The 53,571-nt window shown below is 63.8% G+C and carries 60 protein-coding genes and 1 pseudogene (1 of these 61 only partly in view); 30 read left to right on the plus strand and 31 right to left on the minus strand.

Annotation, left to right across the window (positions count from 1 at the left end):
- The first annotated feature begins 176 nt into the window (after positions 1–176).
- Genes uvrA through NCR34_RS16500 form a run of 3 tightly spaced genes read left to right on the plus strand, consistent with a single transcriptional unit; the run spans position 177 to position 7,711 of the window.
- On the plus strand, positions 177–5,987 hold the full coding sequence (uvrA, locus tag NCR34_RS16490; RefSeq protein ID WP_250500530.1) for an excinuclease ABC subunit UvrA: 5,811 nt from the start codon (positions 177–179) through the stop codon (positions 5,985–5,987).
- Positions 5,987–6,391 carry an ACT domain-containing protein gene (locus NCR34_RS16495; RefSeq protein ID WP_250500732.1) on the plus strand — a complete coding sequence of 135 codons (405 nt, stop codon included), beginning with the start codon at positions 5,987–5,989 and terminating at the stop codon, positions 6,389–6,391. Before uvrA ends, NCR34_RS16495 begins: the two co-directional genes overlap by 1 nt.
- A 39-nt stretch (positions 6,392–6,430) precedes the next feature.
- Positions 6,431–7,711, plus strand: coding sequence for a DUF445 domain-containing protein (locus tag NCR34_RS16500; RefSeq protein WP_250500531.1), 1,281 nt, complete (start codon positions 6,431–6,433; stop codon positions 7,709–7,711).
- A gap of 2 nt (positions 7,712–7,713) precedes the next feature.
- Here the strand turns inward: NCR34_RS16500 and NCR34_RS16505 are convergent, their stop codons facing one another.
- A complete protein-coding gene (locus NCR34_RS16505; protein WP_250500532.1) occupies positions 7,714–8,910 on the minus strand; it encodes a hypothetical protein in 1,197 nt (398 codons plus the stop codon).
- A gap of 634 nt (positions 8,911–9,544) precedes the next feature.
- Between NCR34_RS16505 and NCR34_RS16510 the strand changes: the two genes are divergently transcribed.
- The 4 genes from NCR34_RS16510 (at position 9,545) to NCR34_RS16525 (ending at position 15,301) form a co-directional block, all read left to right on the plus strand.
- Positions 9,545–10,021, plus strand: coding sequence for a nuclear transport factor 2 family protein (locus tag NCR34_RS16510; RefSeq protein WP_250500533.1), 477 nt, complete (start codon positions 9,545–9,547; stop codon positions 10,019–10,021).
- On the plus strand, positions 10,018–11,931 hold the full coding sequence (locus NCR34_RS16515; protein ID WP_250500534.1) for an amylo-alpha-1,6-glucosidase: 1,914 nt from the start codon (positions 10,018–10,020) through the stop codon (positions 11,929–11,931). The genes NCR34_RS16510 and NCR34_RS16515 overlap by 4 nt, the downstream gene beginning before the upstream one ends.
- Positions 11,932–12,019: 88 nt before the next feature.
- Entirely contained in the window at positions 12,020–14,755 is a 2,736-nt protein-coding gene (locus NCR34_RS16520; protein WP_250500535.1) for an MGH1-like glycoside hydrolase domain-containing protein, read from the plus strand.
- A 105-nt stretch (positions 14,756–14,860) separates the two neighbouring features.
- On the plus strand, positions 14,861–15,301 hold the full coding sequence (locus NCR34_RS16525; RefSeq protein WP_250500536.1) for a hypothetical protein: 441 nt from the start codon (positions 14,861–14,863) through the stop codon (positions 15,299–15,301).
- A gap of 9 nt (positions 15,302–15,310) precedes the next feature.
- Here NCR34_RS16525 and NCR34_RS16530 read toward each other — a convergent pair whose 3' ends face one another.
- A complete protein-coding gene (locus NCR34_RS16530) occupies positions 15,311–16,447 on the minus strand; it encodes a TAXI family TRAP transporter solute-binding subunit (RefSeq protein WP_250500537.1) in 1,137 nt (378 codons plus the stop codon).
- Between the two features lie 185 nt (positions 16,448–16,632).
- Positions 16,633–18,435 (minus strand): zinc ribbon domain-containing protein, encoded by a 1,803-nt coding sequence (locus tag NCR34_RS16535; protein ID WP_250500538.1) that lies wholly within the window; start codon positions 18,433–18,435, stop codon positions 16,633–16,635.
- On the opposite strand from NCR34_RS16535, the gene NCR34_RS16540 reads away from it, so the two are divergent.
- Positions 18,398–18,997 carry a hypothetical protein gene (locus NCR34_RS16540; RefSeq protein WP_250500539.1) on the plus strand — a complete coding sequence of 200 codons (600 nt, stop codon included), beginning with the start codon at positions 18,398–18,400 and terminating at the stop codon, positions 18,995–18,997. The genes NCR34_RS16535 and NCR34_RS16540 overlap by 38 nt on opposite strands.
- A gap of 201 nt (positions 18,998–19,198) precedes the next feature.
- On the opposite strand, the gene NCR34_RS16545 is transcribed toward NCR34_RS16540, so the two are convergent.
- Complete coding sequence (locus tag NCR34_RS16545) at positions 19,199–20,782, minus strand: aldehyde dehydrogenase (NADP(+)) (RefSeq protein ID WP_250500540.1); 1,584 nt, start codon at positions 20,780–20,782, stop codon at positions 19,199–19,201.
- A gap of 151 nt (positions 20,783–20,933) precedes the next feature.
- Here NCR34_RS16545 and NCR34_RS16550 point away from each other — a divergent pair, with 151 nt between their 5' ends.
- Positions 20,934–21,869, plus strand: coding sequence for a LysR family transcriptional regulator (locus NCR34_RS16550; RefSeq protein WP_250500541.1), 936 nt, complete (start codon positions 20,934–20,936; stop codon positions 21,867–21,869).
- 7 nt (positions 21,870–21,876) lie between these two features.
- On the opposite strand, the gene tam is transcribed toward NCR34_RS16550, so the two are convergent.
- Positions 21,877–22,653: a trans-aconitate 2-methyltransferase gene (gene tam / locus NCR34_RS16555; RefSeq protein WP_250500542.1), complete on the minus strand. Its 777-nt coding sequence runs from the start codon at positions 22,651–22,653 to the stop codon at positions 21,877–21,879.
- 256 nt (positions 22,654–22,909) lie between these two features.
- On the opposite strand from tam, the gene NCR34_RS16560 reads away from it, so the two are divergent.
- On the plus strand, positions 22,910–24,139 hold the full coding sequence (locus tag NCR34_RS16560) for a sensor histidine kinase (protein ID WP_250500543.1): 1,230 nt from the start codon (positions 22,910–22,912) through the stop codon (positions 24,137–24,139).
- 71 nt (positions 24,140–24,210) lie between these two features.
- On the opposite strand, the gene ahpF is transcribed toward NCR34_RS16560, so the two are convergent.
- On the minus strand, positions 24,211–25,797 hold the full coding sequence (gene ahpF, locus NCR34_RS16565) for an alkyl hydroperoxide reductase subunit F (RefSeq protein WP_250500544.1): 1,587 nt from the start codon (positions 25,795–25,797) through the stop codon (positions 24,211–24,213).
- Between the two features lie 151 nt (positions 25,798–25,948).
- The gene (gene ahpC / locus NCR34_RS16570; protein WP_175941980.1) at positions 25,949–26,512 is read right to left on the minus strand and encodes an alkyl hydroperoxide reductase subunit C; all 564 of its coding nucleotides are present in this window, start codon (positions 26,510–26,512) and stop codon (positions 25,949–25,951) included.
- A gap of 197 nt (positions 26,513–26,709) precedes the next feature.
- On the opposite strand from ahpC, the gene NCR34_RS16575 reads away from it, so the two are divergent.
- Both NCR34_RS16575 and ribA read left to right on the plus strand, forming a co-directional pair.
- Positions 26,710–27,405, plus strand: coding sequence for an NADPH-dependent F420 reductase (locus NCR34_RS16575; protein ID WP_250500545.1), 696 nt, complete (start codon positions 26,710–26,712; stop codon positions 27,403–27,405).
- A gap of 142 nt (positions 27,406–27,547) precedes the next feature.
- A complete protein-coding gene (ribA, locus tag NCR34_RS16580; protein WP_244850281.1) occupies positions 27,548–28,216 on the plus strand; it encodes a GTP cyclohydrolase II in 669 nt (222 codons plus the stop codon).
- Positions 28,217–28,240: 24 nt separating this feature from the next.
- Here ribA and NCR34_RS16585 read toward each other — a convergent pair whose 3' ends face one another.
- The 3 genes from NCR34_RS16585 to NCR34_RS16595 form a co-directional block, all read right to left on the minus strand.
- The gene (locus tag NCR34_RS16585) at positions 28,241–28,978 is read right to left on the minus strand and encodes a 2OG-Fe(II) oxygenase (RefSeq protein ID WP_502800099.1); all 738 of its coding nucleotides are present in this window, start codon (positions 28,976–28,978) and stop codon (positions 28,241–28,243) included.
- A gap of 91 nt (positions 28,979–29,069) precedes the next feature.
- Complete coding sequence (locus tag NCR34_RS16590) at positions 29,070–29,561, minus strand: hemerythrin domain-containing protein (RefSeq protein ID WP_175941974.1); 492 nt, start codon at positions 29,559–29,561, stop codon at positions 29,070–29,072.
- Positions 29,562–29,619: 58 nt separating this feature from the next.
- Positions 29,620–31,929, minus strand: coding sequence for an ATP-dependent DNA helicase (locus tag NCR34_RS16595; protein ID WP_250500547.1), 2,310 nt, complete (start codon positions 31,927–31,929; stop codon positions 29,620–29,622).
- Between the two features lie 95 nt (positions 31,930–32,024).
- Here NCR34_RS16595 and NCR34_RS28035 point away from each other — a divergent pair, with 95 nt between their 5' ends.
- Complete coding sequence (locus NCR34_RS28035) at positions 32,025–32,159, plus strand: hypothetical protein (protein WP_255774964.1); 135 nt, start codon at positions 32,025–32,027, stop codon at positions 32,157–32,159.
- Between the two features lie 39 nt (positions 32,160–32,198).
- Complete coding sequence (locus NCR34_RS16600; protein ID WP_250500548.1) at positions 32,199–32,567, plus strand: DOPA 4,5-dioxygenase family protein; 369 nt, start codon at positions 32,199–32,201, stop codon at positions 32,565–32,567.
- Positions 32,568–32,626: 59 nt separating this feature from the next.
- Here the strand turns inward: NCR34_RS16600 and NCR34_RS16605 are convergent, their stop codons facing one another.
- From NCR34_RS16605 to NCR34_RS16615, 3 genes are all read right to left on the minus strand, one after another.
- Entirely contained in the window at positions 32,627–33,211 is a 585-nt protein-coding gene (locus tag NCR34_RS16605) for a phasin family protein (RefSeq protein WP_248323165.1), read from the minus strand.
- A 268-nt stretch (positions 33,212–33,479) separates the two neighbouring features.
- Positions 33,480–33,881: a hypothetical protein gene (locus NCR34_RS16610; RefSeq protein WP_250500549.1), complete on the minus strand. Its 402-nt coding sequence runs from the start codon at positions 33,879–33,881 to the stop codon at positions 33,480–33,482.
- A gap of 91 nt (positions 33,882–33,972) precedes the next feature.
- The gene (locus tag NCR34_RS16615) at positions 33,973–34,893 is read right to left on the minus strand and encodes a DMT family transporter (RefSeq protein WP_250500550.1); all 921 of its coding nucleotides are present in this window, start codon (positions 34,891–34,893) and stop codon (positions 33,973–33,975) included.
- A gap of 299 nt (positions 34,894–35,192) precedes the next feature.
- Here NCR34_RS16615 and NCR34_RS16620 point away from each other — a divergent pair, with 299 nt between their 5' ends.
- Positions 35,193–35,408 carry a hypothetical protein gene (locus NCR34_RS16620; protein WP_250500551.1) on the plus strand — a complete coding sequence of 72 codons (216 nt, stop codon included), beginning with the start codon at positions 35,193–35,195 and terminating at the stop codon, positions 35,406–35,408.
- A gap of 18 nt (positions 35,409–35,426) precedes the next feature.
- On the opposite strand, the gene NCR34_RS16625 is transcribed toward NCR34_RS16620, so the two are convergent.
- Entirely contained in the window at positions 35,427–35,882 is a 456-nt protein-coding gene (locus NCR34_RS16625) for a hypothetical protein (RefSeq protein WP_250500552.1), read from the minus strand.
- Positions 35,883–36,161: 279 nt separating this feature from the next.
- On the opposite strand from NCR34_RS16625, the gene NCR34_RS16630 reads away from it, so the two are divergent.
- Positions 36,162–36,548, plus strand: a complete 387-nt coding sequence (locus tag NCR34_RS16630) for a hypothetical protein (RefSeq protein ID WP_250500553.1) — start codon at positions 36,162–36,164, stop codon at positions 36,546–36,548.
- Positions 36,549–36,560: 12 nt separating this feature from the next.
- Here the strand turns inward: NCR34_RS16630 and NCR34_RS16635 are convergent, their stop codons facing one another.
- Complete coding sequence (locus NCR34_RS16635) at positions 36,561–36,728, minus strand: hypothetical protein (RefSeq protein ID WP_175941958.1); 168 nt, start codon at positions 36,726–36,728, stop codon at positions 36,561–36,563.
- A gap of 526 nt (positions 36,729–37,254) precedes the next feature.
- Between NCR34_RS16635 and NCR34_RS16640 the strand changes: the two genes are divergently transcribed.
- On the plus strand, positions 37,255–38,082 hold the full coding sequence (locus NCR34_RS16640; protein WP_502800093.1) for a helix-turn-helix domain-containing protein: 828 nt from the start codon (positions 37,255–37,257) through the stop codon (positions 38,080–38,082).
- 364 nt (positions 38,083–38,446) lie between these two features.
- Positions 38,447–38,860: a response regulator gene (locus NCR34_RS16645; protein WP_175941956.1), complete on the plus strand. Its 414-nt coding sequence runs from the start codon at positions 38,447–38,449 to the stop codon at positions 38,858–38,860.
- A 47-nt stretch (positions 38,861–38,907) separates the two neighbouring features.
- On the opposite strand, the gene NCR34_RS16650 is transcribed toward NCR34_RS16645, so the two are convergent.
- The 3 genes from NCR34_RS16650 to NCR34_RS16660 all read right to left on the minus strand — a co-directional run bounded on the left by NCR34_RS16650 (position 38,908) and on the right by NCR34_RS16660 (position 40,661).
- Complete coding sequence (locus NCR34_RS16650) at positions 38,908–39,078, minus strand: hypothetical protein (protein ID WP_175941955.1); 171 nt, start codon at positions 39,076–39,078, stop codon at positions 38,908–38,910.
- A 252-nt stretch (positions 39,079–39,330) separates the two neighbouring features.
- Positions 39,331–40,425 carry a tyrosine-type recombinase/integrase gene (locus NCR34_RS16655; protein WP_250500554.1) on the minus strand — a complete coding sequence of 365 codons (1,095 nt, stop codon included), beginning with the start codon at positions 40,423–40,425 and terminating at the stop codon, positions 39,331–39,333.
- Complete coding sequence (locus NCR34_RS16660) at positions 40,422–40,661, minus strand: DUF4224 domain-containing protein (protein WP_250500555.1); 240 nt, start codon at positions 40,659–40,661, stop codon at positions 40,422–40,424. Before NCR34_RS16660 ends, NCR34_RS16655 begins: the two co-directional genes overlap by 4 nt.
- A 32-nt stretch (positions 40,662–40,693) precedes the next feature.
- Between NCR34_RS16660 and NCR34_RS16665 the strand changes: the two genes are divergently transcribed.
- On the plus strand, positions 40,694–40,960 hold the full coding sequence (locus tag NCR34_RS16665; RefSeq protein ID WP_250500556.1) for a hypothetical protein: 267 nt from the start codon (positions 40,694–40,696) through the stop codon (positions 40,958–40,960).
- A gap of 24 nt (positions 40,961–40,984) precedes the next feature.
- Here NCR34_RS16665 and NCR34_RS16670 read toward each other — a convergent pair whose 3' ends face one another.
- Positions 40,985–41,584, minus strand: a complete 600-nt coding sequence (locus NCR34_RS16670) for a DUF551 domain-containing protein (protein ID WP_250500557.1) — start codon at positions 41,582–41,584, stop codon at positions 40,985–40,987.
- Positions 41,577–42,182 (minus strand): hypothetical protein, encoded by a 606-nt coding sequence (locus NCR34_RS16675; RefSeq protein WP_250500558.1) that lies wholly within the window; start codon positions 42,180–42,182, stop codon positions 41,577–41,579. The genes NCR34_RS16670 and NCR34_RS16675 overlap by 8 nt, the downstream gene beginning before the upstream one ends.
- Before the next feature lie 75 nt (positions 42,183–42,257).
- On the opposite strand from NCR34_RS16675, the gene NCR34_RS16680 reads away from it, so the two are divergent.
- Positions 42,258–42,497 carry a hypothetical protein gene (locus NCR34_RS16680; RefSeq protein ID WP_250500559.1) on the plus strand — a complete coding sequence of 80 codons (240 nt, stop codon included), beginning with the start codon at positions 42,258–42,260 and terminating at the stop codon, positions 42,495–42,497.
- Here NCR34_RS16680 and NCR34_RS16685 read toward each other — a convergent pair.
- From NCR34_RS16685 to NCR34_RS16695, 3 genes are read right to left on the minus strand one after another with little or no spacing between them, the layout of a single operon-like run.
- Positions 42,466–42,774, minus strand: coding sequence for a hypothetical protein (locus tag NCR34_RS16685; protein ID WP_250500560.1), 309 nt, complete (start codon positions 42,772–42,774; stop codon positions 42,466–42,468). The two genes, NCR34_RS16680 and NCR34_RS16685, sit on opposite strands and share 32 nt — an antisense overlap.
- The gene (locus NCR34_RS16690; protein WP_250500561.1) at positions 42,771–43,529 is read right to left on the minus strand and encodes an adenine nucleotide alpha hydrolase family protein; all 759 of its coding nucleotides are present in this window, start codon (positions 43,527–43,529) and stop codon (positions 42,771–42,773) included. Before NCR34_RS16690 ends, NCR34_RS16685 begins: the two co-directional genes overlap by 4 nt.
- Positions 43,529–44,002, minus strand: a complete 474-nt coding sequence (locus NCR34_RS16695) for an adenine nucleotide alpha hydrolase family protein (RefSeq protein WP_250500562.1) — start codon at positions 44,000–44,002, stop codon at positions 43,529–43,531. The genes NCR34_RS16690 and NCR34_RS16695 overlap by 1 nt, the downstream gene beginning before the upstream one ends.
- A 150-nt stretch (positions 44,003–44,152) precedes the next feature.
- Here NCR34_RS16695 and NCR34_RS16700 point away from each other — a divergent pair, with 150 nt between their 5' ends.
- The gene (locus NCR34_RS16700) at positions 44,153–44,425 is read left to right on the plus strand and encodes a hypothetical protein (RefSeq protein ID WP_250500563.1); all 273 of its coding nucleotides are present in this window, start codon (positions 44,153–44,155) and stop codon (positions 44,423–44,425) included.
- 248 nt (positions 44,426–44,673) lie between these two features.
- Here the strand turns inward: NCR34_RS16700 and NCR34_RS16705 are convergent, their stop codons facing one another.
- The 8 genes from NCR34_RS16705 to NCR34_RS16735 form a co-directional block, all read right to left on the minus strand.
- Positions 44,674–44,946 carry an XkdD/Y8K6 family phage-associated protein gene (locus tag NCR34_RS16705; RefSeq protein WP_502800094.1) on the minus strand — a complete coding sequence of 91 codons (273 nt, stop codon included), beginning with the start codon at positions 44,944–44,946 and terminating at the stop codon, positions 44,674–44,676.
- Positions 44,947–45,140: 194 nt separating this feature from the next.
- On the minus strand, positions 45,141–45,269 hold the full coding sequence (locus NCR34_RS28040) for a hypothetical protein (protein WP_284506595.1): 129 nt from the start codon (positions 45,267–45,269) through the stop codon (positions 45,141–45,143).
- Positions 45,270–45,410: 141 nt separating this feature from the next.
- Complete coding sequence (locus NCR34_RS16710) at positions 45,411–45,584, minus strand: hypothetical protein (protein WP_250500565.1); 174 nt, start codon at positions 45,582–45,584, stop codon at positions 45,411–45,413.
- Positions 45,585–45,986: 402 nt separating this feature from the next.
- The gene (locus NCR34_RS16715; RefSeq protein WP_250500566.1) at positions 45,987–46,772 is read right to left on the minus strand and encodes a hypothetical protein; all 786 of its coding nucleotides are present in this window, start codon (positions 46,770–46,772) and stop codon (positions 45,987–45,989) included.
- A 170-nt stretch (positions 46,773–46,942) separates the two neighbouring features.
- Entirely contained in the window at positions 46,943–47,773 is an 831-nt protein-coding gene (locus NCR34_RS16720) for a DUF3037 domain-containing protein (protein WP_250500567.1), read from the minus strand.
- The gene (locus NCR34_RS16725) at positions 47,770–48,510 is read right to left on the minus strand and encodes a HipA family kinase (RefSeq protein ID WP_250500568.1); all 741 of its coding nucleotides are present in this window, start codon (positions 48,508–48,510) and stop codon (positions 47,770–47,772) included. The genes NCR34_RS16720 and NCR34_RS16725 overlap by 4 nt, the downstream gene beginning before the upstream one ends.
- Before the next feature lie 165 nt (positions 48,511–48,675).
- Complete coding sequence (locus NCR34_RS16730; RefSeq protein WP_250500569.1) at positions 48,676–49,119, minus strand: hypothetical protein; 444 nt, start codon at positions 49,117–49,119, stop codon at positions 48,676–48,678.
- A gap of 19 nt (positions 49,120–49,138) precedes the next feature.
- Entirely contained in the window at positions 49,139–49,915 is a 777-nt protein-coding gene (locus NCR34_RS16735; protein ID WP_250500570.1) for a S24 family peptidase, read from the minus strand.
- Between the two features lie 22 nt (positions 49,916–49,937).
- On the opposite strand from NCR34_RS16735, the gene NCR34_RS16740 reads away from it, so the two are divergent.
- The 9 genes and pseudogenes from NCR34_RS16740 to NCR34_RS16780 all read left to right on the plus strand — a co-directional run.
- A complete protein-coding gene (locus tag NCR34_RS16740) occupies positions 49,938–50,171 on the plus strand; it encodes a transcriptional regulator (protein ID WP_250500571.1) in 234 nt (77 codons plus the stop codon).
- The gene (locus tag NCR34_RS16745) at positions 50,168–50,341 is read left to right on the plus strand and encodes a hypothetical protein (protein ID WP_250500572.1); all 174 of its coding nucleotides are present in this window, start codon (positions 50,168–50,170) and stop codon (positions 50,339–50,341) included. The genes NCR34_RS16740 and NCR34_RS16745 overlap by 4 nt, the downstream gene beginning before the upstream one ends.
- A 198-nt stretch (positions 50,342–50,539) precedes the next feature.
- On the plus strand, positions 50,540–51,037 hold the full coding sequence (locus tag NCR34_RS16750) for a YmfL family putative regulatory protein (protein WP_250500573.1): 498 nt from the start codon (positions 50,540–50,542) through the stop codon (positions 51,035–51,037).
- The gene (locus NCR34_RS16755; protein ID WP_250500574.1) at positions 51,037–51,192 is read left to right on the plus strand and encodes a hypothetical protein; all 156 of its coding nucleotides are present in this window, start codon (positions 51,037–51,039) and stop codon (positions 51,190–51,192) included. The genes NCR34_RS16750 and NCR34_RS16755 overlap by 1 nt, the downstream gene beginning before the upstream one ends.
- Positions 51,193–51,199: 7 nt before the next feature.
- Positions 51,200–51,478 carry a hypothetical protein gene (locus NCR34_RS16760; RefSeq protein WP_250500575.1) on the plus strand — a complete coding sequence of 93 codons (279 nt, stop codon included), beginning with the start codon at positions 51,200–51,202 and terminating at the stop codon, positions 51,476–51,478.
- Position 51,479: 1 nt separating this feature from the next.
- On the plus strand, positions 51,480–52,298 hold the full coding sequence (locus NCR34_RS16765; RefSeq protein WP_250500576.1) for a hypothetical protein: 819 nt from the start codon (positions 51,480–51,482) through the stop codon (positions 52,296–52,298).
- 49 nt (positions 52,299–52,347) lie between these two features.
- Positions 52,348–52,629: pseudogene (locus NCR34_RS16770) on the plus strand (replication protein P); the annotation flags it as partial.
- Between the two features lie 249 nt (positions 52,630–52,878).
- Positions 52,879–53,367: a glycoside hydrolase family 24 protein gene (locus NCR34_RS16775; RefSeq protein WP_250500733.1), complete on the plus strand. Its 489-nt coding sequence runs from the start codon at positions 52,879–52,881 to the stop codon at positions 53,365–53,367.
- Positions 53,364–53,571: the 5' portion of a hypothetical protein gene (locus NCR34_RS16780; RefSeq protein WP_250500577.1), read on the plus strand. The gene runs 107 nt beyond the window's last position; only the first 208 of its 315 coding nucleotides appear in the window; it begins with the start codon at positions 53,364–53,366; its stop codon lies off the right edge, out of view. The genes NCR34_RS16775 and NCR34_RS16780 overlap by 4 nt, the downstream gene beginning before the upstream one ends.

Raw genomic sequence — 53,571 nt, forward strand, 5'->3', positions numbered from 1 at the left:
CGGTGCGGTGGGGCGATTTCGTGCGTCTCCCGGCACTCGGGGAGGCCGGGCGTGTGGGGTGGGATTTGTGTGGTGAGACGCGCCCCGCGCGGGCCGCCCGCCCCCCCCCCCCGGACCACCGCGCGGCGCCGCCCACGGCCTGACAGGCCGTCCATCACATTGAACCGGTTGAAAAATTGGCATCGAACAACGCAATCCGCATTCGCGGCGCCCGTCAACATAACCTCAAGAATCTTGATCTCGACCTGCACACCGGCCAGATGACGGTGGTGACCGGGCCGTCCGGTTCGGGCAAGTCGAGCCTCGTCTTCGACACGCTGTACGCCGAAGGCCAGCGCCGCTACGTCGAAACCTTCAGCGCGTACGCACGGCAGTTCCTCGACCGCATGGACCGGCCGCAGGTCGATCGCGTGGACGGCGTGCCGCCCGCCATCGCCATCGACCAGACGAACCCGGTGCGCAGTTCGCGCTCGACGGTCGGCACGATGACCGAGCTCAACGATCACCTGAAGCTCTTCTACGCGCGCGCCGCCGAACTCTTCGACAGGAAGACCGCGCATCGCGTGCGGCACGACACGCCCGAGACCATCTACGCGGAACTGCTGGAGCGCACGCGCGACGCCGATCCGCGGCTCGCGGTGACGTTTCCCGTCGAACTGCCCGACACGACGAGCGACGACGAAGTCGCGCAGTGGCTTTCCGCGAGCGGCTACACGCGCGTGCAGGCCAAGCGCCACGTTGAGACGGAAGCGGGCGCGCGGCAAGTGCTCGATGTCGTCGCGGACCGGTTTCGCCTGCAAGGCACGGAGCGCTCGCGGGCGCTGGAGGCCATCGAAGGCGCGCTGCTGCGCGGCAGCGGGCGCGTGAACGTCTATGTGCTGAAGGACGAAGCCGAACCCGATATCTGGCGCTTCTCGACCGGCCTGCATAGCCCGGAAAGCGACCTGCGTTATGCCGATCCGCAGCCGGCGCTGTTCTCGTTCAACTCGGCCTACGGCGCGTGCGAGACGTGTCGCGGCTTTGGCCGCGTGATCGGCGTGGATTACGGCCTCGTCATTCCGGACGAGAAAAAGACGCTGCGCGAAGGCGCGATCAAGACGTTGCAAACGCCCGCGTGGAAAGAGAATCAGGATGACCTCGTGCGCTACGGCGCGAAGGCGGGCATCCGGCTCGGCGTGCCCTGGAGCGAACTGACGCAGAAGGAGCGCGACTGGGTCATCCACGGATCGCCGGACTGGACCGGCAAATGGGGCAGCCAGTGGTACGGCGTGCAGCGTTTCTTCGACTATCTGGAGTCGAAGGCGTACAAGATGCACATCCGCGTGCTGCTCTCCAAGTACCGCAGCTATACGACGTGTCCCGCCTGCGCGGGGGCGCGGCTGAAGACGGAATCGCTCTTGTGGCGCCTCGGCACGAAGGAGCAAGCCGACGCGGTGCTCGCGCCCACGGACCGCTTCTTGCCGAACGGCGTCGACTGGACGCGCGATCAACTGGAAGCGTTGCCCGGCCTGACCGTGCACGACCTGATGCTGATGCCGATCGAGCGCATCCGCCGCTTCTTCGACTCGCTCACGCTGCCGTCCACGCTGCTCGACGAGGCCCTGAAGCTGCTGCACGCCGAAGTGCGCACGCGCCTCAAGTATCTGTGCGACGTCGGGCTCGGCTATCTGACGCTGGATCGGCAAAGCCGCACGCTCTCGGGCGGCGAAGTGCAGCGCATCAACCTGACGACCGCGCTCGGCACGTCGCTCGTGAACACGCTGTTCGTGCTGGACGAGCCGAGCATCGGGCTGCATCCGCGCGACCTGAACCGCATCGTCGAGGCCATGCACCGTCTGCGCGATGCGGGCAATACGCTCGTCGTCGTGGAGCATGATCCTTCGGTGATGCTCGCGGCGGATCGCCTGATCGACACGGGACCGGGGCCGGGCGAGCGCGGCGGGCAGATCGTCTATGACGGCACGCCCGACGATATTCAATCGAGCGACACGCTCACCGGCGCGTATCTCGGCGGCCGCAAGCACGTCGCGCATGCGTCGAACTGGACGCGCCGCGCGGTGGATGCGAACTCGCCGCGTCTGGTCCTCGAAGGCGCGAGCGATCACAACTTGCAGGACGTGACGGTCGAGATTCCGCTGGAGCGCCTCGTCTGCGTGACGGGCGTTTCGGGCTCCGGCAAATCGACGCTCATCCAGGACGTGCTCGCGCCCGCGCTCATGCGCCACTTCGGCAAGGCGACCGAAGCGCCCGGCGCGTTTCGCGCGCTGAAGGGCGCGGATCAACTGAGCGACGTCGTGTTCGTGGATCAATCGCCGATCGGCCGCACGGCGCGCTCGAATCCGGCGAGCTACGTCGGCGCGTTCGACGAAATTCGCAAGCTGTTCGCGAAAGCGCCGCTCGCCGCGCAGCGCGGCTACGGCGCGAGCATGTTCAGCTTCAACTCGGGCGACGGCCGCTGCCCGACGTGCGGCGGCTCGGGCTTCGAGCACGTCGAGATGCAGTTTCTCTCCGATGTCTACCTGCGCTGTCCCGATTGCGACGGCCGGCGTTATCGCGCGGAAATTCTGGACGTGAAGATCGAGCGTGGCGGGCGCGAACTGAGCGTCGCGGACGTGCTGGAACTGACCGTGAGCGAAGCCGTCGAGTGCTTTGCCGCGGACGCCGATGTGCTGCGCGTGCTACAGCCTATCGTCGATGTCGGTCTCGAATACGTTAAGCTCGGCCAGCCGGTGCCGACGCTCTCGGGCGGCGAAGCCCAGCGCCTGAAGCTCGCCGGTTTTCTCGCGGAAACGGCGTCGCCGAATCAGAAAGCGCGGCTTTTCATGTTCGACGAGCCGACCACGGGCCTGCATTTCGACGACATCGCCAAGCTGATGCAGGCGCTGCGCCGCCTGCTTGAGCGCGGGCATTCGCTCATCGTCATCGAGCACAATCTCGACGTGATTCGCGCGGCGGACTGGATCATCGATCTCGGTCCGGAAGGCGGCGACGGCGGCGGTCAAGTGGTGTGCGTCGGCACGCCGAATGACGTCGCGGCTTGCGAACAGTCGCACACGGGCCGCGCGCTCCTCGACTACGAAGAAGCCATGACGCCCGGCGCGGCGGGAAAGCGCGCGGGCGTGCCGCTGCAACTCGCGGCGGAAGTGGCGAGCGCGCGGCGCGCATTGCAGGGCGAGGATGTGGTGCGCATCGTCAATGCGCGCGAGCACAACCTGAAGTCGCTCGATGTCGACATCCCGCACAACAAGTTCAACGTGGTGACGGGCGTGTCCGGCTCGGGCAAGTCCACGCTCGCGTTCGATATTCTGTTCCACGAAGGACAGCGGCGTTATCTGGAGTCGCTGAACGCGTATGCGCGCTCCATCGTGCAGCCGGCGGGCCGCCCGGAAGTCGATGCGGTCTATGGCATCCCGCCGACGGTTGCCATCGAGCAGCGTCTGTCGCGCGGCGGCCGCAAGAGCACGGTCGCGACGACTTCGGAAGTCTGGCACTTCCTGCGCCTCTTGTACGTGAAGCTCGGTATCCAGCATTGCATTCACGACGGCACGCCGGTTCAGGCGCAAAGCTCCGAGCAGATCACTGCGCAGATTCTGCGCGACTTCAAGGGCCAGCATGTGGGCCTGCTCGCGCCGCTCGTGGTGAACCGCAAGGGCGTCTATACCGATCTCGCCAAGTGGGCGAAAGCGCGCGGCAACACGCATCTGCGCGTGGACGGCGACTTCTTGCCGGTCGATCCGTGGCCGAAGCTCGACCGCTTCCGCGAACACACCATCGAACTGCCGGTCGCGGATCTCGTCGTGTCGGCGGAGAACGAAGCGGACCTGCGGCGTCTGCTGGACGAGACGCTCGAAATCGGCAAGGGCGTCATGCATCTGTGCGCGCCGCTCGACGAACTGCACGGCGCGCTCTCCAGCGGCAAGCGGCGCGGCAGCGAAGAAAGCATCGTGTTCTCGACCAAGCGCGCGTGTCCGGTCTGCGGCACGAGCTACCCGGAACTCGACCCGCGCATGTTCTCGTACAACAGCAAGCATGGCTGGTGCAACACGTGCGTCGGCACGGGCGTCAAGCTGACGCGCGAGCAGCGCGCCGCGTTCGACGATACGGTGTTCGCGCAGGATGATCGCGGCCGCGAGCAGAGCATCGGCTCGGTGGATCAGGAGCCGGACGATATCGTCGATCAGCCGTGCGCGGACTGCGAAGGCACGCGCCTGAACGACGTCGCGCGCGCGGTGACGTTCGGCAACTATCCGATCACCGAAGTCGGGCGCTGGACCGTGACGGACACGCGCGAGTGGATCGCGACGCTGAAACTGACGGGCCGCGACGCGGACATCGCCCGCGACGTGGTCAGCGAAATCGAAGGGCGCCTTCAGTTTCTGGAGGAAGTCGGGCTCGGTTATCTGAGTCTCGACCGCGCCGCGCCGACGCTTTCAGGCGGCGAAGCGCAGCGCATTCGTCTCGCGGCGCAACTCGGCAGCAACCTGCAAGGCGTGTGCTATGTGCTGGATGAACCGACCATCGGCCTGCATCCGCGCGACAACCTGATTCTTTTGAGCGCGCTCAAGAAGCTGAACGACAAGGGCAACACGCTCGTCGTCGTGGAGCACGACGAGGACACGATCCGGCGCGCGGATCACATCATCGATATCGGGCCGGGCGCGGGCAAGCGCGGCGGCACGGTGGTCGCGCAGGGCAGCGTGACGGATCTCGCGGCGCACAAGGCGTCGCTGACCGGGCAGATGCTCGCGAACCCGATCGTGCATCCGTTGCAGCCGCGCCGCAAAGTGCGCGCGGCCGTCGGCAAGCGTCCCGCCGTGCCGGAGCAATGGCTCACGGTCGAGAACGCGACGCTGCACAACCTGCGCAACGTGACCGCGAGCGTGCCGCTGAACCGGCTCGTCGCGATCACGGGCGTATCCGGCTCGGGCAAATCGACGCTCGCCCGCGACGTGCTCATGACGAACCTGCTCGATGCCGTCGGCCGCTCGGTGCTGTCGTCGCCTGCGGTGCGGCGCGCGCGCAAGGCGGCGCAGGCCGACGCCCCGGCCGCGAAATCGCGCGCCAGCGTGCTCGCCCGGGAAACGCCGCGCCCGAAGTTCGATGTGGTCCACGCATGGCAGGGCTGCTCGGGCGTCACCGGTTTCGAAGCGATCGACCGCGTGCTCGAAGTCGACCAGACGCCGATCGGCAAGACGCCGCGTTCGTGTCCGGCGACCTACATCGGCATGTGGGACACCATCCGCAAGCTCTTCGCGGACACGCTCGAAGCGCGGGCGCGCGGCTATACGCCGTCGCGCTTCTCGTTCAATACGGGCAACGGGCGCTGCCCCGCGTGCGAAGGGCAAGGCGTGCGCACCATCGCGATGAACTTCCTGCCGGATGTCAAGGTTCCGTGCGACGTGTGCCACGGCCAGCGCTTCAATCCCGAGACGCTCGCGGTGACGTGGCGCGGCAAGAACATCGGCGAAGTGCTGACCATGGAGATCGACGAGGCCGTCGAGTTCTTCGCGTCGATGCCGAGCATCGCGCATCCGCTGCAACTCATGAAGGACGTGGGCCTCGGCTATCTGACGCTCGGCCAGCCGTCGCCGACGCTCTCGGGCGGCGAGGCGCAGCGCATCAAGCTCGTCACCGAGCTGTCGAAGGTGCGCGACGACATCACGCGGCGCGGCCAAAAGCCGCCGCATACGCTTTATGTGCTGGACGAACCGACCGTCGGCCTGCACATGGCCGACGTCGCGAAGCTGATTCGCGTGCTGCACCGGCTGGTGGACGGCGGGCATAGCGTGATCGTGATCGAGCACGATCTCGACGTGATCGCGGAAGCCGACTGGGTGCTGGATCTCGGGCCGGAAGGCGGCGTGAACGGCGGAACCATCGTCGCGGCGGCGGACCCGGACACGCTCGCGAGTCATCCGCGCAGCCATACGGGAACGGCGCTGCGGCCGGTGCTCGGCAGAACGCGGCCCGCCGAGGATGCCGCGTGATGACGCCGGCGCCGGTTTCCGACCTGCGGACGCTGCTGGCGTCCATGCAGCCCGCGCTTCAGCCCGGTGTCTATGTGTTCGCGTCGCTGCCGCATGACGCCGCGCCGGGCGGCGCGGGCATCGTCGCGACGTTTCGCGAGCGTGAAGGGCTGACCGTCGTCATGGAAGAAGGCGCGGCCCTTGCCGCTGGCGTGACGCCGCTCTTTCGCGCGGCGTGGATCACGCTGACCGTGCACTCGGATCTGAACGCCGTCGGGCTGACCGCCGCGTTCGCGTGCGCGCTCGGTGACGCGGGCATCAGCTGCAACGTGATGGCAGCGGCCTATCACGATCACATCTTCGTGCCGGTGGAAGCAGCCGGCCGCGCCGTGGATGCGCTCTTGAAGTTGCAGCAAGGGCGTTGATATGCTTGCGCGCTTCCACACTTCTATACCGACAAGCAGATGGAAACGCAGGATAAAGCCGTAGCCCTGAAAAGGATGAAGTGGTTCGCCGCCGCGTTGCTCGTCGGCGCGGGCGTGCTTTTCGCCATCGCGAAGAGTCAGCACGACGCCGGCGCGTGGGCGTGGGTGTCCGCGTTCGCGGAAGCCGCGATGGTCGGCGCGCTCGCGGACTGGTTCGCGGTTGTCGCGCTGTTTCGCCATCCGCTCGGCGTGCCGGTGCCGCACACGGCCATCCTGCCCGCGAACAAGGCGCGCGTGGCCGATAACCTCGCCGTCTTCGTGCGCGACCGCTTTCTCGGCACGGATGCGCTCGTTGCCCGCGTCGATGCGTTCAACCCGGCAAGCCGGCTATCGGTGTGGCTCGCGGAGCCGAAAAACGCCGAGCTGCTCGGCAATCGCGCGGTCGCGGCGGTCGGCCAGTTGCTGGCTTTCATCGACGACACGCGCATCAAGTCCATGCTCCACGACGCGATTCGCCGCCGCGCCGATGCCTTCGATCTTTCCGCCGCCGCCGGCAACCTGCTGTCGACGCTCACCGCCGACCGGCGCCATCAACTGCTGCTCGACGAGGGCCTCAGGCAAATGGCGGCGTGGCTCGACAAGCCCGAGGGGCAGGAGATGCTCGCGACGCGCATCGTCGCGGTGGCGGGCGAGGAGTATCCGAAGCTCATCGGCATGCTGGGTTTCGTCGGGCTGGATGCCGGCGATCTCGGCAACAAGTTCGCGGCGGGCCTCGTGCGCGGCGCGAATCAATGGCTGCACGACGTGACGAGCGACCCGGAACACGAACGCCGCAAAGCCTTCGATGCAGCAGTGGAACGCTTCGTCGAGCGCCTGAAGTCCGATCCCGCGTTCAAGGCGCGCATCGACGAGCACAAGCGCGAATGGCTCGATCGCCCCGAATTGCGCGGCTACGTGGACGGCCTGTGGGACGAGTTCACCGCGTGGCTCACCGCGGACCTGAAGCGCCCCGACTCCGCGCTGCACGCGAAAGTGGTGGCCGTCGCGGCGGGTTTCGCGCAGGCGCTCGGCGGCGATCCGCTGCTGCGCGATTCGATCAACGAGCATATGCGCGATGCGCTGAAGGCCCTCGCGCCCGAGCTGCGCGAAGGCATTGCGAAGCACATCGCCGCGACCGTCAAGCAATGGGACGACGCCACGCTGGTGCGCGACGTCGAGCTCAACATCGGGCGCGACCTCCAGTTCATTCGCGTGAACGGCACGCTCGTGGGCGGCGCGGTCGGGCTGCTCATTCACGCGGTCACGGCGTTCGCTCTCTGACGCTAGCTGCGCGCGACGGTCACGCTTCCGGCTTCCAGCAGTGTTTCCACGCTTCCGCTACCGCCCGTGCCGTTGACCGTCACGGCCAGCCCGCCCGTCAACGCGAGCGCGAGCAGCGGGCCGCGTCCCGGCTGGCCTCGCGCGAACGCGGGCACGGCCCATTCGTCGCCGTCCGGCGTCTCTAGCACGTAACGCGTGTCCGGACCGAGCGCGTCGGAATCGATCATGCGGACGATGCTGCCGGTCTCGGTCTTCGGAAAACGCGTGGTCTGGCAATGAAACGTCGGGCTGCCCCGATGCGGCAGTCCGACCGACACGCCCGTGATATTCGAGTTCGCGTCGGCGGTGACGCTCACCGGCAGGTGCAGCGCGAGCGCCGTCATCAGCATCTGATGGCGGCTCGCGTGCTTGGCCGTGTTCATCTGCGCGCAGTAGTGCGTGCCGTCCGATGCGCGCAACACGTAGCGAACCGGGTCCAGCGTGTCCGAGTCGATGATGCGCGCGAGCGTCCCGGTTTGCATGCCCGTGAGCTTCTGGCCGAACAGGATCATGGAGGGCGCCGGGTCCGACGACAGCGCGCCGACCGCGATGCCGGTGATGGCGTGGTCTTCGTTGCCGCTGACCGTGACGGGCAAGCCCGAACGCAGTGCCAGCATCGCGAGATGGTGCCGGTTCGGGTGCTGCTGCCGGTCGATCCGCGCGTGGTAGCGCGTGGCTTCCGGCGTCTTGACGATGACGCTCAGCGTCTCGGCTGCCTCGTTGTCGATGATCTCGTCGATCATGCCGGAACGCGGCGTCGTCGAAATGAAGCCGGGCGCGCAGTTGAAATTCGGCCCGAACGCCCGCGACCCGACGGACACCGCGGTGAGATAGTAGTCGGCGTCGCCGGCGACGGTCACGGGCAGCTTTGCCCTGAACGCGGCCATCAGCAGGGCGCTGCGGTAGCCGTGCTCGTGCGGGCACATTTGCACGCAATGATGCGAGCCGTCCGGGCTGCGGATGATGTACGCCATGCTGCCCAGTAGATTCGCGTCCTCGACCTGCACGACCGCGCCGGTGCGCACGTCTTCCAGCAAGCGCCAGGTGTAGCCGAGCGCGGGAAGCGGGGCGACGTTCGGCAATGTCGCGGCGAGATCGGTGATGTGGTGCGTGGCGTCCGCGCGAACCGTCACCGTGAGCCCTAATTCGAGCGCCGCCATGAGAATCGCATTTCGAAGCGGATGTTCCCGATAATCGAGTTGCGCGCAATACTGCGATCCGTCTTCGGTCTTTAAAACGTAAATAATGATATCCGGCGATTGCGGATGAATTGCGCGGCTGATAATGCCGGTGCGTAAGTCCGTCAGAAAATAATCTGCGGACGCCAATGAAAGCGTACTGACTCGAGGCCTGATTCTCATGGTGCGCGGCATGCGACCTTTAGGCGGGCGCTGGCTTTGAAGGTTGGAGCAATGGCGGCCGTGCGGACACGAGAGCCGCCGCAGAAATAATCGACGGCCGAACCATCAGGATTAGAACGACCGTTCTAGAAATCTAAGTTAAGAATAACTCCGAGTCAATTAATATCTGATTTTTCTAAAACCGGATTGATTAAGAGTTTTCTTGCGCGCATTAAGACTGTCTTAAAATGAATGCGTTGAAACCGGTTTCTCGATAATCGAAACTGAGTCTGTTTATTAAACGCGCGTCATTCCATGCCCGATTATCTAAACAGATGAAACGGCGTCGGCAACGCAGCGGCGGTCGCGAAAAGCGGTGCGGCAAGCTGCAATCGGGCCGCAGTCGCGCGAGAATGCCCACTTCCGCGCGGCGCGACTCTCTGCCAGGACCACCATGCCGAACACGAACGTCGAACTCATCGAACGCTTCTACCGTGCGTTTCAGCGCGCCGACGCGGACGCCATGGCAGCCTGCTATGCGTCCGACATCCGCTTCGAAGATCCGGCGTTCGGGCTGCTGCATGGCCGCCAAGTCGGCGACATGTGGCGCATGCTGCTCGGCCGCGCGGCCGACTTTACGCTGACTTTCGACGGCATCAGCACGCTCGGACAGACCGCGAGCGCGAACGCCGTCGCGCGCTACACGTATTCCGCGACCGGCCGCGCAGTGGTCAACGAGATCGCGACGAAGTTCGCCATCCGCGACGGCCTGATCGCCGAGCAGACCGATACGTTCGACCTCTGGCGCTGGAGCCGTCAGGCGCTGGGCGTCTCCGGCTGGCTGTTCGGCTGGACGCCGCGCATGCAGAGCGCCACCCGCACGAAGGCGCGACGCGCGCTCACCGACTACCGCAAACGGGCGGCGGCATGACGGCGATCGACTCGACGCGGCTGGAAGACGAATGGCTCGAAGCGGACGCGCACGGCGGCTTCGCTTCCGGCACGGTGGGAACCATGCGAACTCGCCGTTATCAGGCGCTGTTGCTTGCCGCGACGCAGCCGCCTGCGGGGCGCGTGGTGCTCGTGAACGGCATCGAGGCGTGGGTCGAGATAGGCGGCGAGCGCTTTCCGTTGACCATGCAGCACTACGCGCCCGACGTGCTGTACCCGGACGCCTCCGCGGGTCTCGTTTCCTTCGATACATCGCCGTGGCCGACATGGCGCTATCGCGTCGGCGATGCGCAAACGGTCGTGGCCGAGCTGTTCGTCGCGAAGGAGAGCGGCGAGACCGTGCTGCGCTGGCGCCTCGAAACCGATGCGCGCCCGCCGTCTGCGACGCTGCATGTGCGCCCGCTGCTGTCGGGGCGCGACTATCACGCGCTGCATCGCGAGAATCCGGCGTTTTGCTTCGACGCCACGACGGACGGCGAGCGCGTCCACTGGCGGCCGTACGCCGATCTGCCGGCCATCGGCGCGACGGCGAACGGCGCGTATCGGCACGCGCCCGACTGGTATCGGAATTTCTGCTATGCGCGCGAGCGTGAGCGCGGGCTCGATTTCATCGAAGATCTGGCGACGCCGGGCGTCTTCACGTTCGATCTGACCGCCCACGAAGCCGTGATGATCCTGCATGCCGATACGGGCAGCAACGTGCCGCGCGAAGCGGATGCGCTCGCGCACGCATCGCGGCTCGCGGCCCGCGAGTCGGAGCGCCGCGCGGCGTTCGCATCGCGCCTCGCCCGTTCCGCCGATGCGTATGTCGTCAACCGGAAGCAGGGGCGAACCATCATCGCGGGCTTTCCGTGGTTCACCGACTGGGGCCGCGATACCTTCATTTCGATGCGCGGCTTGCTGATCGCGAGCGGCCGCCACCAGGACGCGGAATCGATTCTGCTCGAATGGACCGACGCGCTTTCGGAAGGCATGCTGCCGAACCGTTTTCCAGACAGCGGCGGACAGCCGGAGTACAACTCGGTGGATGCGTCGCTGTGGTTCGTGATCGCCGTCCGCGACTATTTGGCGACCGGCCACGCGCTCGCGGCCACGGCGAGCCGCCTGCAACGCGCGGTCGATACGATTCTCGAAGGTTATGCGGGCGGCACGCGCTATCGAATCGCCGCCGACGAAGACGGCCTGTTGCGCGCGGGCGTGCCGGGCGTGCAACTCACGTGGATGGACGCGAAAGCCGGCGACTGGGTGGTGACGCCGCGCATCGGCAAGCCGGTCGAGGTTCAGGCGCTGTGGATCAATGCGCTGGCCATCGCGTCGGCATGGAACCCGCGCTGGCAGACGCTGTGCGCGCGCGCCCGGCAGAGTTTCGCGGCGCGCTTCGTCGATCCGGACACCCACGCGCTCTACGATGTCGTCGATGTGGACCACGAGCCGGGCAAGCTCGACCGCTCGATTCGCCCTAACCAGATCTTCGCGGTCGGCGGGCTGCCGTTTCCGCTCGTCGACGGCGATATCGCCCGCGCGGTGGTCGATCAGGTCGAAGCGAATTTGCTGACGCCGCTCGGCCTGCGCACGCTCGCGCCGTCCGACCCGGCGTATCGTGCGCACTACGCAGGCGGCGTGCTGGAGCGCGACGGCGCCTACCATCAGGGCACCGTCTGGCCGTGGCTCATGGGGCCGTTCGTCGAGGCGTGGCTGCGCGTGCGCGGCGCGGCGGGCGTGCGCGAGCGCTTCCTCGCGCCGCTCTACGCGCATCTGGACCATTACGGGCTGGATCACGTGAGCGAGGTTGCTGACGGCGACGCGCCGCACGCGCCGGGCGGCGCGCCGTTTCAGGCGTGGTCGCTCGCGGAACTGCTGCGCATCGAAACGCTGCTCGGCGCGGCGTGAAGGCCGTCGAATGTGCGTCGTGTCGTGAAAACGCGCTAAATTAGCCGTTTCCCGCAAGCTGCACCGAAGGCCGCAACAGGAGACGCCCATGGCGAAGACGCGCACCGTCAATCAGATCGACACCGTGGAAGGCTCGCGGCTGCATTCGAGCGACTGTCCGCGGTGGCAGCGTTGGGGGCCGTATTTGAGCGAGCGCCAGTGGGGCACCGTGCGCGAGGACTACAGCGAGTTCGGGACCGCGTGGGAGTACTTTCCGCACGATCACGCGCGCAGCCGGGCGTATCGCTGGGGCGAGGACGGCATCGCGGGCTTCGGCGACGACAAGCTCAACTGGTGCGTCTCGCTCGCGCTCTGGAACGGACGCGATCCGATTCTGAAGGAGCGCCTCTTCGGCCTCACGAATCAGCAAGGCAATCACGGCGAGGACGTGAAAGAGTTGTACTTCTACCTCGACGGCACGCCGACGCATTCCTATATGCGCATGCTGTACAAGTATCCGCATGCGGCGTTTCCGTATGCCGATCTCGTTGATGAAAACGCGCGGCGCGGCGCGGACGTGCCCGAGTACGAAGTGCTCGATACCGGCGTGTTCGACGACGAGCGTTACTTCGACGTGCAGGTGGAATACGCGAAACACACGCCCGACGATATCGTGATGCGCGTGACCATCGAAAACCGCGCGGCCTATCCCGCCACGCTCGACGTGCTGCCGCAGATCTGGGCGCGCAATACGTGGTCGTGGAAGCCGACGCCGGCCAAACCGTCGCTGAAGCTGCGAACGGAGCGCGGCGTCGCGCAGGTCGCAGCCGATCATCACGGTCATGAGCCGATGATCGTCACGGCGTGGTCGCCGGATACGGACGGCATCGAGTGGATTTTCTGCGAGAACGAGACCAACGTGCGGCGTCTGTTCGGCATGGAAGGCGCGGGCCCGTTCAAGGACGGCTTCAACGACTATATCGTCGCGGGCGATGAAGACGCCGTTCGCCGCGATGCCGGCACGCGCGCTGCGGCCCGCGCGCATCTCTCGCTCGACGCGCACGCGAGGGCCACGGTGTTTCTGCGCTGGCGTCCCGAATCCGCGCCGGACACCGTCCCGCTCGATGCCGATGCGCTGTTCGCGCGCCGTATCGCGGAGGCGGACGAGTTCTACGGCGCGTTGCAGCATGACATCGCGGGCGCGGATCAGCGGCTCGTGCAGCGACAGGCGCTCGCGGGCATGCTGTGGTCGAAGCAGTACTACCAGTTCGATGTGACGCGCTGGCTCGACGGCGATCCGCTTCAGCCGAAGCCGCCGAAACAGCGCCGCACCGGGCGCAACGCGGACTGGCGGCACCTGTGCAACGCGGACATCGTGTCGATGCCGGACAAGTGGGAATACCCGTGGTACGCGTCGTGGGACCTCGCGTTTCATGCGGCGGCGTTCGCGCTCATCGACCCGGCGTTCGCGAAGCGACAGTTGTTGTTGCTCGTGAAGGACCGCTATCAGCATCCGAACGGCCAGTTGCCGGCCTACGAATGGGCGTTCAGCGACGCCAATCCGCCCGTGCATGCGTGGGCGACGTGGCGCGTGTACGAGATCGACCGCGCGATCACCGGCAAGGGCGACCGCGACTTTCTGGAGCTCGTGTTTCACAAGCTGCTGCTCAACTTCTCGTGGTGGGTGAACCGCAAGGACGCGGACGGCCGCAACATCTTCCAGGGCGGGTTTCTCGGGCTGGATAACGTCGGCATCTTCGATCGTTCCGCGCCGCTGCCGACGGGCGGTCATATCGATCAGGCCGACGGCACCGCGTGGATGGCCGCATATGCGCTCGATCTCATGCGCATCGCGCTGGAACTCGCGTATGCGAATCCGGTGTTCGTGGATATCGCGGTGAAATTCTTCGAGCACTTCCTGTATATCGCCGAGGCAGTCAGTTGCGAGGACGGCTGCGACACGGGCCTGTGGGACAGCGAGGACGAGTTCTTCTACGACAAGCTGCGCCTGCCGGACGGCTCCAGCGTGCCGATGCGCGTGCGGTCGATCGTCGGGCTGATTCCGCTTTTCGCCGTGCATGTGCTGGAGCCGAGCGTCTATCGCGCGTTGCCGGAGTTGCGCGAGCGCCTGCACTGGTTCCTCGAGCATCGGCTGGATTTGTCGCGGCTCGTCTCGCGCTGGAATATCGCGGGTCAGGGCAATAGCGTGCTGCTGTCGCTGCTGCGCGGGCATCGCATGAAGGCGCTTCTGAGGCGCATGCTCGACGAGTCCGAGTTTCTGTCCGACCACGGCGTGCGGGCGCTGTCGCGCGTGCATCGCGACAATCCGTTCGTCTTCTATCACAACGGCGAGAGTTTCTGCGTGCAGTATCAGCCGGCGGAATCGACCTCGCGCGTGTTCGGCGGCAACTCGAACTGGCGCGGGCCGGTGTGGATGCCGGTGAACTATCTGTTGATCGAATCCATTCTCGAATTCCACCGCTATTACGGCGACGATTTTCGCGTGGAGTATCCGACTGGCTCGGGGCAGACGTTCTCGCTCGCCGAGATCGCCGACGAGCTCGCGCGCCGCGTGACCACGCTGTTCCTGCTCGACAAGAATGGCGAACGGCCGGTGATGGCGGCGTATCCGCTGTTGCAGGCCGATCCGCGTTCGCGCGATCTCGTGCTCTTTCACGAGTACTTTCACGGCGACAACGGGCGCGGCGTCGGCGCGTCGCATCAGACGGGCTGGACGGGGCTCGTCGCGTTGTTGTTGCAGCCGCGCGCATTGGGTCCGTCGGGCGTCGTTCCGCTCGCGGGCGAAGCCGATGCCGACGTGCAGGAATTCGCCGGCGCAAAGTAGCCGCTAGGCATGCGTGCCCGCTTTGTTCGGAGAAGTCTTATATCGCTGTTCTCTGCATCTGCGTAACTTTTACGGACGCGAATCCGCGGCGGATGGAGAACGAAGATGAACCGATCAGCGAATGCTTACGACATGAGACAGGCTGCGGCCGGACGCGCCCCGCGGCTCGTTTGCCGCACGGAACACGAGGAGAGTCCGCCGTTCGCGTGGGTCATGCTGGTCTTCTTCGCGGCGATGTGCGGCGGCGCAGGTGTCACCTGCGCGTTCGACAGCATGGCGGCCGGCTGGATGGCGGGCGTCGCCATCCTCGCGGCGCTGGGCGGCGCCATCGACCACTGGTTCGCGGGCGCGGCGGCGCTTGAACGCCGCCTCGAAGCGCGTTCGCGGGCGCGACATCGCGCGCTCCACAAATCGGCCTGCAAGGGCGGCCTCGCGGCGCAACGCCGGTTTCGCTCGGGCGCGACGACACGCGAATGGACTTCGATCTCGGCTTATCGCAGATACCCGCCGTTCGAGTCCGCGTTCATGCCGTCGCTTCGAGGCTAGCGCCGCGCGTTACTGGTCGCAGAGCAGCAGCAGCTTTTCCTGCGCGGTGCAGGATGACTTCTTCTTCTGCGCGGCGGCGTCCGTGCCGCGCGCCGACACGGTCTGCGCCGAGCCCTGCGACTGCGCGAGCGCCGCGCGCTTGGCGATGCACGCGCGCAAGTGCTTTTCCATCGGCGGATAGTATTTCCAGCCGCGCGTGAGCGGCGGTAATTCGAGGTGGACCTGCTTCCACTTCGGATGCCCGCTCGCCTGGAGCGTATCGAAATTGGCGCAGAGCGAATCCGCGAACTTCGACAGCGCGCCGACCGTGCCGCGCAGACCGTAGTCGTACGTGACGAGGAACGCCTTCACGGTCAGCGTCGGCGTGTCTTCCTGAATCCAGTTCGGGTAGCTCGTCGTGCGGATGGTCGCGGGGAAATACGTCTGCTTTGCGCGAGCCGTTTCAGGCGCGGACGGGTCGAGGCGCAGCAGCTTGATCTGCTGAAGCAACTCGGGGTTCATGTCCTGAAACAGCTTGGCGGGCTGGCCGGCGACGATGACCGCGACGTCGATCTTGCGCACGATGAGCTTGGCAAGCGCGTCTTCGTTGTTGTAGTGCTGCTCGTTGGCTTCGGGAATCGGCTCGCCGAACATCAGCCGGTACAGCGTTTCCGCGGACTGCGCCGTGCCGCTGCCGATCGGCCCGACGCTGATGTTCTTGCCCTTGATCTCGTTGATATTCTTGAGCGGCGAATCCGAACGCACGACGAAATAAATCTCCTCGTCGTACAGCGGCATGATGAGCCGCAGCGGCTGAATGATCCGGCCGGCCTCGGCGTTGCCGGAGTTCGCCATGTCGAGGTAAGCCTGATACACGTCCGACTGCACCAGCGCGAACTTCACGCCGGGCTCATAGCGCATGCGCTGGACGTTTTCGGCCGATCCTTTCGACGGCAGCACTTCGAGGTCCATGCCGGCGGGCTCCGCCACGTACTTCGACAAATCCTGCCCGATCTGAATATAGGTGCCGCGTTCCTGCCCGGTTGTGATTTTGTACGGCACGGGATCGGCCGCGTAGCCGGCTTGCGCGGCACAGGCGAGTCCGACGAAAGCGCAGAGGGCGAACGCCCTCCGCGCGGCAATCCGCATGAATTGGCTGGAGACCATGATTGACCCTTGAGTCGAGTTGGACGGGTTCTTTGAAAGTCACGCGACGCGCGGGCGTCGCGTGATACGGGTGATGCGGTAATGCCGGTAATGCCGGTAATGCCGGTAATGCCGGTAATGCCGGTAATGCAGGTAATGCCGGTAATGCCGGTAATGCGATAGCGCGGAGGCGATGCGGAAACCGGTCAGCGCGCGGTCGCGGGCCTTTCGTTGCCGCTGCTCCAGCCGTATTGCTTGATGGCGCGCTCCACATCGTCGGTCTTGTCGGCGTCCATGCGCGCCGTCACGCTCGACGCCCCGAAGGATGTTGCCGTGCGCGCGGTGCCGCTGACGGTGGTCGTGGGCAGCGTGCTCGCGGTGGCGGTCGCGACGGTCGTCGTGGCGACCGCCGGACGCTCGATGCTGGCGGGCCGCACGGCCTGCGAGCCGGACGGCAATGCGTGCGCGGCTTGCGGCTGGATCGCGGCAGCCTGCGGCAGAAGCGGCGGCACTGACGATTGCGGGCCCGCAGGCGTCGCGCGCTGGGTCGGCGCGGCAGCCGGCGCAGGCGACGGCGTAGGCACAGGCCGCGCTGCCGGCGCGACATACATGCCGTTCGGCGCGGCGGGGGCGACATACATCTCGCCCTGCACGCTGCTCGGCGCGACATACATGCCGTTGCTGTTCGGCGGGCTCGTCGCGACATACATGCCGTTACCGGACTCCTGAGCCTGCGCCGGCGCGGCGGTCGACGGCTTGGCCGCAGCCGGAGCGGCGGGCGCGGCGGCGACAGGCTCGGTCGCTGCGGGCGTGGCAGGCTTGGCCGGAGACGCGACGCTGGGCGACGGCGGGAGAATCGTGGCCGCGACCATCGCGTTCGTCGCGGCTTGCGCGCGCGCGATCTTCTCGGCGCGCGATGTGTATTCGGCGGCGCGGGCGTCGTCGAGCGCGGCCTGCCGGGCGGCCGCAGCGGCAGCGGCGGCCGCCGCCGCGTTCGCGCTGCGTTGTCCGCTGCGCTTGTCGGGCGCGGGCTTCGCGGCCAGGGCGTCGGTCTTGTCCGCCTGCGGAGCCGATGCAACGTTTGCCTGCGCAGCAACGGCAGCGGGCGGCGTCGCTGCCGCAGCGGGCGCCGGCGTGACGCTGCCGGCAACGGCGGTGCCGGTATTCGGGACGTCGGTGGGACTGCCGGCCGTGGTGCCTTTCTTTGCGCCTTGCGGCGTCGCGACGAGCCAGCCGGCATGCGTGATCACGCGCTCCAGCATGGCTTGCGACTCGGCATTGCCGCCATCGAGCGCGAGCGCCTCGGCGGCGTTCTGCTGCACGCACGCCCACGCGGACGTGCGTTCGCAGGCCCGCGCCAGTTGCAGCGCCGCGTCGCGTTGCTGTTCGCGTTTGACGAGCTCGTCTTTCAGCGCGTCGAACTCGGGGCGCGCCTGCTCGCGAGCCGGCAGCGCCTTCATCCGGGCGCGCGCCAGCGTCAGATCGTGCTGGTCCAGCGCCGCGCGCGTGCCTTGCAGCGGATCGCCGGGAGCGAGTGTCGACGCGCCAGTTTTCGCCGCGCCGGGAGCTTGTTGCGCGGGCGCGTCGGCGGAAGGGCTGGCGTCGGTCGAATTGGATGCATCGGTTGCGCCGCGCCCGAAAGGACCGAGTTTCGCGTCGATGGCACCGGACGCGCTCAGTTCCCCTGAAGCCGGGCGGTCGTCCGCGCCGTATTGCATGTAGGCGACGCCGCCCGCCACGAGCGCGAGCGCGCACGCGCCGGCGATGAGCGTCTTGCTGCCGCGCCATCGGTCGGGGCCGGGCAGGGCGTCCGGATCGTTGCTCGGATCGGCGTAAGCGTTGCGCGCGGATTGCTCGACGCGCTTTGCCCGGTGCTCGGCGGCCTTCTGCGCGATGCGTTCGCTCGCGCGCTTCGGGTCCCAGCCGCCGGCCCAGCCGGAACCCATGCCGGGTTCGCCATCGTCGACGGGCGTGGAAGCGGACGCCGAAACGAACGGCGGATTCGACATCTGTTGCTCGAACATGTTGGCGCGCGGACGTGCCGCGCCGCCGCGTTTGCGGCCGAAAGCCGCGCTGCGATCGGCGCCGCAGTTCGGGCAACTGTCGGCGTTTTTGCGCACGGTGCTGCCGCAGCGCTGGCAGACGACGGAAAACATGGATGCGGGAAACGTCAAACGCGTGGTCATGCTGAAGCCCTCGAAGGACATGTGCGATAACGTGGCCGCCGTGCGCCCGGCTCGTATGAACGCCGGGGCGTCCGGGCGGCAGCAATCCTTCGTATTGTTTCCTCTTCCGGTCAAGCTGGCCGGCGGAAGACGAAATCCGAATATGGCGTCAACCCTCGACGCACGTCAATTGCGTTTCGCACCTACTTCGGGCCGCCCGACGGCGGCGGCTGCGCGGTGGCTCCGTGCTGCGTGTCGTCTCGCGCCTGCCGTCAAGCGGCGGCGCATGGCCCTCGTCGGATGCGAATGCGCAATCGATGCAGCCGCGACACCGTTCCGGTGCGCGCGCAGCGCCACGCTTCGCTACTCTCATCAGGATATTCTGGGCGCGGGGCCGCGGTGGTGAGACGCCATTCTTTAGCCGATAACCGACAATGGCCGGCGGCCGCTCGCTAAGCCGCTGATGCGAAAGGCGTTCCGGTGCGCGCGCCGTGTTGTTTTTGCACCGCCTCGGGCGCGGCATATGCTAGGCCCGGGTGATGCGAAGGATTCCGAACTATCGTGGGATGACGAATGGAGCGCCCCAAGGGGCGCTCCGTGGCAACGATCAGCTGGCCAGTTGCAGCTTGCCGTCGATACGGCGGTTCAGGCCGAGCGGATTATCTGACTTGACCGGATCGGGCAGCAGCGCTTCCGGCAGATCCTGATAGCTGACGGGCCGCAAGAAGCGGTTGATGGCGAGGCTGCCGACCGACGTCGAGCGGCCATCGGCCGTCGACGGATACGGGCCGCCGTGGACCATCGCGTGGCCCACTTCGACGCCCGTGCCGAAGCCGTTCACCAGAATACGGCCCGTGCGGCGTTCGAGCGGAGCCACGAAGCTGCGCGCGTCGGCGTAATCGGCTTCGTCGATCTGCAGCGCGGCGGTGAGCTGGCCTTCGAGCGATTCGATCAGCTCGCGCATCGTGGCGAGGTCCGGGCAGCGCACGACGAGCGACGACGCGCCGAAAATCTCGTCCTGCAGCGCGTGGTTCTCACGGAACGCGTCGGCGGTCGTGACGAAGAGCGCCGCCTGACCCTGATTGCCGCCCTGCGCCGGCAGGCCGCGAGCGGCGGTCTTCACGCCGTCGTGCGAAGCAATCTTCTCGACCGCGCCTTCGTACGCCTTGTGGATGCCGGGCGTGAGCATCGTCTGCGCGGCGGTTTCCTTGAGCGCGGCGGATGCGGCTTCGATGAACTTGTCGAGGTCCGGGCCATCGACTGCGAGCACCAGGCCGGGGTTCGTGCAGAACTGGCCTGCGCCCAGCACGAGCGACTGCACGAAACCACGCGCGATCGCTTCGGTGCGGTTCGCGAGCGCTGCCGGGAACAGCAGAACCGGGTTGATGCTGCTCATTTCCGCGTAAACCGGGATCGGCTCGGCGCGTTCGGCCGCGAGCTTCATCAGCGCCGTGCCGCCGCCGCGCGAACCCGTGAAACCGGCCGCCTTCACGCGATTGTCCTTCACCAGACCCTGGCCGATGTCGCGGCCGCTGTCGAAAAGCAGCGAGAACGTGCCTTCCGGCATGCCGCAGTCCTTCACGGCCTTTTGCACCGCGCGGCCGACGAGTTCCGCCGTGCCCGGATGCGCCGAGTGCGCCTTCGCGATCACCGGGCAACCCGCGGCCAGCGCAGACGCCGTGTCGCCGCCCGCGACGGAGAACGCCAGCGGGAAGTTGCTCGCGCCGAACACGGCGACCGGACCGACGCCGATATGACGCAGGCGCAGATCCACGCGCGGCATCGGCTTACGGTCGGGCTGCGGCGGGTCGATGCGCACGCCGAGGTAATCGCCGTTGCGCACCACATCCGCGAACATGCGCAGCTGGCCGACCGTGCGGCCGCGCTCGCCTTCCAGACGCCCGCGCGGCAGGCCGCTTTCGATCATGCAGCGTTCGATCAGGTCGTCGCCGATATCGAGGATGTTTTGCGCGATCGCTTCGAGAAACTTCGCGCGGGCTTCGGGCGCCGTTTCGCGATAGACGTCGAACGCGGCCCACGCGAGCGCGCACGCGCGGTCGAGATCGTCGAGCGTTGCGCCGCCGAATCCCGGTTCGATGGCTGCGCCCGTCGATGCGTTGACGGCCTTGATGGTGCCGTTCGTGCCGCGCACCGATTGCTGTCCGATGAGCAGGTTGCCTGTGAGTTCCATGGTGTCTCGTCCTTCCGTGATAGAGGGTCGCGACGCTTCCTTGGCGAGCGTCGTGCTGCGCCGACTATACGACCCGGCGAACGCGCCTGTATAGTGAAAGCTTTCCATCGCTTGATCGCTTTTTGGAATCACCGGCACTTCTTTTCTTACGATGAAGACGACTCTCGATGTCCTGATGTCGCGGCTGCGCATGAAGCAACTGCAACTGCTGATCGCGCTCGACGATCACAAGTCGCTGCACAAGGCGTCGAGCGCGATGGCGATGACCCAGTCCGCCGCGAGCAAGGCGCTCGCCGAACTGGAGTCCATGCTCGAAGCGCCGCTGTTCGAGCGCGCGAAAACGGGACTCATCCCGAATCCGTTCGGCCGCTGCGTGGTGCGCTATGCGCGCGTGCTGGCGGCCGATTTGTCCGCGCTCTGTCAGGAAGTCGCGCAGATTCGCGCGGGCACGGGCGGGCGGCTGACCGTCGGCACGATCATGGGCGCGGTGCCGGGCGTCGTCGCGCCGATGGTCAACGAGATGCACGCGAAGCACCCGGATCTCGCGGTCGAGATCGTCGAGGACACGAGCGCGAACATGCTCGCGATGCTGGACGACGGCCGCGTCGATCTCGTGATCGGGCGCGCGAGCGTGTCCGAGCAGCCGTCGAAGTATCACTATCAGCCGTTGACGGACGAGCCGCTGTGCATCGTGGCGGGACGCGCGCGCGGCGACGGGCAAGCGCGCGAAGCCGCGCTGGCGGATCTGGCGAACCGCCGCTGGGTCACGTATCCGAGCTATCTGCCGATGAGCGCGCTGCTCGAGCGCGAACTCGATCTCGCGGGTCTGCCGATGCCCGCCAATCCTATTTCGACGGCATCGCCGTTCGTCACGGTCACGCTGCTGCAGGAAAGTCCGGAGCTCGTATCGATTCTGCCAACGAGCGTCGCCCGCGTGTTCGAGCGCCACGGCATGCTGCGCGTGCTGCCGATACGCATGAAGCTCAAATCGCAGACGTATGGCATCGTGACGCGAAAGGGCGGCGCGCTTTCACCGGCCGCGCGCCAGTTCGTGCAGATGCTGCGGGACAACGGGCGGGCGCAGTAAGGCTGCATCAGCGTGTTGCGACGAAGAAGAGGCGCGGGAACGGCAGCAACACGGTGCCGTCGGCGAGAACCTCATAGGCCGATTTGAGCGCTTCGCGGTACTGGTCCAGAAAGGCGGTCTGTTCATCCGCCGAGAGCTTCGCGAGCATAGGCCGCAACGCGCTGCCCTTGAACCATTCGATGACGGCGTCGATGCCGCCTGCGAGCGGATGATGGTAGATGGTGCGCCACACATCGACGCGCTCGCAGTGCGGCGTGAGGCGCGCGTAGTACCAGTGCGCATCGTGGCGGAGCGTGCGCTCGGTGCCTGCGAGCCGCTCGCGCCACGGCCCGTTCGCCGCCACCTCGCGCATGAGCCTGTGAGAGGGCTCGTCGAGGTTGTCCGGCATCTGCACGGCGAGCCGTCCGCCGGGCGCGAGCAGGCTGACGAGTCGCGGCAGCAGCGTCTCGTGATCGGGAACCCACTGCAAGGACGCGTTCGCGAGTATCAGGTCGTACGGGCCGGCTTCGTTCCAGGTGGAGATATCCGCCAGCTCGAAGCGCAACTGCGGCAGGCGTTTGCGCGCGGCCGCGATCATGTCGGCGGAACTGTCGATGCCCACGATGCTCGCCTGCGGCGCATAGGCGAGCAGCGTCTCGGTCGAGTTGCCCGGCCCGCAGCCGAGATCCACCGCCGCGCGAACCGTCGCGCCCTGCGCCGCGTGAAGGAGATCGCGGACCGGCCGCGTGCGCTCCGCTTCGAAGACACTGTACTGCTTCGCTTCCCAGCCGCCCGATGAGGTCATTTTCTCTCCTGCAATTGCCGCGTCACGGGTACCGGAGCAATCTTGCACGATTCAGGCGGCGCGCGCGAGCATGAAGGGAGCGCCGCAGGTAAAGCTTGGCGCAAGTGCCCGATTAGACCGGTCGGATTTGCACTAGACACACCGCTGTCGGCCTATACTGCCGATGTATTTGCCGCACTGTCGAACTGTCGCACTTCCGGTCCAACGACCGGTCCTTCAGCGCCGTCTCCGGCGCGCAGAATTCGGAGAATCGCACATGCGCGACATTCCCGCCGACGGCATGAACGGACTCGTGGCCGCGCTGCGCACGCAGCAGGCCGCGCTGACCGAGAGATGGATGAAGCTCGTTTTCGGCGATCAGGAAGTCGAGCATTCGGACCAGCTCACGTATCGCCAGCTTGCGGATCATCTGCCGAGCATCCTCGAAGAAATTTGCAACGTCCTCGAAACGCGCAATCTGAGCGGGCAGGAAGGCGCGCTCGAGCACGACGCCCGCCAACACGGCCAATGGCGCTGGCAGCAAGGCTATCGCATCGACGAACTGGTGCGCGAGCTCGATCTCTTCAGACAGGTTCTGTTGTCCGCAATCGGCGAATACGCGGCGTCGCATGAGGACTTCAGCCGCGCGGACGAAGAATACGCGCGCCTCATGACCGACGAAGTGGTGAGCCTCGTCACGCTGGCATCGGTTCGCGAAGCGGTGACCGAGCGCGACCGGAAGATCGACGAATACACCGGCATGCTGGAGCGCGCGAATCAGGAACTGACGCTGCGCCAGCAGCTCATCGGCGATCTTTACGAGTCGCGCATGCAGGTCACGCGGCGCGTCGCGCATGATCTGCGCAATTTCCTCAATGTGTTCTCGACCGCGCTGCAACTGGCCGCGCGTTCGCCCGGCAGACGCGATACCGCTCTCGGGCTCGCGAACAGACAGGTGGTGGACATGGCGACGCTCGTCGACGAGATGGTCGAATACTCGAAGCTGTTAAGCGACGATTCCATGTTGACCGTGGACAGCTTCGATCTGGCTAGCCTGTTCGACGAACTGATGCAGTCGAGCCGCGTCGCCACCGAGGCGAAAGGGCTCAAATTAACCGGGCATGTCGATCCCACGCTCAGCACCGTGGTGTCGAACCGGCTGAAGGTCAAACAGGTCGCGCTGAATCTGCTGTCCAACGCGGTCAAGTACACGTCGTCGGGCGAGATCGTGTTGTCGATCACCGCCGCGCCCGAGGACCGCTGGCGGCTGCGCGTGGCCGATACCGGTGTCGGCATCAGCGAAGCGGATCAGGAGCGCGTGTTCGAGGAGTTCCAGCGCGCCGCCGGGGACGATATTCCCGGCACGGGGCTCGGTCTCGCCATCGTCAAGGAACTGACGCGCACGCTCGATGGCGAATTGCGCTTCCACTCGTCGAAGGGCCACGGAAGCGTGTTCGAAGTGACGTTTCCGCTGGTTCTGAAGCCCAAGAGCACGAGCGCGGAGTGAGCGCACGAAAGAAAAAAGGCGAACGGATCGCTCCGTTCGCCTTTCGTTCACTGCTACCGCTGACGGCTAACTTACGCGGCGACTGCTTCCTCTGCCGGCGCTTCGTCTTCCACCGATGCGCGGATCAGGTGATCGAACGCGCCGAGCGATGCCTTCGCGCCTTCGCCGACCGCGATCACGATCTGCTTGAACGGCACCGTCGTCACGTCGCCGGCGGCGAACACGCCCGGGACCGAGGTCGCGCCCTTCGCATCGACGACGATCTCGCCGTGCTTCGACAGCTCCACCGTGCCCTTGAGCCATTCGGTGTTCGGCACCAGACCGATCTGCACGAACACGCCTTCCAGTTCCACGCGGTGGCTCGCGCCCGTCGCGCGGTCCGTGTAGTTCAGGCCGTTGACCTTCTTGCCGTCGCCGGTGATTTCCGTGGTCTGCGCGCTCGTGACGATGGTCACGTTCGGCAGGCTGCGCAGCTTCTTCTGCAGCACCGCGTCAGCGCGCAGTTCCGCGCCGAATTCGATCAATGTCACCGCCGCCACCACGCCCGCCAGATCGATCGCCGCCTCGACGCCCGAATTGCCGCCACCGATCACGGCAACGCGCTTGCCCTTGAAGAGCGGGCCGTCGCAGTGCGGGCAGTACGCCACGCCGCGTCCGCGATACTCGCGTTCGCCCGGCACGTTGATTTCGCGCCAGCGCGCGCCGGTCGCCAGCACGATCGTCTTCGCCTTCAGCACCGCGCCGCTCGCCAGTTGCACTTCGTGGATGCGGCCGGGCACCAGCTTCTCGGCGCGCTGCACGTCCATCACGTCGACTTCGTAGCTCTTCACGTGCTGTTCGAGCGCCGTGGCGAACTTCGGTCCTTCCGTTTCCTGCACCGAGACGAAGTTCTCGATCGCCATGGTGTCGAGCACCTGACCGCCGAAGCGCTCGGCGACGACGCCCGTCGCGATGCCCTTGCGCGCCGCATAGATCGCCGCAGCCGCGCCAGCCGGCCCGCCGCCGACGATCAGCACGTCGAACACGGGCTTCTTCTCCAGTTCCTTCGCGGCACGGGCGGCCGAGCCGCTATCCAGCTTCGCGAGGATTTCCTTCACGCCGCTGCGGCCCTGGCCGAAGCTCTCGCCGTTCAGGAACATCGTCGGCACGGCCATGACCTGACGCTCTTCGACTTCGTTCTGGAAGAGCGCGCCGTCGATCGCGACGTGCTTGATGCGCGGGTTGATGATCGCCATCACGTTCAGCGCCTGCACGACTTCCGGGCAGTTCTGGCACGACAGCGAGAAATACGTCTCGAAGCGGTAGTCGCCGTCGAGATTGCGAATCTGTTCGATGGTCGCGTCATCCAGCTTGATCGGATGGCCGCCGGTTTGCAGCAGCGCCAGCACGAGCGACGTAAATTCGTGGCCCATCGGAATGCCCGCGAACTGGATGCCCGCGCCCTTGCCCGGCTCGCCGATGGTGAACGATGGACGACGCGCGGAGGCGTCCCCTTTCTCGACGACGCTGATCTGCGTCGACAGCGAAGCGATTTCGTCGAGCAGGCCCTTCAGCTCACGCGACTTGTCGCTGTCGTCGAGGAAGGCGACGAGCTCGATCGGCCGGGTGACCTTTTCCAGATAGGCTTTCAACTGATTCTTGAGGTTGGCGTCCAGCATGGCGTTGTCCGTTCCGTGGCGTTGTTCTTGGGATGTTGCGGACACGCTCCGACACGGCGCGCGAAGCGCCGCATCGAAAGCGTGTTTGGAGCTTTGACCTTGCCGCCGATTCAGCGACAAGGTCCGTGATGCGCTCGTCGAATGGCGAGGCTTAGATCTTGCCGATGAGGTCCAGCGACGGCGTCAGCGTTTCAGCGCCCGGCGTCCACTTGGCGGGGCAGACTTCGCCCGGGTGCGCTGCGACGTACTGGGCAGCCTGCACCTTGCGCAGCAGTTCGCCCGCGTCACGGCCGATGCCGTTGTCGTGAATTTCGCACAGCTTGATCTCGCCTTCCGGGTTGATCACGAACGTGCCACGCAGCGCCAGGCCTTCTTCTTCGATCAGCACGTCGAAGTTGCGCGAGATCGCGAGCGTCGGGTCGCCGATCATCGGATACTGGATCTTGGCGATCGTTTCCGACGTGTCGTGCCATGCCTTGTGCGTGAAGTGCGTATCGGTCGAAACGCCGTAGATTTCGACGCCCAGCTTCTTGAATTCTTCGTAACGATCAGCCAGATCGCCGAGTTCCGTCGGGCAGACGAACGTGAAGTCGGCCGGATAGAACACGAACACGGACCACTTGCCCTTCAGGTTTTCGTCGGTGATGGTCACGAAATCGCCGTTGTGATAAGCGGTGGCCTTGAACGGCTTGACTTGGCTGTTGATGATCGGCATTTAGCAGATTCCTCTAGCTGTGTTGTTGAAGGAGTGAATGGATTATGAACTAAAACTATCAATCCGTGGAAGTGGATTGATTTTATCATTCTAATTGATCTGGGCTATTGTGTCGATCCACCCGTTGCCACCCTGCGGCATCCGGCGGCATCCGGCTTGCGAAGAGGTCTGTCTCAATCGTCCATCAAGAGGTGTTCATGAAGATCGGAATCATTGGAGCGGGAAACATCGGACAGGTTCTGGCCGAGCATTTCACGAAGTGCGGCCATGACGTGAACATTGCCAACTCGCGCGGGCCGGATTCGCTGCGCGACGTCGAGCGGACCACCGGCGCGACCGCCGTTGAGGTGCGCGACGCGGTGAAGGGCGCGGAACTCATCGTCGTGACGATTCCGGAGTCGAAAGTGCCGGATTTGCCGAAGAATCTGTTCGCGGGCGTGCCGGAGAACGTCGTCGTGGTCGATACCGGCAACTACTATCCGCAGCAGCGCGACGGGCGCATCGAGGAGATCGAGAAGGGCATGCCGGAAAGCCGCTGGGTCGAACAGCAGATCGGCCGGCCGGTGGTGAAGGCGTTCAACAACATCTACGCGGCACATCTGCGCAAGGGCGGCAAGCCGGCGGGCACGCCGGGGCGCATTGCGCTGCCGGTATCGGGCGACGACCATCGCGCGAAGACCATCGTGATGAAGCTGATCGACGAGATCGGCTTCGATGCGGTGGACAACGGCGAGATCGACGACTCGTGGCGTCAGCAGCCCGCGACGCCCGTCTACACGGCGGACCTCGACGCAGCGGGCGTGCGCGAGGCGCTGAAGAAGGCCGATCCGGTGCGCAAGCCCGAATGGCGCGCGACCGACCGCAGTCCCGGCACGTTCGAGAATCCGGCGTGAGCGTCGACTAAGGGAAAGGAGTAAAGCCGGCGCGCGCCGTGCGACAATCTGCAAACTTTCCCGATGGGCCTTACCATGACATGCCGGGCCGGCGCAGCGCACACCGCCGCCGTTCCCGGCATCGTGGACTTGCTGATTGACTATGAAAACCGCTTCTCCCTCGCTGGACGTACAGAACTCTCATCACCGCTTCGGCGAATGCGCCGAATGCGCGGACGTCGAACTGGCCGCGACCGCCACCATTCCGACGCGCTACGGCACCTTCGGTTCGTACGTTTATCGCGTGAAGGAGACGGATGTCGAGCACATCGCGTTCGTGATGGGCGACGTGAGCAACGGCGAGTCCGTGCTCACGCGCCTGCATTCCGAATGCGTGACGGGCGACGTGTTCGGCTCGTATCGCTGCGACTGCGGCGAACAGCTCGACCTCGCGCTGCGCTATATCGCCGCCGAGAACCGCGGCATCTTGCTGTATCTGCGCGGTCACGAAGGGCGTGGCATCGGCCTCGCGAACAAGATTCGCGCGTATGCGTTGCAGGAGCAGGGGCTGGATACGGTCGATGCGAACCTGCACCTGGGCCTTCCCGACGACGCCCGCGAGTACGACTCCGCCGCCGCCATCCTGCGCGCGATGAACGTGAAGTCGGTGCGGCTGATGAGCAATAACCCGTCGAAGTTCGACACGCTTCTGCGCCACGACATCCCCGTGAGCGAGCGCGTGGCACTGGCCATTCCGATGCGCGAAGAGAACGAGCGCTACATCAAGACGAAGCAGGCGCGCTTCGGCCATTACTTCGATGAAAACGAATAGAGCGCTCGCGCTCGCCTTCGCGCCTCAACGCGCGTCGTGAAAGATCACGCCCAGCATATGACGCTTGCCTGAGCGCAGGCGGCTGACGCCATGCCGCATATTGACGCGATACGCGCCGCGCGTACCGTTCACCGGCCGTTGATGCACGGCGAAGAACACCGCGTCGCCTTGCGCGAGCGGCACGACTTCCACGCGCGACTGCATGCGCGGCCGCTGTTCCGTCATCACGAACTCGCCGCCGGTGAAGTCGCGTCCCGGCGCGGAGAGCAGAATTGCCGTCTGAATCGGGAAGACATGCTCGCCGTATAGGTCCTGATGCAGGCAGTTGTAGTCGCCCGGCACGTAGCGAAGGAGCAGCGGCGTCGGGCGCGTCTGGCCCGCGCGATGGCATCGCTCGATAAACGCCGCGTGTTCGTCCGGATAGCGCGTGTCGATGCGCATGACCTCGTTCCAGCGATTCGCGATCGGCGCCAGATGCCGGTAGGCCGCGCCGCGCACGGCATCGAGCACGTCGGGCAACGGATACGCGAAGTACTTGTACTCGCCGCGCCCGAAGCTGTGCCGCTCCATCACCACCCGGCTGCGAAAGCGCGCGTCGTCGTCGTAGAGCGCGGCGAGCGCCACGCATTCGTCGCGCGAAAAAAGGCCCGGCGCAACGGCCGAGCCCTGGCAGTCGAGTTGCGTGCCGAGATCGTTCCAGTCGAGCGCGTCGATGCGCCCGGGAATGTCCGCGCTCGCATCGGGTGCGAGCGCGCTGTCCATTGCCTTCATGCAGTTGCTCCGGATGTGCGTGTGCCGGTTCCCACTGTGCGCCTGACGCGCCGCCCGCACACTCCGGGTCTTGCTGCGCCATTCAGCGCGGCGTCGCCACTTCGGTGATGCGGTTTTGCAGCTCCGTCTTGCGCGCCTCGATCTTCTGGCCGAGCGCCGCGACGTCCAGCTTCGTCTTGCGGATTTCCTTGAAGAGCTCCGACTCCTCTTCCTCGACGTGATGCATCACGTTTTCCTTCAGCACGCGGAAGGTCGCGTCGAAGCCTTCGTCGCCGGCCTTCAGTTGCGTGAACTTCTCGATCAGCGTCTTGACGAGGAAGTGCTCGACGTAGGCTTCCTCGACATCGATCTTCTCGTCGTCGCTGCCGAAGGCTTCACGCGCGGCCGGATAGAGCAGCTCTTCTTCGACGATCGCGTGAATCGTCAGCAACTCGCAGGCGCGCTGAACGAGCGTCGACTTGCGTTCGAGGTCGTCTTTCGGCGCGCGGTCGAAGGCTTCGAACAACTGTTCGACAGCGCGATGGTCTTCTTCGAGAATCTTGAGCGCGTCGAGCGGTTCTTGTGCGGTGGACATCGGGCTTCTCCTTATGTGTGGCCGAGGCTTCGGACAGCCGCAGGCTCATGGGGTGCCGTTAACCAGCAAGAGCGATGCCCGCTGATCCCCGCTCGCGCAGCAGCTTGACGTCCCACCACGCCGGCAGGAGGCGCCGCACGTCGGCGCGGGCGAAGCGGTCGTCGATCAGATACAGCACGCCGCGGTCTTGCGGGCCGCGAATCACGCGCCCGGCCGCCTGCACGACCTTCTGCAAGCCCGGAAAAAGATAGGCGTAGGCGTAGCCGTCGCCGAATGCCGCGTGCATGCGCGCCTTCAGTTGCTCGTTCACCACGTTCAGTTGCGGCAGACCGAGCGTCGCGACAAATGCGCCGATGAGCCGCGTTCCCGGCAGATCGATCGCCTCGCCGAACGCGCCGCCGAGCACCGCGAAGCCGATGCCGCGCCCGTCCGGTTCGAAGCGGGCGAGGAACGCGTGCTGGTCGGCCTCGCTCATCCCGCGAGACTGTTGCCAGCAGACGATCGACGGATGGCGCCGTTCGAGCGCCGACGCCACTTGCGCGAGATAGTCGAAGCTGCTGAAGAAGCTCAGATAGTTGCCCGGCGCGCGGACGTATTGGGCGGCGATGAGGTCCGCGATGCGGTCGACGGAGCGTTCGCGGTCGCGAAAGCGCGTCGATACGTCGGCGACGGCGCGAACGTCGAGTTGATCGGCGGTGAACGGCGATTCGACGTCGATGCGCACGGTCGTCGCCGGCAGACCGAGCGTGTCGGCGTAGTAATGCGCGGGCGTGAGCGTCGCCGAGAAGAGCGCGACGCTATGGGCGCGGGCGAAGCGCGGCGCGAGATGCGGGCCGGGAATCAGGTTGCGCAGGCAGAACACCGCGCGGCCTTTGCCGGACAGCGTGATGTCGAAGATCGAATGCGCGCCGAAGCGCTCGGCGATGCGCGTGAAGTGCAGCGCGTCGAAATAGAAGCGCAGCACGTCCGGCGTGAACGCGTCCGGCTGCTCGGCCATCGTCTCCGTGAGCGCCGAGATCGCGTGTCCGAGCGCACTCAAAAGCGCCGCGGGCGGCTCGTCGTGCGCCGCGTAGTCGATGCCCGCCGCCAGTTGATCGCGGCTCGCGTCGCTGAAACTGCGACCGACGCGCGCCAGCATCCGCTTGAAAAACGGCGGCGCGCTCCGGCGCATCGCGTTGAAAGCGGCCTGATCGAGCGACGCCGAATACATGCCGCGCGCGCGTTCGACGAGGTTGTGCGCTTCGTCGACGAGCACGGCCACGCGCCAGCGATTCGCTTCCGCGAGCGCGAAGAGCATGGCGCTCGTGTCGAAGTAATAGTTGTAGTCGCCGACGATCACGTCCGCCCAGCGCGTCAATTCCTGGCTCAGATAGTACGGACAGACGGCGTGCTCGCGCGCCGCATCCGCCACCGACGCGCGATCCAGATGCTCCCGTTGCAGCGCGGCGGCGCGGGCAGCCGGCAGGCGATCGTAGAAGCCGCGCGCCAGCGGGCACGACTCGCCGTGACACGAGCGGTCGGGATGCTCGCACGCCTTGTCGCGCGCGACGAGTTCGACCACGCGCAGCGACTTCGGCGCGGACGCGGCGAGCGTCGAGAGAGCGTCGAGCGCCAACTGACGGCCCGCGCTTTTCGCGGTCAGAAAGTAGATCTTGTCGAGCTGCTGCGCGGGCCACGCCTTGAGTAGCGGAAACAGCGTGCCGATCGTCTTGCCGATGCCCGTCGGCGCTTCCGCGACGACGCATCGGCCGGACACCGCCGCGCGATACACCGCTTCGGCGAGCGCCCGCTGTCCGGGCCGGAACGCGCCGTGCGGAAAGACGAGCCCGGAAAGCGCCGCATCTCGCGCCGCGCGATGCCGCACTTCCTGCTCCGCCCACGCGATGAACCGCTGGCATTGGGCGTCGAAATGTTCTTTGAGCGCTTCGGCGGTCAGAGTCTCCGTGAGCACGGTCTCCGTCTGATCGACGATATCGAAGTACACAAGCGCGATGTCGATGCTGTCGAGCCCGAGCTTGCGACACATGAGATGGCCGTAGACGCGCGCCTGCGCCCAATGCAAATGCCGATGATTCTGCGGCATGGAATCGAGCTTGCCGCGATGCGTCTTGATTTCTTCGAGCCGGTTCAGCGCGGGATCGTAGCCATCCGCCCGGCCGCGCACGCGCAGCGGGCCGTAGTCTTCAGACAGCGCAAGTTCCTTCAGATAACCCGCCGGGCGGCGGCTCGTGACGGTGACGTGGCCAGCTACGCCTTCCTGCGCCGTGGGCGTCGGCGTGAAACGAAGGTCGAGATCGCCTTGCTTCGCGGTGAACTCGCAGAGCGCGCGCACGGCGACGGTGTAGGCGGGCTCGGAAACTGTACGCATGTACAGTAGTCTAGCACGCGGAATAACGGGCTTCGGCGGTGCGTTTAGTGGATGCGGCGTCGATCATGGTCGCCGTCCAACGAACGGAGGCATCTATGAAGTTAGCAAGAATCGTCGTGGTCGCTCTGGCGCTGGTGACGGCCGCGCTTGCCGGTTGTCAGACGGACGGCGGCGGCGCGTCGTACAACCGCTCGTCCAGCGGGAGCAGCAGCGGCGGCGGCGCGTATTAGAATCGGACGTCTCTCGACTCGCGACGGATGAATCGAACGATGGCACCCGACAACGCGCCCGCGGTATCAGGCTGGCACGCGCATGTCTATTTCGACGCCGCGAGCCGCGACGAGGCATGGCAGCTTCGGCAGGTGATCGCAGAGCGGTTCGCCGGCGACATCGAAAGCGGCGCGCTGACGCTCGGCCGCTTTCACGAACGTCCGGTCGGACCTCATCCGCTATGGTCTTTTCAGCTCGGCTTCGGCAGCGAGCGACTGACGGCGATGCTCGAATGGCTCGCGCTGAATCACGGCAAACTGGATGTGTTCATGCATCCGAATACGGGCGACGATCTGCGCGACCATCGCGATTCGGCGGTCTGGATCGGCCATTCGCACGAACTCGTGCTCACGGCCTTTTCCCGCTAACGCGCGAAGCGGAGCGCGCCCGCCTCGCGCGCGATGCTTAGTTGATGCTTACTCGATGCTTACTTCTTCGTGCCAGCCGGCTTGTTGGAGACGACGCGCACGGCGGGCGGCGTCGGCAAGCTGGCGGTCGCGGTTGCGCTCGCCTCGGTCTGCGCGGCTTCCACGACCTGGCGCGTCGAAGTGCGCGCCGCTTCGTAGGCCGAGTTCGCCGATTGCGTGGCGGAATCGATGACGGATTTCCACGCCGACACGACCGCCTCGCTGCCGAGCGGCGCGCTCGTGACAAGGCTTTCGACGATCGCCTGCGCGTTGCGCTGCGACTTCTCCAGTTGGTCTTGCGCCGCTTGCATGTAGGCGCCGCGCACGCCGGTAGCGATTTCGTTGACGTCCTGCCAATAGGCTTGCGCGCGCTGCGCGTTCGCTTGCATGCGGGCGTTCTGAACGGCGAAGAACTCCTGAATATCGCGGACGGAGAAGCTCTTGCCGATGAATTCCTGCTGCTCCGATAGAGCCGTCCGCAATGTGCGAACGTTCAGATCGATCAGTTTTTCGAAGCCCTGAACCGCCTGAGTGGCGAATCCGAAGGTGGCATCCAAGCCGGCCCGCTGGGTCGCGAGAAAGGTTTCTGGCGCAAGACTGCTCATGCTGGACTCCATTAGAAGTTGCTTCAGTTACGCGTGATTGTGCAGCGCAGCGAACGACTCATTCTAGAGAAAAGATAATGCCTGTCAATTCCCATCTTCAGGTATCGCGATAATCGCCTAATTGCGCGGGTGAACTGGGCTTGCATTAATCGGTATTAAGCGGTGATGTAATCCGCAGGCGATTCAACTGCACGATCGTCCGTATCAATGACGAGAACCGTATGGGGCCGGAAAAGGGTAAACACCGAGGCGCTCACGTGCCGATGCGTTATTTCCCCACTTGACGCTTCCCCTTGCTACTTGAAAGAATTCGGCCCTGCGTTTCGCAACAAGCACGCAGCGAGGAATTGCCTGTCACTGAGCCGTCACCGTGACTTCGTATGATTCCGACCTGCGCGAATATCAGCCGGCGCTGAACGGCGAAAATATAAAACGAGAGAGTTGAAGCAACATGGGCCGACATACCCAAACCATCGGACACCTTGAACGTAGTCACGAAGACAACACCCTGCGGCGCGCAATGGCCGCGCGACTCGATCGCGCGATGCAACGCGCCAACGTAAGCTCCGCCAAAGCGGCCAAATGGGTCGATGCGAGCGAACACGACGTGCAGTTCTGGCGGCGGGGCATTACGGTGCCGCCGCTTCACGCATTCAACCGTATCGCTCATGCACTCGATGTCGACGTGCATTGGCTCTGCACCGGCCAGACGCACGCAGCCTGAAACGTCGCTTAAAAAACGGCGGGCGTCGATCCGCCGGTTATTCGCGGCCGTGCATCAGCACGGTGCCGATTCCACTCGCGGCGATCACGCACATGCCGGCCGTCATCCACGCGTCGGGCGCCTGTCCGAATAACAGCCAGCTAAAGCATGATGCGAACGCGAGTTGCGCGTACGAGAAGGGCATAAGCACCGCGAGCGGCGCGCGCCGCAAAGCCTGAAGCATCAGCAATTGGCCGCCGGTGGCCATCGTCGCCATGAACGCGACAAGCAGCCAACTGCCGGCGCCGACGCGCGCGAGTTCCGGCAGCAGCTGCGCCTGATCGGCCCAGACGAGCGCGCACAGCACGACCGTCGCGACGAGCGCGGTCAGGAAGTTGGTCGTGATCGCGTCGTCCACGCGCGACAGGTGGCTCGATACCACCTGAAAGCACGCGAAGCTCGTCGCCGAGCCGATCGGCAAGATCACCGACCAGGTGAAATCGCTGCCGCCCGGCCGCACGATCAACAACATGCCGACGAAACCGAGCACGACCATCGCCCATTTTCCGCGCGAGACGTGGTCCTTCAGGACGAGCGCGGCGAGCAGCGTCGAGATCAGCGGCGCGAGCATCGCAAGGGAAGTGGTGACGGGAAGCGGCAAGTAGCGCAGGGCGGCGAACGTGCATGCCGAGTTCGTCAGCAGCAGCAGCGCGCGGACGATTTGCAGTTTGAGACTGCCGGTGTGGAAGGTGCGAAAGAGGCCGAACGCGCCGCGTCGCGCCTGCCAGACGCCGAGCACGATCATCTGGAACAGATAGCGCACCCACAACAGCGCGACGACCGGGACCGCAGCGCCGATCAGCTTGACCGTGGAATCGCTCGCCGCGAAGGCCGCCGTGGTCAGAATCATGATCGCGATGCCGGCACCGGCGCTGTCCGTCGCTACCGCGTACCGTGCCTTGCCCTCTAAGGTCGCCATCGAGTGTTCGCCGGTTGGTCATCCGTGGATCAGGACGGCGCTTTTAAGCCGTTGCTTCCATTCTGCGTACATCGACAGAAGCTGGCAAGGCGACAGTCAGCTTCCGCGAGCGGCTGTTGTGCCTTGGTCACGGCACTAAAAAATGTACTGGACGGTTCACTGCCAATGATTTTGCGATCGCCTGCGCCTCGAGAAAAGCGGAACGTCGAACGCGATTATTTTGCGCGAAAGGCTTCGCCATCCACGGATTGCCGCCTAGACTTAAAGTAATTTCTCAACGCTGCGGCGGGGAGACCACGATGAGAGCCAGACCAAGAGAAATGGTGCGTCTGCTCGCCACGCTGCGGCGTTCCGCGCAATGTCGAGCGCTGCGCGCGGCGGCGGCACAGGAGGCGGTGCGTCTCGCACAGCAGGAAGCGGAAGAGGAAGAGGCCGACGAGGCTGAGCCCGATTCGGCGTCATCCGGCGAAGCCGGCGCGCCTCGCGTCGAGACCGGGCACCGGCGCATGCATTAGAGCCACGGACGCCGCGCTTCAAGCGCGCGCGTGGTTTCGGTAAGGAGAAAAGCGCCAGTGACCGGCCGGGTCCTTCACGGCCACTGCGCCGTGCTCATGCAGCATGTCGCCGATCGCGCCGGGTTTGATGTCGTCGGTCATACGGATGATGAGAAGCGTGCGTTCGCGGCAACTGTCGTCGGATGCGGCGGGAGCGGGCGGCCGCGGCGCGAGCGGCTCGCGTGCAGCGAAGCGGTTGTGCGCGCCGACCACGCCCTGATGTTCGCCATGCGCGACGTACTCGGCCTCGTCTTCTTCGTGCGATGGCATCGCGAGCGCTTTGAGTTGCGCGTCGCCGTGGCCCGCGCGATACAGATGCGCGTCGTCTCGGGACAGTCCCGCCGTTTGCAGCGCGCGCAGCGCCTCGTGTCCGTCGCGATACGAGTCGAACACGCCTACGATTACCTGATTCGTCTGGTTTGCCGTCTGATGCATCGTCGCCCTCCGTCGGCCCGCCCACGCGCAGGCCGCCTGTTCGCGCCGTTATCGCGGGCGGGCGTCGCTGACCGGGATCGAACGACGGCGCCTGGCGATACATGCGCGTGTGTTGATCGTAAGACAAATGAAGCAACGGCCGTTCCCGCACGGGTGGACCTTTGGGCGCCGCCGCACTGGCAATTTTGCCGGGTTGCGACCCCAACGCGGATCGCCTAAAGTGTCTACCTTCTTTCAGACTCCGCGTGCCGCCAGCGGCGCGCCCCTCGCGAGGCCCGAATGACGGCGAAAGCGTGCGCGTGGATCTTCGTGCTGTGGGCAGCGAGCGCGGGTCCGGCGCGGGCGGCGCAGTGCTACGCCGACGGCGATATTGTCACGCTCGAAGGCACGGTGACGCGTCAGGCCACGCATCAGACCGACCCCGCAGCGAAGCCAGCGTGGGTGCTGTCGCTGGCAAGCCCGGTATGCGTCGTCAATGCGGGCAGCGGGCAGCAGGGCGGACGGCAGCAGTCGAATGTGTCGGCAGTGCAGATTATCGACGCCGAGCCCGGCGAAAACGCGCGCGTTCAACTCACGGGCAAACTGGTCACGGGCAACGTGAGCGCGTATTACGCGGTGCCGACAGCAATCTGGGTGCTGAAACAGCGCGTCCTGTCGGGACAGTAGTAATGGTGGCCGTCAAGCGGCTTTGGCGCGCGCCCGGCAGTATTGCGCGACGACCCATTGCAGCGGGCGTTCGTCGAGCTTGCGCTCTTCGGCGAAACGCATGATGGCATCGAGTTGCTGGCCGCTGCAACGAAAGGCCTCGCGGCGCGGTACGGAATGTTTGTTGATGTGCTTGGTCATGGCAATCCCTTTTTGCTTGGTTCTCAACGGACCTTGGGACCTTCCCCGGAGGGCAGGCTGGCCGAACGGTGACCCGTCCGTGCGCCTGCTGCTTTCGTCATTAGGCCGGATCGCGGCGATCCTGACCGGCTGCTAGCGCACATAGTCACCAGAACACTTGACTTTCCGCAAAGCGTGGGCCTGAGGCCGCGCTTGACGTCGGCGCGCGTGGAATTTTCTAATCCGCTCAGTCGTTTAGCATTTCACCAAGGCAATGAGGGATGCCGTCGCGGCATGCGACTGGCGAGGGACAAGAGCAGGCGCAGGAGACCGGAAGAAGGGAACAAAGGCGCTCGAAGGCGGCGGGCATCGCAAGGTGGCCGCCGCCCGGGCGCATCTGCCGAGCGCTAGATGATGTTGGTCGTGCGTCGACGACTCCACCAGAGTCCCGCGTCACCGAAAACATAGTGGGGAGAGCGCCAATATTGGCGTCGTTTTCGCGCCTCTATAATCGGCGCCATTCCGACTTGCGCGCCCCGAAGCACCGATGAGCACGACCGCACCCCTTGCTGGCAGCGCCTCGCCTCGCGCGTTCGAGGACATCGCGTCGCCCCGTGCCTCCGCTTTGCAGGACATGCTCGCGCATTTCGCGCTGCTCGCGCCGGTGTTCGACGCCATGCCCGACATCGTGTTCTTCGTGAAAGACCGCGAAGCGCGTTACGCCATGGTCAACAGCACGCTCGCCCGGCGCTGCGGCCACAAGGACGACAAAACCGCGCTCATCGGCAAAACCGCCGAAGACGTGTTTCCGCGCCGCTTCGGGCGGATCTACACGGCGCAGGATCAGGCGATCATCGCGCAGGGCGTGCAACTGATCGATCAGCTCGAATTGCATCTTTACCCCGGACGCGAGCCCGGCTGGTGCATGACCTGCAAGCAGCCGCTGCACGACGCAGAGGGGCGTATCGTCGGGCTGGCCGGCATTTCGCGCGACTTGCAGGCGGCCGAAAGCACGCACCCGGCGTATAGCCGGCTCGCGGCCGTCGTGCAGCACATTCAGGAAAATTACGTGCAGCCGCTCAATATGCGCGACCTCGCGAAAATGGCGGACATGTCCATCGCGCAACTCGAACGGTACTTTCACAAGGTCTTCCATCTGACGCCGCGGCAAGTGCTGCTCAAGACGCGGCTCGATGCCGCCACCGCGCTCTTGGTGACGCACGACAAAGTGACCGATGTCGCCGCGCTCTGCGGCTACACGGACCACAGCGCCTTCACGCGCCAGTTCAAGGCGACCGTCGGCATCACCCCGACGGAATATCGGGCGCTGGTGCAGACGAACGCGCCGCGCGTCGAGCAGTATGCAAACGTCTGACGGTAGAACAGGCGCGGCGCATGCCGGAATTACCGGCGGATGTGCCGTAACGGTGCAGGCAAATCCGTCCGAAATACGCGCGATGCGCCGTCTGACGGGGCTAAAACGTACGTCGGTCCGTTTTTTGCTCGATAACAATTGCTGGGACACGGCGGCCGGGCAGCATTTCACGCCGGCGGGTGCCCGGACACCGCGAGACGTTCAGCACCGGCGCACGCGCGGCGAAAAATACGGTGCGTCCGGAATTCCCGCCGCGATTTTCTGTCAATCGCCACGCAAGCGCGCGACGGTCGGCAGAGGGTAGTGAAGCGGCGAGCCGTGGAGACCGTGCGCGAGAATTCCGTTTTAGGCAGTTGAAAAGAACATGATGAACGAAGTGGCAAGACTGGGGCATGCGCGGATCGTACTCATCGAAGACGATCCCGAAAGCAGGGAATCACTGCAGATGTTGCTGGAAGAAGAAGGCGCGCAAGTCGTCGCCGTGGCCGACGCCGAAGACGGCGCGGAAACCGCGACCCGTGTGCTGCCCGATGCGGTGATCTGCGATCTCGACCTTCCTGGAATGGACGGTTTCTATCTTATCCAACGTTTGCGCGACCACGAAATACGCGGGAATCTGCCGCCTTCGGTCGCCATCGCGCTCACCGGGCACGACGGCGACGAGTACCGATTACGCAGCATCGGCGAGGGCTTTCAGCACTTCATGACCAAGCCCGCGCACCCGGACGAACTCGTCACGCTGATTCAGGACGCGCTCAACGCGCGTGTCGTGACCTGAGACAGGAAGCGCCGCGCGATACGGCGCGGCGCTCGCCTTGCAGGACGCTACGAACGGTCGCGGTTGCGCGCCCGCGTGGCGCCCGTGATGACGGCGATTCCCAGCAGAATGACGGCCACGATGGCGATGGTGTGTTGCGCCACGTGCATGGCGACGAGCGCCCACGACACGCCGCCGATCAGAATGAGCCAGCCCACGAGATAGATGATCAGGGTCATCGGGTTCTCCTTTTACTTGTCGGAATAGTCAGGATAGGCACAATGCGCTGCCGCGCGCCATCCTTTGCCTGCAAGAGTCGTACCGTCCGGCACAACGCGAAGACATGCTCACCGTCCATCAGAAGCCTTAACGATGCTGCAACGGTTTAAGCATGCGAGTCTTCGAGAGTCGATTCCTAACGAATTGCTCATTAAATGCGCAGCAAAGCATAAGGCGTTGCGAGAAGCGATGATGCATTTATTAGGAGCCGACTAGGATTTCGGCATTTTCAAGCGAACGTGGCTGACTGGAATGTCGCGCTGTTTGACGTAAATGTGCGTCGTCTGCTCGCGGGTGTGCGCTGCTGCAACCATCAATTCCTTGATGTCATAGCCCGCGCGCTTTGCATCGGTCAGCGCCTTCGCGCGGATGTCTTTGATCGTGTACGGCTGATCGCCTAACCCGATGCGCTTCATTGCGCGATCCCACGCGGCAAGAAAAGCGGTCGATGCGTATGGCTCGCCTTTGCGGTTGTGGATGACGTTGGCGTCGCCAATGCGAGGGCGGCCGTCGATCTCGCGGATGCGCGCTAGGACAGCGTCGATCTCTGGGGTGATTTCAAAGTCGACCGCCGCACCGCTGCTGTCTTCCGTCTTGGATGGCAAGAAATGGATGACCCCGGCATTGCGGTCAATCTGCGACCACTTAAGCGTCCGAATCTCTGTTGAACGCTGCGCGGTCAGGTAGCAGAGATCGACGAAGCACTGCATCATCGCGCCGGCTGAATTGCGGCCGACGATCGTCTTGCCGTCTGTACGCTCGTAGCTGTACGTCGCGAGCGCCGCGCGAATCGCAAGGAAGTGCTCATCCGGGATATAGACCTTCCGCCGCTTCGGCGGCTTAATCTTGATGTCTCGAACGGGATTCGTCATTGCTAGGCGGTTCTTCACGCACCAATAGAAGAAGCCGGACAGGAATGAGCGAACGTGATGCTGCATGGTCGGCTTCCCGTCCCAGAACGCGAGCACGTCGGCTATGTCGCCGGGTTCGATCTTCGCCACGTCCGCGTCTCGCAGCGCGTTGCGTGCGTAGCGCCCGATCCTGGCCCAGCTCTTTTCCGACCTGAGTTCCGGGCCTTTCTCTGCGATGTAACGATCGATCAGCGGGCCCGCGTCGCCGATGCCTGCTGGGACCTCAAGCTTCTTCCGCTCGATGACATAGCGCTCGAGCATTGCTGTCTCGCCGTCGGCTATCTTGCAAAGGCGAATCCATTTATTGGACTTTGGCACGACCCAGTACCAGCTAGCGCCGTTTGCATAGACGCGCGATGGCAGGGTGGACTGGCGTTGGCGGCGGCGGGCGTTCATGCGAAGGGCGAGCAGATTTTTGTGCGTTTGGTCGAATGCTTATCGGTTCCCACGTCGAGCCCGGCGCGGCGAGCGAGCAAGGATTCGTAGAGAGCCCAGGTCATGATCGGCGCGCCGTCGAACGTGCGCATCACCTCGATTCCAAAGGCATTTTGGAACCATTCGGCCTGTTTCCCGTACCGTGTGCGGCCGGTGACCCGCTTAAGGTCTTCCGGCGTCATGAGGCGTTCAGTCAATTTGCACCTCCATATACGCGCGCGAGACGCGCATGAATTCTTCGATCAGCTGCTGCACTTCAATTCCTAAAGTTCTTCTGGCTTGGGCCGATAACGCTGGCATGAACAAGATCAAAGCTCAAACCCTTCTCAATTCTGCCGACGCTCTTGCGGTGGCGGACGTTGTCATCCAATACGGCCATTACGACGCGGACAGCAAAGCGCACGGCGAGGTGTATATGCGTACCTTCATTCACAAGGTCGCTCAAGAGGCGCCTGATTGGAAACTGGGAGATCTGATGGCGCTCGCGCATTCCTGATCCAATCGTTCGGCAGAGTCTCGATTACTCTGCTGGCTCCTCTTTGCTCGCCACGCTCGACGCGGGTGCTTCGGGCAGGGGCATCCAGTACGACGCGCGGTGACCGACTCCTGGCGTGGAGAACCCCCAACTCTCGTGATACGTTCCACCTAGAACGTGGCCATTAAGGTACCAATTTGGCGATTCGCGATCGGCCTTCACAACGAACGCGACGATCTGATCGTTTTTTGGCAACTGATCTTCGACGCTGATCCATCCCGGATCCTTCTCCATCCCCGCGATCCGCTCGCGCAACGCGGCGATCTCGGCACCGGCCGCGTTCGCGATGATCTCTGCGCCCTTCAAGGCTTCCCGTAGCACCGCGATCTCGCCAGACGGGTCTTTGTATAGCTTCGCGCCTGCGGGGATCATTTTCAGCAGTTCGATATTGTGGTGACCAGAATCGCCACAATCGATGATCCCGTTGCCGTGATAGATCGCCACCGGCATCTGCCCCTCACTCGCGCCTGCTGCCAGAAGTGCGCGGGCGTCGACGGAAAGGGCCTTGGCTTCCGCTTCGTAGCCGTGCAAGCTGAGATAGCCGACTGCTCTTTTCAGAATGTCCAGCATCAATTCCTCAGCCATTGCTGCGCTCCTTTGCGATGCGTTCTTCGAGCAGCCGAACATTTGGAACCTCGCCGCGCTCGATCATGCGGTGCATCGTCGATTTGCCGAGATCCCCTTTTCGGCGACTTGCTCGACTGAGTAAATCCGCCGAACCTGGCACGTCGAATGCGAAACCCATACGGACCCGGACTGGAGACGAGCGTGGACGTGCACGATCTACTTGTGTTGGTGATTGCGGCTGAAAGGAGCCTGCGAGAGCAATCTTGGACTGAAAACGACGCGGTTCGAACTGTCTCCCATTTGATCGATCAGGCGTCGCTTGTCCTAAACGCCACAGAACCTGTGACACGGGAACTGCTCCTTGCTCGCGCCAAGTCGCAGGCGGGAAAACCTTTACACGCGTTAATGCGGCTTGAGTCGACGCTTCGGGATCAGCTAAGCCATGGATAGGCGCAAAAAGGTAGATCGCGAGAATTACAGCATGACGTCGTTGTGCTGCTCGCCGCCGCTCAGCTTCGGGCTCGAAAGCTTCCTGTGCGCTCACGTACTTCCTGTCTTGCGACCGCGTGCGGTCGCCGAAACTGTCGAATCTTTCGAACACGAAAGTTCTGCCCATCCGAAACTCCTATTACGTTGCACGTGTGCGTTTGGGCACATAAAGTTTCTGAAGCAAATGCCGAAAATGCAAGTCATGGAAAATCAAGACAAACACCGACTAATGGAAGACGAGCAGCTCTGGGGAGAAGCTCGGGCATTGGCTGGAAGCATCGAAGCCATCCGGCGCGCACGCGGGAAGAAGAATCCGCGCGACGTTGATTTCGGTACGCCTGAATGGAAGGACACCTGCATGGCATTCGCTCGCGATATGCGTTGGGCTTTGGGCGTGGGCGATGACGATCTCACTGAGGTTCCTCGACCGGACGATGCTTGACCTCAACCGTGCGAGCACAACCAAGATCACGTGGCGTCGCGAGGCGCGCGCGGGCCGATACGTTGCCCCGGATGAAGGTGTTGTCTCGTGCACACTGCTCGGCGCCGTCGCGCGTGCGCGAGCGGACGTACATCGTGTGCGTCTTCGTCTCATAGTTGATTTGCCGGCTGATCTCGACGACCCAGATCTTCACGGGCCGGGTTGACCAGTACCCGACAGCGTCGAAGCCGCCATCGAACAAGAGCCGGAGTTCCTGCTGAGTCGCTGGGGCGTTCACGCATCCTCCTCACTGAAGAGCCGCGGCTGCACGGCGCCATTGGCATAGACGACGTCGAGAATCACATCTCCGGTCGGCTCGTCGCCTTCCCAGCCCTGCGGCCACGTTTCGGCGGCGATCAGCTCGCGGATGCGCGCTTCTTCCTCGGCGTCTATCAGGTCGATCAGCGGGCGGCCGGTCGCGCGCGCTCCGCGGTTGCACTCGTCCTGAATAGACAGGATGCGGTCGAGGCCCATCAGCCGCGCTTCAAATGTCAGCGGCCCGAGGCGCTGCGGATTCTTCGCATACGAGCCATCCTTCAGGAGTTCGAGGCCGGGCTTACGCAAGCGGTGCTGCGGCTCGCGCAGCTCACGCCACAGCGGCTTGATGCCGCGCAGGGGCGCGAGATACGCCCAGTGGGGGCTGCGCAGCACAGTCTCAAGTGCCTTCTCTTCCTGCGCGAGCGGGCAGCCGATGCAGCCGGTGCGCGCGTTCAGTTCTTCGGCCTCATCGCCGCCGTATGCGTCGGCGATCGCGGCCGTCGACCAGTCGCCGAACTCTTCCTCGGGCGCCCAGTGGCGCAGCCATTCCCAGACGTGGCAGACGCGCCAGTGAAGCAGCGGGGCGAGCGTCGCGATCCGGCCGCGCAGGCCGCGCGCATTCGGCAGCACCTGCTGATACCAGCCTTGACCACATTCGGCGCCGTCCTTGCCGCAGCTCATTTCGATGCGGCGATCGCGGATCGCGCTTTCGCCCTGGCGAACGCCGGTGATCATCAGGATGTTGCCGCCGAGTCCCTCGAGGCGCTGGCGCAGCGCTTCTCCATCGGATCGATCTTGATTTGCCGCGTGCACCAGCGCAGCGTGTTGTTGTTCGGCGGCGGCACACCGCGACCGAGGATGTAGACCATGAAGCGCTTGTCCATCGGAGCGCGCACGATCTCTATCGTGATGCCGCGCTCGCGCAGCTCGTCCATGATCTTCTCGGCCGAGATCGCGAGCGGCGTGAGTTCCTGCCGGGTGTCGGCATAGAACACGGTCAGCGTCTTCGGCCGCGCGATCTTGCCGGTGTCGAGCAGCCAGCAGAGCACCGTGAGCGTCGCCGTGCTGTCCTTGCCGCCCGACCACGCGATCCCCCAGTGCTCGTGATCCGGGCCATAGGCCTGCATCGACTGGATCGTCAGCTCGATCGACTCGGTCATCTGCAGGCGCTGCGCGCCGGCCGCGAAGATGTCGGTTTGGAGTTGCATGCTCGTGTCATTCATTTAGAAGCGCCGCGGTCGATGGATGAGCGCGCGGCGCGGAGGGTTCTTGCGCGGCCGATGGATTTAACGTACGGGCCGCTCATATAGCGCGTATAGTGGGTTCACATGCCGCCCCTGGTGTGTAGGAGAGTGAGCATGGAAAATCAATCATGTGTCCCCTATCGCGGATACACCATCGACGTGCGCGTCGTTACTAGCAAGACGCCGTCACTCGACGGTCCACAAATTCGATACGCTGTCTCGTGGTCGATTCTTTCCTTCGACACGGGATCCGCGCCCATCGTCAGCCTGCCCGAGCAACTCAACTTCCTTTCTCGCGACGCTGGATTCAGATATGCCGAACGGCAAGCGAAGAGGTTCATCGACGGCTGCGTGAATGATGGAAGTGCTTACCCATCGCCAGCCTGAACAATCTTCCGGGAGCTCGTCATGTCGCGAGTATTGAGAATCGGAACTATGGAATTCCATGTATTGGTTGAACCGCTGGTGGGCGGCGGATTCACATACGCTTGCGTTGAAATCGATCGAACCGGGCCGAAGATCACTCAACTCCGTGTTGAAGCATCTCTTCGATACGAGAGCGAGCAGGATGCATACGCTGGTGGCTCGGCTTATGCTCGAAAGCAAGGACGAAGAGGGCAGCGTTAGAACGTTGCTCATGCTTTCTCTCCGGTTGCCTTGGCGATAGCAGCGCGGGCCATGTCGAACTCGACGGTTTCGCGATCCGCGACGGAAACGACGGCATTCAGCGCTTCCAGCAGATCGGGAGCGGCGGCGATCAAAAGTGCGTCCTCCTCGTTCTGGCACGCGTAATAGCCCTCGACGTTTTGCAAGAACAGATTCTCGGTTCCGTCACGACCTTCGAAGGTGACGCAGTCACGCATGCGGTGATGCACGGTCCACGGGCGCGGTGTCACTGAATTTCTCATGCTGTCCTCGTTCTTGTTCGAATCTAAGTTGATGGCGCTGCGGCCGAGGCGCTCTCGCGGTCCTCTTCGCCAGCCAGCGGCGCTTGTCGCGCCTGGCCAACCCGGCGGTTCATCGCTTACTTCGCTCCACGCCGCGCAACGCCATCAACTGAGACTCCCGGATAGAGCGCCGGGCCGCTTCCTCAGGGTGCAAATCAGTTGGCGACGGGCCAGTGAATTTGCTTCTTGCGCTGCTCGATCTCTTCGAGGCGATCGTCGCCGCCGCGCACGATCAGGTAGGCCATCAAGCCGATAAGCAGTACTGAGCAGGTTAGTGTGATCATGGTGAGCTTTTACGGGATTGACTTACGCGCAGTGGACGACGGCGCAACGTTCAACACGGGCTGCGCGAGCATCGAGATCTGCGCAGATGGCGAGATACACGGCAGCAACGACGAGCGTGAGCGCCCAGATTTTCCAGAGACTCATGCGAGCACCCCGGCACGCAGTGCGACGAGCAGATACCAGAAGCAGCCGATACCGACTCCGGTCAGGAAGGTCATCAGACCAAACCGCAAGATGCCGCTGTAGATTTGATCGACACGCTCAAGCCGCGCAATGTGCAGCAGGGCGTTGTCATCGAGTGCGCGCTCCATCATCCACCTCTCGTTTCCGCTCACCGCCGCGGTGAGTGCATGAGTGGATATTACCAACGAGTAATGGCAATGTCAATACCAAATAGTAATTTGGCGGAGTGTTTGGTAATGAGACGCGCTGTGTCTATGTTCTGATGGGTGTAAATACTTAGGAGAAAGTGTTGACGGAAGTGATGACGTGTCTCTTTTCCGTCACTCGTACCGTCTATCGACCATCCGAAGGTCGTGAGCGCATACGTTTGCCCCTTTGGTACCCCAATTTGGTAATAAGTCGCGCGGAAAACTTCCGGTGAAAGCCACTTTCAAGTCGCTTTGCGTCGGTCAAATGTTGCAAGAGTGCAACGTTTGCGCGTTCGCGCGAAAAAAAGCCCGCGCGTGGCGGGCTCTCGTCGACGGGTTTGCGGGTTACTTTGATAGGCCGTCTTTCAGTACGGGCGCCATCCTTTCCGCCATGTTCTGGGTCGCCATATTGACCAGGTATGCGTCTGGGGTACGGCAGTCCGGGCCCATATGTCCGGCCGTCACGGTATCGGTGAACACCCCGTTCGCGTCAGAGACGGCGTTGTAGGGCACGCCACCGACCGCATAGCCCGCCGACAACGAGGCCGCGGTTGTGGCCGCCTGAATTACGCCGTCAGCTGCGCTCTTGCCAAATGGCTGATCGCAGGTTCGGATCGGCAAGACTACAAACGTCAGCTTGCCGGCAACATGCGCGCGCTGGATGAACGTGTACAGGTCCTGCTGGAACTGCGCGAGCGCGGCGACCTGCGCCGGGTCGTCGTTGCGCGTCACCATGTCGTCGAGCTGGAAGTTGGCGACGATAAAGCCGCTCGGATCGGTCTTGAACTGGTCCTGAGTGGGCGGCAGTCCATTGTTCTCTCCCATGATGAGCGCGTGCAACGTTGTTCCGTTCATCACCTGTGGCGTCACGTCGGCCGTCACTCCCTGTGCGGCGAGCGCTTGCGTCAGAGTCTGTACCGTCTGGGTGGCAGCGTCAGATGCTGGTGCGTCAGACGCAGCGTGCGCGACCGCCGCCACCTTCGCCGTTGCCTGTGAAGTGCCAGCCTGCTGCAGCGGATTGCCGTAGAAGGAGATCTTTGCCGTCGGCGACGCAGGAGTGGTATCTCCGCCACCGCCGCAAGCAGCCAGAACAGCCGCGCAGGTGAGCGCGGCGGCGATTGTCTTTTTCATTGTTAGCCTCGGATGCTCGGCTTCTAACGGGGCGAGCTTTCCCTTTCCTTTCCGGAAGGAAAGATAGCATTCTTCAGAGTAATCGCAACCGTTTGCGACGTGCGTCGCCCTAGGGGTGGCGAGCAGGCAACAAAAAACCCGCCGAAGCGGGTCTATGAGCAGCTCTCCGATCACGTCTCCGCGAATTCTATGATCGCTGTCTTATCGTCCTCGTCGACGACTGCAACGCCGGCATTCTCCATTTCGCTCTTCACTTCAGCGTAAGCCGACATGCCCGCACCGAATGATTCGTGCGGGGGCCGAACGGCGAACAATGCGTCCCCTCGGAACTGGCCGTCGCGCCTCAGCTTCTTGATTCGGCCTAGCCACTCCCAGCCATGGTCGTAGATCTTCGTTGCGTCTTCTCGGTCCAAATCCAACGGCTTGATCAATTTGACCGGGTTGTCCTGGACATTCACTTTCACGAACGGCACCTTCGCCTGATATTCCGTCCCGAGTACACGAGCGTGGAAGTACTTCTGAAGGTTCTCTGCCTTCAGAATATTGCGAATGCGTTGCTCAACTTGGCGCTCGCGCTTCACGGGTGTCGCAAAAGAGCGGCCGACATAATAGTCGAAGAAATCCGTCAACGCCTTTGCGGGATCGTCGACCATTGCTGCGCGCGGCATGTCGGCATAGATGATCGCCTGCCGGGGCGTCACCAATTGATCGAATGCGAAGTTGGCAAAATCGGCCGTAGGGCCGTTCACCGCACCAACGAACGACCTCTGCGCCATGTCGCCAATCCGTTGCATCTCATCCTTGAAGATGTCTCGGGCTCGTTTATAGATATGGGCATCTAGATCGTCGAAAAATGCTGTGATACGGCCAACGCGGTCAAGAAGTTTGAATCCGAAGAAGCGCGCGGTCGGGCTCATGACTACGATGCCGACGTTAGCAAATTCCCCTGTTTCGGCATACGGCATGAAGCGCACCAGCGCATATCTGCAAGCGTGTTTCATGTTTTGTTCCAGAAGTCGTCCTGCTCAATCCGGTCAAGTACTCTTCGCGCGTCGTCTGGCAGAAAGGTGCTTGGTACACCAGGACCAATTTCGAGCCACTCGTCGGGCATCTTGTCACACGCGTCATCGAATGCCTCAAGCGCCTGGCGCATTTTTGTCTCATACGCGGGCCGTGCCAAGAAGTCCTGGAAGACATCGTTCCAGTCCTTCGCGAAAACGTGACCCTGAAGGAAATTCGTCGAGTCGAACGTATCATCGAACGCGAGATTGTAGTCGATCACGACCAACTCGCGCTGATCGATGTCCCACAGTAGGTTCACGTTTCCGCCGAAGTTCGTTAGCACCCGATCTTCGTTCCTAACCCACCAGTCGAAAACAGCGACATCCCGACGCACTTGCTCACCAACAGACTCGACGTTAGACAGCGTTAATTCAACCACATTTTCCCGGAGCACGGACCCAAACGCATGGCCCGTGCCCAGCTCCGCGAAGTCCGGTAACTTGAGAAGGCTCATTGCCTCGGGAACCTCAACGATGCGGCAATCTGCAACTGGAAGGCCAAAGGCTCTCGCTAGGTTCGACGCGAGCCACTCCGAAATCAGCCCCCTCCGCCCGGCCCCACTTCCCTTGACGTAGTAAAGCTTTCCGTCTTCGCCGCGGCATAGAAACGGGAAGGTCCGACCTTGAACGGACCGGTTCAGTATCTCAGTGATCTGAACAACTTCATTATTGATCATATGGAGACGCTACGGCTTGACGCAACGATGCCCTAGTTAGCTTGATCTTTCGGGACGTCGGAACAACGGGACGGCCTGCATAGTCTTGCTGGAAGACAATCGCTTGATTCAGCACGTCTACTACCCGCCGCACCAGCGCGTCGTCATGCAGCCATCGACCGAAGTTCAATCCATGCCTGCGGTGAACATCGGAGGGTGCGCTGCGTCTACGCAGTACTGGTTCCAGTAGACCGACTCGAAGATCGTGGCGCGGCGCGTGCCGTCGGCAGCAGTGCCAGGCCGGCTGGTCTTGCTGTTCTCGATCTGCGCCATGAACGGGTATGACGGACCAACCTGGGAACTCTCACTGGACACTGCGACGAATCGCGCGTTTCCCGCGTACCCGCCGAAGCCGTTGCGAGCATTGACCAAGCCACACACCCCTACGAAGACGATTCCCTTCTCATCCGGCTTCGATCTAACGATGAACTCTGACGAGAACTTCGCGGAATCCGGGTCTTTGAGCGATTTGCGCACTAAGTCCTCTGCGCCGTTCTTCGTGACGTCGTCCGGCGAATTGCAACCCGCTAGCGCAATCACGGCCGACAGGACGACTATCCGCCTTCCCATGTCTTCCCTCGATGAACTCTCACATCGCGCCGCTAACGCCCACCACGCGGGCGATGATCTGCACGTGTCCCGACTCTTCCGCCGAGATGTCGACGTCGGGGTATCGGGTCTTGTCCGGGTTATCCGACCGGATGCTCAAGCCGCCGCCGGGCCGCTTGAAGAGCCGCTTGACGTAGACCTCGTTCTGGTAGGCCAGCACATAAACCTTGCCGTCTACCAGATCGGTCGCCTTGTAGTTGACGACGAGCGAATCACCGTCGATGACGCGTGGCTCCATGCTGGAGCCCTCAGCGACGATCGTGGCCGCATGTTCCGCATCCAGGCCGAGCCGGTTCAGCCAAGCTTTCCTGAAAGCCTGACGCTGTCCCTTCTCGTCGATGTGCCACACGATCCGGCCATTTCCGGCAGACGCCTTCACTTCGAGCCTCGGAATCAAAACGTACTCTTCGCCTAGTTCTTGGTCGTTATCCCATCCGAGGATGGGACGGATGTTCACGGACGCTCTTCCATCCGTCAGAACATTCTTATCTGAAGTAGGCGCTTCATCAAGCCACCCTGTGGGCAGCTTCAGTTTCTCTTCCAACTTTCTTGCTTTTTTCTCGCCGAAGGATTTGTTCTTCAGAAGGGCGGAAATTTCTCCCTGGTTCTCGCCCGTCTGACGGACGAACTCGGCCTGCGAGCCGTACTGCTCGATCAGTTGCGCCAGGCGCGCGCGGCGGTTGTCAATAACAGTCATGCCGAAATTATCGGCCGCCATTACTGAAGGGTAAATCTCCGAATGGTATTGACTTTCCATTACCGTCTGGTAATATAGAGGTATGGACAAGCTACGCACATACCTCAATTCGATGCCTCCTGAGAAGCAGGAGGAGTTTGCGCGCCGCTGTGGAACGACGCTCGGCTATCTGCGCAAGGCGATCAGCGCTGACCAGCAGTTCGACGTTCAGCTCTGTATCAACATCGAAGTCGAGAGCATGGGCGCGGTTCTTTGCGAGGACCTGCGTCCGAGGGTCACGTGGTCGAAGCTTCGCGGTACGGCGGTGGCGGCATGAGTGATACGCCGCTGACAGCCGCCGAGCAGAAAGAAGTGCGCGCCATGCTGCTTGAACTCATCGCGCGAGGATTTCCGGAAGTTGCGCTCGACGAGGCGCGAAAGAAAGCGGTCCTGCAGTTCCGCCGACTGAAAGCGGATTCAGCAGGACCAGCCAAAGCAACGAGGTAAGCGGCGCGCGTCCTTCTTCTGCTGTTTCGAGCGTGGGGCTCACACAGTCTGATTGAGGACTACTAACCGCTCCAAGGTCTCTCAGGCACTTGCCGTTTGTCATTTTTGTTTTACCCCGTCGAACGTCTCGTTTTTGTTGTTGGAGGAAGTATCCAGCAAACGGCAATCCGGGTGAACCACTAACCGAGGTATGAAATCGTGGGCTTCAAACAAACGTTCCTCCAGATGATCGAAGCGGCCGGCGGGCGCAGCGATATGGCTCACTGCCTCGGCATTACCCTGGCCGCCCTCGACAACCGCGTGCACGAGAAAGGCACGCCGCCTCAGCGAGTTCATCCGGACATGGCCATCCAGATGCAACTGGTCAGCAACACGACGCTGTTTGCCGAGGAGGTAGCCCGTCAGTCTGGCGGCATGTTCATCCCATTGCCTCAGGCGGAAGACGAACTCGACAACGAGCAGATCCAAGACAAGTTCTTGCGCATCGTCGAGCGCGTTGGCGAACTGGCGACCTGCCACCGCAAGGCGACAGAAGACGGCCGCGTCGACCAAGCCGAGCGCGCGGACCTGGACAGCATCGCTCACGAGATCCATCGCAGCGTGCAGGAAATGCTGACGCTGACCTACCTGATCTATAGCGCGCCGGAACCGGCTAAGTCGTCGGTCGCCGCCATCGTAGACCGGAAGGTGTCGTGATGATCGCGCCGCTCCCGAACAACATCGCAGCGTTTGACCTGCTCGATCGTGAGATCACCGAGCAGGCCGACGCGAACGTCGAGCCGAAGACCTGCATCGGTTGCGGCGCGAAGCAATCCCCTGACGGCTCGCTGCCGTGCGGCCACGACCTCTGAGGTAACCATGCAAGCCTCTCAAACCCAGATCGATGCGTTCCGGTCGCTCACGAATCGTGAGATTTCGGAAGCGCACGTCCGCATCCTCGCCGTATTCGGCAGCGACCGCGCGGTGCTCCTGACGCGCGATGAGATCGCGGCGCGTACGGGTATGCCGGTCCAGACCATTTGTGGCCGCGTCAACGAGCTGTTGAAAGCAGAGGTGCTCGCGGTGCGCGACACGGCGAAACGTCCTGGCAAGCGTAATCGCCAGCAGTTGATCGGTCTTCCCGTCTCGGTGAACTGACATGGCCGGCGACTGGATCAAAATGCGCGCGGACTTGCACACTCACCCGAAGGTTGTCCGCATTGCGTCCGCATTGAAAGCGGACAGACTGCGCGTTGTAGGCGGACTCCATGCGGTCTGGTGTCTGTTCGATGTCCATTCCGAAGACGGCGTGCTTGATGGATACACGCCCGATGCGCTCGACGACATGATCGGCTTCCCAGGATTCGCGCGGTCGCTGGTCAGCGTCGGCTGGCTGATTGAGGAGCCTGACAGCCTTGTCGTGCCGCGCTTCGACGAGCACAACGGCCAATCGGCTAAGCGACGGGCCCAAGAGACGCAGCGCAAACGTGAGGCGCGCAAAACGTCCGCATCTGATGCGGACAATCTGCGGTCCAGAGAAGAGAAGAGAAGAGAAGAACTTAAAACCGAAGGTTCTAAGAGCGCGTGTAGTGAGACTCGCGAGAACGAATCTTCGAACGCCTCTGCGCGCGCTGTTGATCTGTCGATCGTTCTGCGTGAAAGCGGCATCGACAGCAACCCGGCTGATCCCCGTCTGCAAGCTCTGGCTGACCAAGGCGTGTCCATTGAAACCGCCCGCGCGGCGGCGAAAAAGGCTCGCCAGACGAAGCCGAACGAACGCATCTCGACGGGCTACGTCGCCGCAATCATCACCGGATGGGCTGCTGATGCCGCCAAGGTACAAGCAGCAGGCGCGATTGCGCCGTCCGGCAAGCCCGCCAAGTTTGATCCCGTCGCATTCGTCAACCGCAACCGTCCGACCGAGAGCCATGAACGCACCCCTGACTGCATCGATGTTGAAGCCAAGCATGTGGCATGAGATTCACCCCAAGCTCGGGATCTCGTTGATGGATCACCTGTTCAATCGCATGGACGGCGCGTACCCGAGTCGCTGGAAGGCGCAGTTCCCGAGCGAGCAGGCGATCTCAAACTGGCGCGAAGCATGGTCGGAAGCGTTCGAGGAAGAGGGCATCACGACGCAGATGATCTCCGACGCGATCCGTGTGTGTCGCAACCGGCTCGACTGGCCGCCGTCGCTGGCCGAGTTCTTGAAGCTTTGCAAGCCGCCGATCAACGTCGACGCCGCTGTCTACGAGGCAATCGACCAGATGCGGGCGCGCCAGCACGTCAAAGACGTCTGGTCCGATCCGGCGATCTATTGGGCGGCGGTCAAGGTCGGTGAGTACGACATGATCAGCCAGACGTTTTCGCAGGTGAAGCCGCGCTTCGAGGCCGCTCTCAAGAAGGTTCTAGACGGCGAAATCCATCCGGTATGCCGCGGGAGCTCCGCGACGTCATCCCGCAGAACGTGCAGCAGTGGATCGCGTACACGCTGTTTGGCCTCAGTTTCATTGCGATCCGCTACACGTCGTTGCGGCGCGTGCAGAAGGAGGGCAACGATGGCGCGAATTGATGCAGTCGCAGCCGGCGGTAAGAACAGAGTTGCCTTCCTCGACATGATCGCCGTGAGCGAGATCGGCGCCGTGCAACTTGCCAAGACGGATGACGGATACAACGTGCTGGTCGGATCGACGCCCGGGCGCCTCATGCTTTTCAAAAGCTACGCCGACCATCCGAACATCCTGAACACGTCGCTGAAGTCGACAGCCGCCGGCCGGTACCAGATCCTTTACCGTTGGTGGCGCATCTACAGGCAGCAGTTGAAGCTGCCGGACTTCTCACCGATCTCGCAGGACAAGTACGCGTTGCAGCAGCTGCGCGAGCACGGGGCGCTGCCGCTGATCGACGCTGGTCGGTTCAAGGAAGCGGTCGCCAAGGTGGCGAACGTCTGGGCAAGCCTGCCGGGCGCGGGCTATGGGCAAAACGAGAATGCAATGTCGTATTTGCTGGCGGCATACCAAGCCGCCGGCGGAGGAGTCTCAGCATGATCGCACTGATTACATCCATGTGGCCGCTGATCGGCGGAGCCGTGCTTGGCCTCGGCGGCTTTATCTTCGGCTTTTTTCGTCACAAGTCAGCGCAGGCTGCGACCGCGGAGGCCGCCGCAGCCAAAGCGGACGCGGCGCGCGCCATTGCGGAAAAGCAGAGCGAAGTGGATCAGTCGAACGCCGCGGCGTCCGCTGCCGGCGAGC

This window comes from Caballeronia sp. GAWG1-5s-s (assembly GCF_023631445.1).
Lineage (GTDB): Bacteria > Pseudomonadota > Gammaproteobacteria > Burkholderiales > Burkholderiaceae > Caballeronia.

Excerpts from the sequence above, each read along its gene's own strand:
- NCR34_RS16495 (WP_250500732.1), top strand. The coding sequence starts at position 5,987 with ATGACGCCGGCGCCGGTTTCCGACCTGCGGACGCTGCTGGCGTCCATG.
- NCR34_RS16500 (WP_250500531.1), top strand. The coding sequence starts at position 6,431 with ATGGAAACGCAGGATAAAGCCGTAGCCCTGAAAAGGATGAAGTGGTTC.
- NCR34_RS16505 (WP_250500532.1), bottom strand. The coding sequence starts at position 8,910 with ATGGCGGCGCTCGAATTAGGGCTCACGGTGACGGTTCGCGCGGACGCC.
- NCR34_RS16510 (WP_250500533.1), top strand. The coding sequence starts at position 9,545 with ATGCCGAACACGAACGTCGAACTCATCGAACGCTTCTACCGTGCGTTT.
- NCR34_RS16515 (WP_250500534.1), top strand. The coding sequence starts at position 10,018 with ATGACGGCGATCGACTCGACGCGGCTGGAAGACGAATGGCTCGAAGCG.
- NCR34_RS16520 (WP_250500535.1), top strand. The coding sequence starts at position 12,020 with ATGGCGAAGACGCGCACCGTCAATCAGATCGACACCGTGGAAGGCTCG.
- NCR34_RS16525 (WP_250500536.1), top strand. The coding sequence starts at position 14,861 with ATGAACCGATCAGCGAATGCTTACGACATGAGACAGGCTGCGGCCGGA.
- NCR34_RS16530 (WP_250500537.1), bottom strand. The coding sequence starts at position 16,447 with ATGGTCTCCAGCCAATTCATGCGGATTGCCGCGCGGAGGGCGTTCGCC.
- NCR34_RS16535 (WP_250500538.1), bottom strand. The coding sequence starts at position 18,435 with ATGTCGAATCCGCCGTTCGTTTCGGCGTCCGCTTCCACGCCCGTCGAC.
- NCR34_RS16545 (WP_250500540.1), bottom strand. The coding sequence starts at position 20,782 with ATGGAACTCACAGGCAACCTGCTCATCGGACAGCAATCGGTGCGCGGC.
- NCR34_RS16550 (WP_250500541.1), top strand. The coding sequence starts at position 20,934 with ATGAAGACGACTCTCGATGTCCTGATGTCGCGGCTGCGCATGAAGCAA.
- tam (WP_250500542.1), bottom strand. The coding sequence starts at position 22,653 with ATGACCTCATCGGGCGGCTGGGAAGCGAAGCAGTACAGTGTCTTCGAA.
- NCR34_RS16560 (WP_250500543.1), top strand. The coding sequence starts at position 22,910 with ATGCGCGACATTCCCGCCGACGGCATGAACGGACTCGTGGCCGCGCTG.
- ahpF (WP_250500544.1), bottom strand. The coding sequence starts at position 25,797 with ATGCTGGACGCCAACCTCAAGAATCAGTTGAAAGCCTATCTGGAAAAG.
- ahpC (WP_175941980.1), bottom strand. The coding sequence starts at position 26,512 with ATGCCGATCATCAACAGCCAAGTCAAGCCGTTCAAGGCCACCGCTTAT.
- NCR34_RS16575 (WP_250500545.1), top strand. The coding sequence starts at position 26,710 with ATGAAGATCGGAATCATTGGAGCGGGAAACATCGGACAGGTTCTGGCC.
- ribA (WP_244850281.1), top strand. The coding sequence starts at position 27,548 with ATGAAAACCGCTTCTCCCTCGCTGGACGTACAGAACTCTCATCACCGC.
- NCR34_RS16585 (WP_502800099.1), bottom strand. The coding sequence starts at position 28,978 with ATGGACAGCGCGCTCGCACCCGATGCGAGCGCGGACATTCCCGGGCGC.
- NCR34_RS16590 (WP_175941974.1), bottom strand. The coding sequence starts at position 29,561 with ATGTCCACCGCACAAGAACCGCTCGACGCGCTCAAGATTCTCGAAGAA.
- NCR34_RS16595 (WP_250500547.1), bottom strand. The coding sequence starts at position 31,929 with ATGCGTACAGTTTCCGAGCCCGCCTACACCGTCGCCGTGCGCGCGCTC.
- NCR34_RS28035 (WP_255774964.1), top strand. The coding sequence starts at position 32,025 with ATGAAGTTAGCAAGAATCGTCGTGGTCGCTCTGGCGCTGGTGACGGCC.
- NCR34_RS16600 (WP_250500548.1), top strand. The coding sequence starts at position 32,199 with ATGGCACCCGACAACGCGCCCGCGGTATCAGGCTGGCACGCGCATGTC.
- NCR34_RS16605 (WP_248323165.1), bottom strand. The coding sequence starts at position 33,211 with ATGAGCAGTCTTGCGCCAGAAACCTTTCTCGCGACCCAGCGGGCCGGC.
- NCR34_RS16610 (WP_250500549.1), bottom strand. The coding sequence starts at position 33,881 with ATGAGCGATACGGTTGAATGCGTGAAGCGGCGGCACCGTAATGCCCCG.
- NCR34_RS16615 (WP_250500550.1), bottom strand. The coding sequence starts at position 34,893 with ATGGCGACCTTAGAGGGCAAGGCACGGTACGCGGTAGCGACGGACAGC.
- NCR34_RS16620 (WP_250500551.1), top strand. The coding sequence starts at position 35,193 with ATGAGAGCCAGACCAAGAGAAATGGTGCGTCTGCTCGCCACGCTGCGG.
- NCR34_RS16625 (WP_250500552.1), bottom strand. The coding sequence starts at position 35,882 with ATGCATCAGACGGCAAACCAGACGAATCAGGTAATCGTAGGCGTGTTC.
- NCR34_RS16630 (WP_250500553.1), top strand. The coding sequence starts at position 36,162 with ATGACGGCGAAAGCGTGCGCGTGGATCTTCGTGCTGTGGGCAGCGAGC.
- NCR34_RS16635 (WP_175941958.1), bottom strand. The coding sequence starts at position 36,728 with ATGACCAAGCACATCAACAAACATTCCGTACCGCGCCGCGAGGCCTTT.
- NCR34_RS16640 (WP_502800093.1), top strand. The coding sequence starts at position 37,255 with ATGAGCACGACCGCACCCCTTGCTGGCAGCGCCTCGCCTCGCGCGTTC.
- NCR34_RS16645 (WP_175941956.1), top strand. The coding sequence starts at position 38,447 with ATGATGAACGAAGTGGCAAGACTGGGGCATGCGCGGATCGTACTCATC.
- NCR34_RS16650 (WP_175941955.1), bottom strand. The coding sequence starts at position 39,078 with ATGACCCTGATCATCTATCTCGTGGGCTGGCTCATTCTGATCGGCGGC.
- NCR34_RS16655 (WP_250500554.1), bottom strand. The coding sequence starts at position 40,425 with ATGAACGCCCGCCGCCGCCAACGCCAGTCCACCCTGCCATCGCGCGTC.
- NCR34_RS16665 (WP_250500556.1), top strand. The coding sequence starts at position 40,694 with ATGAATTCTTCGATCAGCTGCTGCACTTCAATTCCTAAAGTTCTTCTG.
- NCR34_RS16670 (WP_250500557.1), bottom strand. The coding sequence starts at position 41,584 with ATGGCTGAGGAATTGATGCTGGACATTCTGAAAAGAGCAGTCGGCTAT.
- NCR34_RS16675 (WP_250500558.1), bottom strand. The coding sequence starts at position 42,182 with ATGGGCAGAACTTTCGTGTTCGAAAGATTCGACAGTTTCGGCGACCGC.
- NCR34_RS16680 (WP_250500559.1), top strand. The coding sequence starts at position 42,258 with ATGGAAAATCAAGACAAACACCGACTAATGGAAGACGAGCAGCTCTGG.
- NCR34_RS16690 (WP_250500561.1), bottom strand. The coding sequence starts at position 43,529 with ATGATCACCGGCGTTCGCCAGGGCGAAAGCGCGATCCGCGATCGCCGC.
- NCR34_RS16695 (WP_250500562.1), bottom strand. The coding sequence starts at position 44,002 with ATGCAACTCCAAACCGACATCTTCGCGGCCGGCGCGCAGCGCCTGCAG.
- NCR34_RS16700 (WP_250500563.1), top strand. The coding sequence starts at position 44,153 with ATGGAAAATCAATCATGTGTCCCCTATCGCGGATACACCATCGACGTG.
- NCR34_RS16705 (WP_502800094.1), bottom strand. The coding sequence starts at position 44,946 with ATGAGAAATTCAGTGACACCGCGCCCGTGGACCGTGCATCACCGCATG.
- NCR34_RS28040 (WP_284506595.1), bottom strand. The coding sequence starts at position 45,269 with ATGATCACACTAACCTGCTCAGTACTGCTTATCGGCTTGATGGCCTAC.
- NCR34_RS16710 (WP_250500565.1), bottom strand. The coding sequence starts at position 45,584 with ATGATGGAGCGCGCACTCGATGACAACGCCCTGCTGCACATTGCGCGG.
- NCR34_RS16715 (WP_250500566.1), bottom strand. The coding sequence starts at position 46,772 with ATGAAAAAGACAATCGCCGCCGCGCTCACCTGCGCGGCTGTTCTGGCT.
- NCR34_RS16720 (WP_250500567.1), bottom strand. The coding sequence starts at position 47,773 with ATGAAACACGCTTGCAGATATGCGCTGGTGCGCTTCATGCCGTATGCC.
- NCR34_RS16725 (WP_250500568.1), bottom strand. The coding sequence starts at position 48,510 with ATGATCAATAATGAAGTTGTTCAGATCACTGAGATACTGAACCGGTCC.
- NCR34_RS16730 (WP_250500569.1), bottom strand. The coding sequence starts at position 49,119 with ATGGGAAGGCGGATAGTCGTCCTGTCGGCCGTGATTGCGCTAGCGGGT.
- NCR34_RS16735 (WP_250500570.1), bottom strand. The coding sequence starts at position 49,915 with ATGGAAAGTCAATACCATTCGGAGATTTACCCTTCAGTAATGGCGGCC.
- NCR34_RS16740 (WP_250500571.1), top strand. The coding sequence starts at position 49,938 with ATGGACAAGCTACGCACATACCTCAATTCGATGCCTCCTGAGAAGCAG.
- NCR34_RS16745 (WP_250500572.1), top strand. The coding sequence starts at position 50,168 with ATGAGTGATACGCCGCTGACAGCCGCCGAGCAGAAAGAAGTGCGCGCC.
- NCR34_RS16755 (WP_250500574.1), top strand. The coding sequence starts at position 51,037 with ATGATCGCGCCGCTCCCGAACAACATCGCAGCGTTTGACCTGCTCGAT.
- NCR34_RS16760 (WP_250500575.1), top strand. The coding sequence starts at position 51,200 with ATGCAAGCCTCTCAAACCCAGATCGATGCGTTCCGGTCGCTCACGAAT.
- NCR34_RS16765 (WP_250500576.1), top strand. The coding sequence starts at position 51,480 with ATGGCCGGCGACTGGATCAAAATGCGCGCGGACTTGCACACTCACCCG.
- NCR34_RS16775 (WP_250500733.1), top strand. The coding sequence starts at position 52,879 with ATGGCGCGAATTGATGCAGTCGCAGCCGGCGGTAAGAACAGAGTTGCC.